Source organism: Vicinamibacterales bacterium (assembly GCA_036504215.1).
GTDB lineage: Bacteria > Acidobacteriota > Vicinamibacteria > Vicinamibacterales > Fen-181 > FEN-299.
Genome location: DASXVO010000038.1, coordinates 1 through 57,671, shown reverse-complemented (window position 1 = coordinate 57,671; position 57,671 = coordinate 1). Strand labels below are relative to the sequence as shown.

General features: G+C 66.8%; 47 protein-coding genes, 1 tRNA gene and 1 riboswitch (1 of these 49 running past the window's edge). Of the genes, 29 read left to right on the top strand and 19 right to left on the bottom strand.

The annotated features are described in order from the left end of the window. The 11 genes from VGK32_11010 to VGK32_10960 all read left to right on the top strand — a co-directional run. Nucleotides 1–1,604 carry the 3' portion of a penicillin-binding protein gene (locus VGK32_11010; GenBank protein HEY3382289.1) on the top strand. It extends 418 nt beyond the left edge of the window, so the window shows 1,604 of its 2,022 coding nt (coding positions 419–2,022); the start codon falls outside the window, past its left edge; it ends in the stop codon at nucleotides 1,602–1,604. Beyond that, nucleotides 1,601–3,142, top strand: coding sequence for a UDP-N-acetylmuramoyl-L-alanyl-D-glutamate--2,6-diaminopimelate ligase (locus VGK32_11005; GenBank protein HEY3382288.1), 1,542 nt, complete (start codon nucleotides 1,601–1,603; stop codon nucleotides 3,140–3,142). The genes VGK32_11010 and VGK32_11005 overlap by 4 nt, the downstream gene beginning before the upstream one ends. 38 nt (nucleotides 3,143–3,180) lie before the next feature. Then, nucleotides 3,181–4,605 (top strand): UDP-N-acetylmuramoyl-tripeptide--D-alanyl-D-alanine ligase, encoded by a 1,425-nt coding sequence (murF, locus tag VGK32_11000; GenBank protein HEY3382287.1) that lies wholly within the window; start codon nucleotides 3,181–3,183, stop codon nucleotides 4,603–4,605. Next, complete coding sequence (gene mraY / locus VGK32_10995; GenBank protein ID HEY3382286.1) at nucleotides 4,605–5,690, top strand: phospho-N-acetylmuramoyl-pentapeptide-transferase; 1,086 nt, start codon at nucleotides 4,605–4,607, stop codon at nucleotides 5,688–5,690. Before murF ends, mraY begins: the two co-directional genes overlap by 1 nt. Nucleotides 5,691–5,719: 29 nt before the next feature. After that, nucleotides 5,720–7,096, top strand: a complete 1,377-nt coding sequence (gene murD, locus VGK32_10990; protein HEY3382285.1) for a UDP-N-acetylmuramoyl-L-alanine--D-glutamate ligase — start codon at nucleotides 5,720–5,722, stop codon at nucleotides 7,094–7,096. A gap of 185 nt (nucleotides 7,097–7,281) precedes the next feature. Further along, nucleotides 7,282–8,391 (top strand): putative lipid II flippase FtsW, encoded by a 1,110-nt coding sequence (gene ftsW / locus VGK32_10985; protein HEY3382284.1) that lies wholly within the window; start codon nucleotides 7,282–7,284, stop codon nucleotides 8,389–8,391. 163 nt (nucleotides 8,392–8,554) lie between these two features. Further along, nucleotides 8,555–9,985 carry a UDP-N-acetylmuramate--L-alanine ligase gene (murC, locus tag VGK32_10980; protein HEY3382283.1) on the top strand — a complete coding sequence of 477 codons (1,431 nt, stop codon included), beginning with the start codon at nucleotides 8,555–8,557 and terminating at the stop codon, nucleotides 9,983–9,985. Nucleotides 9,986–10,000: 15 nt separating this feature from the next. After that, the gene (locus VGK32_10975) at nucleotides 10,001–10,873 is read left to right on the top strand and encodes an FtsQ-type POTRA domain-containing protein (GenBank protein HEY3382282.1); all 873 of its coding nucleotides are present in this window, start codon (nucleotides 10,001–10,003) and stop codon (nucleotides 10,871–10,873) included. A 73-nt stretch (nucleotides 10,874–10,946) separates the two neighbouring features. Further along, the gene (gene ftsA / locus VGK32_10970) at nucleotides 10,947–12,182 is read left to right on the top strand and encodes a cell division protein FtsA (protein ID HEY3382281.1); all 1,236 of its coding nucleotides are present in this window, start codon (nucleotides 10,947–10,949) and stop codon (nucleotides 12,180–12,182) included. Between the two features lie 315 nt (nucleotides 12,183–12,497). Next, nucleotides 12,498–13,802 (top strand): cell division protein FtsZ, encoded by a 1,305-nt coding sequence (gene ftsZ / locus VGK32_10965; GenBank protein HEY3382280.1) that lies wholly within the window; start codon nucleotides 12,498–12,500, stop codon nucleotides 13,800–13,802. 157 nt (nucleotides 13,803–13,959) lie between these two features. Further along, nucleotides 13,960–15,702 (top strand): radical SAM protein, encoded by a 1,743-nt coding sequence (locus tag VGK32_10960; GenBank protein ID HEY3382279.1) that lies wholly within the window; start codon nucleotides 13,960–13,962, stop codon nucleotides 15,700–15,702. Nucleotides 15,703–15,704: 2 nt separating this feature from the next. Here the strand turns inward: VGK32_10960 and VGK32_10955 are convergent, their stop codons facing one another. After that, a complete protein-coding gene (locus VGK32_10955) occupies nucleotides 15,705–16,007 on the bottom strand; it encodes a hypothetical protein (protein HEY3382278.1) in 303 nt (100 codons plus the stop codon). 111 nt (nucleotides 16,008–16,118) lie between these two features. Here VGK32_10955 and acpS point away from each other — a divergent pair, with 111 nt between their 5' ends. Together acpS and pgeF are read left to right on the top strand one after the other, a co-directional pair. Further along, nucleotides 16,119–16,598 carry a holo-ACP synthase gene (acpS, locus tag VGK32_10950; GenBank protein ID HEY3382277.1) on the top strand — a complete coding sequence of 160 codons (480 nt, stop codon included), beginning with the start codon at nucleotides 16,119–16,121 and terminating at the stop codon, nucleotides 16,596–16,598. 110 nt (nucleotides 16,599–16,708) lie between these two features. After that, nucleotides 16,709–17,491, top strand: a complete 783-nt coding sequence (gene pgeF, locus VGK32_10945) for a peptidoglycan editing factor PgeF (protein ID HEY3382276.1) — start codon at nucleotides 16,709–16,711, stop codon at nucleotides 17,489–17,491. On the opposite strand, the gene VGK32_10940 is transcribed toward pgeF, so the two are convergent. From VGK32_10940 to larB, 7 genes are all read right to left on the bottom strand, one after another. Beyond that, nucleotides 17,478–17,921, bottom strand: a complete 444-nt coding sequence (locus tag VGK32_10940; GenBank protein ID HEY3382275.1) for a ribonuclease HI family protein — start codon at nucleotides 17,919–17,921, stop codon at nucleotides 17,478–17,480. The genes pgeF and VGK32_10940 overlap by 14 nt on opposite strands. Beyond that, nucleotides 17,918–18,655, bottom strand: a complete 738-nt coding sequence (locus VGK32_10935; protein ID HEY3382274.1) for a C4-type zinc ribbon domain-containing protein — start codon at nucleotides 18,653–18,655, stop codon at nucleotides 17,918–17,920. The genes VGK32_10940 and VGK32_10935 overlap by 4 nt, the downstream gene beginning before the upstream one ends. A gap of 168 nt (nucleotides 18,656–18,823) precedes the next feature. Continuing rightward, nucleotides 18,824–18,899 (bottom strand) — tRNA-Ile (locus VGK32_10930). Nucleotides 18,900–19,215: 316 nt separating this feature from the next. Then, nucleotides 19,216–20,898: an RNA polymerase sigma factor RpoD gene (gene rpoD, locus VGK32_10925; GenBank protein HEY3382273.1), complete on the bottom strand. Its 1,683-nt coding sequence runs from the start codon at nucleotides 20,896–20,898 to the stop codon at nucleotides 19,216–19,218. A 33-nt stretch (nucleotides 20,899–20,931) separates the two neighbouring features. Beyond that, entirely contained in the window at nucleotides 20,932–22,701 is a 1,770-nt protein-coding gene (gene dnaG / locus VGK32_10920) for a DNA primase (GenBank protein ID HEY3382272.1), read from the bottom strand. Nucleotides 22,702–22,709: 8 nt separating this feature from the next. Then, on the bottom strand, nucleotides 22,710–25,241 hold the full coding sequence (locus VGK32_10915; GenBank protein ID HEY3382271.1) for a Smr/MutS family protein: 2,532 nt from the start codon (nucleotides 25,239–25,241) through the stop codon (nucleotides 22,710–22,712). Nucleotides 25,242–25,437: 196 nt separating this feature from the next. Then, nucleotides 25,438–26,196 carry a nickel pincer cofactor biosynthesis protein LarB gene (larB, locus tag VGK32_10910; GenBank protein ID HEY3382270.1) on the bottom strand — a complete coding sequence of 253 codons (759 nt, stop codon included), beginning with the start codon at nucleotides 26,194–26,196 and terminating at the stop codon, nucleotides 25,438–25,440. A gap of 92 nt (nucleotides 26,197–26,288) precedes the next feature. Here larB and VGK32_10905 point away from each other — a divergent pair, with 92 nt between their 5' ends. The 11 genes from VGK32_10905 to VGK32_10855 all read left to right on the top strand — a co-directional run bounded on the left by VGK32_10905 (nucleotide 26,289) and on the right by VGK32_10855 (nucleotide 37,978). Further along, nucleotides 26,289–27,785 carry a cellulose synthase family protein gene (locus tag VGK32_10905; protein ID HEY3382269.1) on the top strand — a complete coding sequence of 499 codons (1,497 nt, stop codon included), beginning with the start codon at nucleotides 26,289–26,291 and terminating at the stop codon, nucleotides 27,783–27,785. 206 nt (nucleotides 27,786–27,991) lie between these two features. Beyond that, the gene (lepA, locus tag VGK32_10900) at nucleotides 27,992–29,797 is read left to right on the top strand and encodes a translation elongation factor 4 (GenBank protein HEY3382268.1); all 1,806 of its coding nucleotides are present in this window, start codon (nucleotides 27,992–27,994) and stop codon (nucleotides 29,795–29,797) included. Nucleotides 29,798–29,805: 8 nt separating this feature from the next. Then, nucleotides 29,806–30,561, top strand: coding sequence for a signal peptidase I (gene lepB, locus VGK32_10895; GenBank protein ID HEY3382267.1), 756 nt, complete (start codon nucleotides 29,806–29,808; stop codon nucleotides 30,559–30,561). Nucleotides 30,562–30,568: 7 nt separating this feature from the next. Next, nucleotides 30,569–31,180 (top strand): YdeI/OmpD-associated family protein, encoded by a 612-nt coding sequence (locus VGK32_10890; GenBank protein ID HEY3382266.1) that lies wholly within the window; start codon nucleotides 30,569–30,571, stop codon nucleotides 31,178–31,180. A gap of 106 nt (nucleotides 31,181–31,286) precedes the next feature. Continuing rightward, nucleotides 31,287–32,237, top strand: a complete 951-nt coding sequence (pgsW, locus tag VGK32_10885; GenBank protein HEY3382265.1) for a poly-gamma-glutamate system protein — start codon at nucleotides 31,287–31,289, stop codon at nucleotides 32,235–32,237. A 53-nt stretch (nucleotides 32,238–32,290) separates the two neighbouring features. Further along, nucleotides 32,291–32,881 carry a DUF6305 family protein gene (locus VGK32_10880; GenBank protein ID HEY3382264.1) on the top strand — a complete coding sequence of 197 codons (591 nt, stop codon included), beginning with the start codon at nucleotides 32,291–32,293 and terminating at the stop codon, nucleotides 32,879–32,881. Nucleotides 32,882–32,935: 54 nt separating this feature from the next. Then, the gene (locus tag VGK32_10875) at nucleotides 32,936–34,237 is read left to right on the top strand and encodes a hypothetical protein (GenBank protein ID HEY3382263.1); all 1,302 of its coding nucleotides are present in this window, start codon (nucleotides 32,936–32,938) and stop codon (nucleotides 34,235–34,237) included. Nucleotides 34,238–34,249: 12 nt separating this feature from the next. Next, nucleotides 34,250–34,423, top strand: a complete 174-nt coding sequence (locus VGK32_10870) for a hypothetical protein (protein ID HEY3382262.1) — start codon at nucleotides 34,250–34,252, stop codon at nucleotides 34,421–34,423. 9 nt (nucleotides 34,424–34,432) lie between these two features. Continuing rightward, a complete protein-coding gene (locus VGK32_10865) occupies nucleotides 34,433–35,644 on the top strand; it encodes a succinylglutamate desuccinylase/aspartoacylase family protein (protein ID HEY3382261.1) in 1,212 nt (403 codons plus the stop codon). 123 nt (nucleotides 35,645–35,767) lie between these two features. After that, nucleotides 35,768–37,363, top strand: coding sequence for a C69 family dipeptidase (locus tag VGK32_10860; GenBank protein ID HEY3382260.1), 1,596 nt, complete (start codon nucleotides 35,768–35,770; stop codon nucleotides 37,361–37,363). A gap of 6 nt (nucleotides 37,364–37,369) precedes the next feature. After that, the gene (locus VGK32_10855; GenBank protein HEY3382259.1) at nucleotides 37,370–37,978 is read left to right on the top strand and encodes a CoA pyrophosphatase; all 609 of its coding nucleotides are present in this window, start codon (nucleotides 37,370–37,372) and stop codon (nucleotides 37,976–37,978) included. 74 nt (nucleotides 37,979–38,052) lie between these two features. Here VGK32_10855 and VGK32_10850 read toward each other — a convergent pair whose 3' ends face one another. Beyond that, nucleotides 38,053–38,601 (bottom strand): zinc ribbon domain-containing protein, encoded by a 549-nt coding sequence (locus VGK32_10850; protein ID HEY3382258.1) that lies wholly within the window; start codon nucleotides 38,599–38,601, stop codon nucleotides 38,053–38,055. 336 nt (nucleotides 38,602–38,937) lie between these two features. Continuing rightward, a complete protein-coding gene (locus VGK32_10845) occupies nucleotides 38,938–39,111 on the bottom strand; it encodes a hypothetical protein (protein HEY3382257.1) in 174 nt (57 codons plus the stop codon). A gap of 292 nt (nucleotides 39,112–39,403) precedes the next feature. On the opposite strand from VGK32_10845, the gene VGK32_10840 reads away from it, so the two are divergent. After that, complete coding sequence (locus VGK32_10840) at nucleotides 39,404–39,808, top strand: hypothetical protein (protein HEY3382256.1); 405 nt, start codon at nucleotides 39,404–39,406, stop codon at nucleotides 39,806–39,808. On the opposite strand, the gene hutI is transcribed toward VGK32_10840, so the two are convergent. The 6 genes from hutI to rpiB form a co-directional block, all read right to left on the bottom strand. Next, a complete protein-coding gene (gene hutI / locus VGK32_10835; GenBank protein ID HEY3382255.1) occupies nucleotides 39,795–41,048 on the bottom strand; it encodes an imidazolonepropionase in 1,254 nt (417 codons plus the stop codon). The genes VGK32_10840 and hutI overlap by 14 nt on opposite strands. A 4-nt stretch (nucleotides 41,049–41,052) precedes the next feature. Then, nucleotides 41,053–41,640, bottom strand: a complete 588-nt coding sequence (locus tag VGK32_10830; GenBank protein ID HEY3382254.1) for a DivIVA domain-containing protein — start codon at nucleotides 41,638–41,640, stop codon at nucleotides 41,053–41,055. A 126-nt stretch (nucleotides 41,641–41,766) separates the two neighbouring features. Beyond that, the gene (locus tag VGK32_10825; protein ID HEY3382253.1) at nucleotides 41,767–42,525 is read right to left on the bottom strand and encodes a YggS family pyridoxal phosphate-dependent enzyme; all 759 of its coding nucleotides are present in this window, start codon (nucleotides 42,523–42,525) and stop codon (nucleotides 41,767–41,769) included. A 41-nt stretch (nucleotides 42,526–42,566) separates the two neighbouring features. Further along, nucleotides 42,567–43,541, bottom strand: coding sequence for a tetratricopeptide repeat protein (locus VGK32_10820; GenBank protein ID HEY3382252.1), 975 nt, complete (start codon nucleotides 43,539–43,541; stop codon nucleotides 42,567–42,569). 170 nt (nucleotides 43,542–43,711) lie between these two features. Next, entirely contained in the window at nucleotides 43,712–45,697 is a 1,986-nt protein-coding gene (locus tag VGK32_10815; GenBank protein ID HEY3382251.1) for an ATP-dependent DNA helicase, read from the bottom strand. 6 nt (nucleotides 45,698–45,703) lie between these two features. Continuing rightward, complete coding sequence (rpiB, locus tag VGK32_10810) at nucleotides 45,704–46,165, bottom strand: ribose 5-phosphate isomerase B (protein HEY3382250.1); 462 nt, start codon at nucleotides 46,163–46,165, stop codon at nucleotides 45,704–45,706. 39 nt (nucleotides 46,166–46,204) lie between these two features. On the opposite strand from rpiB, the gene VGK32_10805 reads away from it, so the two are divergent. Next, complete coding sequence (locus tag VGK32_10805) at nucleotides 46,205–47,368, top strand: class I SAM-dependent rRNA methyltransferase (GenBank protein ID HEY3382249.1); 1,164 nt, start codon at nucleotides 46,205–46,207, stop codon at nucleotides 47,366–47,368. A 278-nt stretch (nucleotides 47,369–47,646) separates the two neighbouring features. Here the strand turns inward: VGK32_10805 and VGK32_10800 are convergent, their stop codons facing one another. Beyond that, on the bottom strand, nucleotides 47,647–47,844 hold the full coding sequence (locus VGK32_10800; GenBank protein HEY3382248.1) for a hypothetical protein: 198 nt from the start codon (nucleotides 47,842–47,844) through the stop codon (nucleotides 47,647–47,649). Between the two features lie 48 nt (nucleotides 47,845–47,892). Continuing rightward, nucleotides 47,893–47,984: riboswitch (TPP riboswitch) on the top strand. A gap of 90 nt (nucleotides 47,985–48,074) precedes the next feature. Here VGK32_10800 and thiC point away from each other — a divergent pair. Continuing rightward, nucleotides 48,075–49,793 (top strand): phosphomethylpyrimidine synthase ThiC, encoded by a 1,719-nt coding sequence (thiC, locus tag VGK32_10795; protein HEY3382247.1) that lies wholly within the window; start codon nucleotides 48,075–48,077, stop codon nucleotides 49,791–49,793. A gap of 12 nt (nucleotides 49,794–49,805) precedes the next feature. Here the strand turns inward: thiC and VGK32_10790 are convergent, their stop codons facing one another. Next, nucleotides 49,806–50,990 carry an alpha-galactosidase gene (locus tag VGK32_10790; GenBank protein ID HEY3382246.1) on the bottom strand — a complete coding sequence of 395 codons (1,185 nt, stop codon included), beginning with the start codon at nucleotides 50,988–50,990 and terminating at the stop codon, nucleotides 49,806–49,808. Between the two features lie 230 nt (nucleotides 50,991–51,220). On the opposite strand from VGK32_10790, the gene VGK32_10785 reads away from it, so the two are divergent. Both VGK32_10785 and VGK32_10780 read left to right on the top strand, forming a co-directional pair. Beyond that, on the top strand, nucleotides 51,221–51,595 hold the full coding sequence (locus VGK32_10785) for a BlaI/MecI/CopY family transcriptional regulator (GenBank protein ID HEY3382245.1): 375 nt from the start codon (nucleotides 51,221–51,223) through the stop codon (nucleotides 51,593–51,595). Beyond that, complete coding sequence (locus VGK32_10780) at nucleotides 51,595–53,340, top strand: M56 family metallopeptidase (GenBank protein ID HEY3382244.1); 1,746 nt, start codon at nucleotides 51,595–51,597, stop codon at nucleotides 53,338–53,340. Before VGK32_10785 ends, VGK32_10780 begins: the two co-directional genes overlap by 1 nt. A 34-nt stretch (nucleotides 53,341–53,374) precedes the next feature. On the opposite strand, the gene VGK32_10775 is transcribed toward VGK32_10780, so the two are convergent. Next, nucleotides 53,375–57,367, bottom strand: a complete 3,993-nt coding sequence (locus tag VGK32_10775) for a two-component regulator propeller domain-containing protein (protein HEY3382243.1) — start codon at nucleotides 57,365–57,367, stop codon at nucleotides 53,375–53,377. Nucleotides 57,368–57,671: the final 304 nt, after the last annotated feature.

Sequence of the window (57,671 nt, the reverse complement as noted above, 5' to 3'; positions counted from 1 at the left end):
CCCGTCGCGTCAGCGCTCTGAAGCTCGAGGGGATCGGCCTGATGGCGAAGCCGCGGCGGTTCTATCCGAATCGCGAGCTTGCGGCGCACCTGCTCGGCTACGTCGGCGTCGATGGCAACGGACTGAGCGGTCTCGAGGCGACGTATGACCGGACGGTCCGGGGGCGATCAGGGATGGTGCTCGTCCAGAACGACGCCCTGCAGCACACGTTCAGCCGGGTGGGCGATCCGCCGGTGCCGGGTGCGACGCTCGAGTTGACCATCGACGAATACCTGCAGCACATCGCCGAACGCGAGCTGCAAATCGGCGTCAAGGAGAACAACGCCCGGGGTGGCAGCGTGGTGATCATGGATCCCACGACCGGCGAAATCCTGGCGATGGCCAACGAGCCGACGTTCAACCCGAACGCGTTCGGCAAGGCGCCGGAAGACGAGCGCCGGAATCGGGCCGTGCAGGACGTCTACGAACCGGGCTCCACGTTCAAGATCGTGACCGCCTCGGCCGCGCTCGATGAGAAGGTGATGTCGCCGGGCGACATGATCGACACGGGCGCCGGGCAATACGCGTTCGGCTCCAGGCTCATCAGGGACACGACCCCCCACTGGGTGCTTTCCTTCGTCGATGTGATCGTGAAGTCGAGCAACATCGGCGCGGCGAAGATCGGCTTCCGGATAGGGGCCGACCGGCTCGGTCGGTTCGTCCGGCGCTACGGTTTCGGGACGCGTCTCTCGCCCGATTTCCCCAGCGAGAACGCCGGCATCGTCTGGGATCCCGCGAAGTGGACCGACAGCACGCTGGCATCCGTCTCGATGGGCTACGAGATTGGGGTGACGCCGCTCCAGATGGCAGCCGCGGCGAGCGCCGTCGCGAATGGCGGTGAACTGTTGCAGCCGCGGGTGCTCAGGGCGGTGATCGAGGGCAACAGGCGGGCGGTGGTCCCGCGGAAGGTCATCCGCCGGGCCGTGACGCCGGAGACGGCGGCTGAACTCACGTCGATCATGGAAGGTGTCGTGGAGCGCGGCACGGCCAAGACGGCGGCCATCGAGGGCTTCACCGTTGCCGGCAAGACCGGAACCGCCGGCAAGCTGGTCAACGGGCACTATTCGAAGACCGACTACAACTCGTCGTTCGTCGGCTTCGTGCCGTCGCGAAGTCCGGTGCTCACGATTATCGTCGTCATCGACTCGCCGCACGGTCACGGCTACTACGGTGGAGTGGTCTCGGCCCCCGTGTTCAAGCGGATCGCGGAGGACGCCCTGCGGCATCTGGCCGTCTGCCCCACGATCAACCCGGTTCCCCCGGTGCTGGTCCGCCATCCGGACGGCGCCGTCAGGGTTGCGGGGCCGGCCGTGCCGCTCACCATTCTGCCCCCGCCGGGGGCCGATGCGTCCGGCCAGATCGTGCTGCCGGAACTGCGCGGTCTGAGTGGACGCGAGGCGCTTCGAGTGCTCGCGCGCCTCGGATTGAGCGCGCGCCTTGCCGGCGACGGCATCGTGCTCGAGCAGTACCCGTCGCCGGGCACGCCGCTCGAACAAGGCGGCTCGTGCAAGCTCGGGCTCGGCCGGCAGCCGAACCGCGACGTCAACCCGGGGTTGCGTCCATGACGCTCGGTGAACTCCTGCAGGCGCTCGGCGATCTCGCACCGCCCACCGGCGTGGACCCGGACTCGGCGCTCGGTCGACCCGTCAAGGGCCTCGCGTACGACTCGAGGAAGGTCACGGCGGGGTCGGTGTTCATCGCGCTGAAGGGCCTGAAGTCCGACGGCAGCGCCTTTGCGGTGCAGGCGCTGTCGAGGGGCGCGCTGGCCGTCGTGAGCGAGAGTGCTCCGCCTCCCGATCTCCAGGCGCCGTGGATCGTCGTGCCCGATGCGCGCCTCGCACTGGCGAGGCTCGCCGGTGCGTTCTACCAGCATCCGAGCCGCGAGATGCAGGTGGTCGGAATCACCGGGACCAACGGCAAGACGACGACGGCGTATCTCGTCAGCGCGCTCTTCGAGGCGGCCGGCATCCGATGCGGCATGCTGGGTACGGTGGTCTACCGTGTGGGCGACGAGGAGCGTAGCGCGACGCGAACCACGCCCGAGGCCGTCGACGTCCAGCACATGCTGCGGGAGATGGTCTCGAAGGGCTGCCTGGCGGCGGCCATTGAAGTCTCCTCGCACGCGCTGTCGCAGCACCGGGTGGACGAGACGGAGTTCTCCGCAGGGGTCTTCACGAACCTGACGCGCGACCACCTCGACTACCACCGCGACATGGACTCGTACTTCGCGGCCAAGCGGCGGTTGTTCGAGATGCTGTCGCCCTCGGCGACCGCCGTGATCAACCTCGACGACCCGCGCGGGGCGTTGCTGGCTGGAACCGCCCGGCGTTCGCTGACGTACGCGATCGATCGCCGCGCCGACATCCACCCGACCGCAATTGTCGACTCCCTCCAGGGGCTCAGCTTTGCCGCGGCGACGCCGAGGGGCGCCGTGCAGGTGCGGTCACGCCTCGTCGGGCGGCCGAACGTGTACAACGTGCTCGCCGCGATCGGCGCGGCGATCGCGTGCGACCTGCCGACGGCGGCCATCGAGCGCGGGCTCGCGGAGCTCGAGGGCGTGCCCGGCCGGTTCCAGGTCGTCTCCGGTCCCGCCGACGACATCACCGTGGTGGTTGACTACGCGCACACCGACGACGCGCTGAAGAACCTGCTGGAGACGGCGCGCCCGCTCGCCCGGCAGCGCCTCATCACGGTGTTCGGTGCGGGCGGAGAGCGGGATCGCACGAAGCGGCCGCTGATGGGCGCGGTGGCCGCGCGGTTGAGCGATCTCGTCATTGTCACCTCGGACAACCCACGGGGCGAGGATCCGGCCGAGATCATCGAGGAGATCAAGCGCGGCATCGTCGTGCCGTCGGAACGTGCGCGGCCCGCCGACGCGCGCGAGGCCCAGCAGAACTACACGCCGCCGCGCTCCACGCCGCACATGGGGATTGTCGATCGACGGGCTGCGATCGAGCGCGCGATCAGCCTGGCGAAACCCGATGACGTCGTGTTGTTGGCGGGGAAGGGCCATGAGAAGTACCAGGTCATCGGCGACCGCGAACTGCCGTTCGACGACGTCCTGGTGGCCCGCGAGGCGTTGGACCGCCGGCGCGGCGCGTAGCCGGCGTTCCTGGACCGCTCCGGGAGTGGTTTCGAGGAGTGGCTTTCGACTGGTGGGACGGGATGAGGGTGACGGCGGCTGACATCGTCGACGCGGTCAAGGGCCGGCAGCTCTCGGGGGCTCCTGACACCGAGGTGTCGGGGTTCTCGATCGACAGCCGAACGCTCGAACCCGGTGATCTCTACATCGCCATACAGGGACAACGGCTGGACGGCCACGAGTTCGTCGATGACGCGCTCGACCGCGGGGCGTGCGGCGTCCTGATCGGGCGGCCGATGCCGGGCCTCGATCCGGCGCGGCTCGGCCACCGATTGCTGATTGTGGCGCCCGACACCACGTACGCGCTTCAGCGGCTCGCCCGGTGGGTCCGCCGGAAGTCCGGGGCCCGCGTCGTCGGCATCACCGGGAGCGCGGGGAAGACGACGACGAAGGAGATGGCCGCCGCGTTCCTGAGCCTGCGCCACCGGGTGATGCGTTCGAGCGGAAACCTGAACAACCACATCGGCTTGCCCCTCTCGCTGCTCGAGCTCAGACGGGGGGCCGAAGTCGCGGTGGTCGAACTCGGGATGAACCACGTCGGAGAGATCAGCAGGCTGGTGGCGATCGCCGAACCGGACGTGCGGGTGTGGACGAACGTCGCAGAGGTACACATCGAGTTCTTCGGGTCGCTCGATGCCATCGCCGACGCGAAGGCCGAGGTCCTGGAGAACGCGCGGGACACGACCGTGCTCGTCGCCAATGCGGACGATCCGCGCGTGATGGTGCGAACCGAGGAGTTCCCAGGTCTGCGCGTGACCTTCGGCGCCTCGGACGGTGCGACGGTGCAGGCGCTCGATATCGAGGACGCGGGACTCGACGGCACGCGCGCGCTCGTTCGGACGAACGACGGCGACGCGCATCTGTTGGTGCCGCTGCTCGGGCGGGGGAACATGGCCAACGCGCTGGCGGCCATCGGAGTTGGACTGCAGTTCGGCGTTCCGCTGGCGGACATGGTGGAACGTGCGAAGACGCTGCGCCCCGCTCTTCATCGCGGTGAGGTGATGCGGCTTCCCGGTGGCGTCACGGTGGTGGACGACGCGTACAACTCGAACCCGCGGGCCGTCCAGGGTGTGCTGAAGGTCATCGCGGCTGAACGGGGATTCACGCGGCGTGTTGCGGTGCTCGGCGAGATGCTCGAGCTCGGCGAACAGAGCGTGGCGCTGCACGAAACGTGCGGCCGTGTGGCGGCAGCGTCCGGGCTCTCGCTGCTGATTACGGTCGGTGGCGAGCCGGCGCGGGCACTTGGCCGAGCGAGCCTGGACGCGGGTTTGCCGGCGACGCAGGTGTGCCACGCAGAGACCAGTGAGGCGGCGGCGGACCTGGTCGCGGCCGCGGTGCGCGCCGGGGATCTCGTGCTGGTGAAGGGGTCGCGCGGCATCAGGACGGAACGGGTGGTGGATCGCCTGGCCGCCGAGTTCGGCTGATGCTCTTCCACCTGCTCTACCCGTTGCGTGGGTGGATGCCCGCGCTGAACGTGACGCGGTACATCACGTTCCGTACGGCGGCCGCGAGTCTGACGGCGCTGGCGCTCGGGCTCGTGCTCGGTCCGTGGCTGATTAGGACGCTGCGGGAGTTCCAGATCGGGCAGGTGATCCGGAACGAGGGACCGGCCAGCCACCGGGGGAAGGCCGGGACCCCGACGATGGGCGGCCTGCTGATCCTGTGGGCGGCGCTGGTGCCCACACTGCTGTGGGCCGATCTGACGAACGTGGACGTGTGGATCGCCGTGCTGACCACCGCGGCGTTCGGCGCGATCGGGTTCGCGGACGACTACTTGAAGATCGTCCGCCATTCACATCACGGGCTGCGGCCGCGCTTCAAGCTCGCGTGGCAGGTGGCGGTGGCGGTGACGGTCGGGATCACGCTCCTCGTGCTGTCGGAGCACGCGCTCTACAGTACGCGGCTGATCTTCCCGTTCTTCAAGCGGCTGATTCCGGACCTCGGGTGGGGATACGCGGTCTTCGCAGTCGTCGTTCTCGTGGGTGCCTCGAACGCCGTCAACCTGACCGACGGCCTCGACGGCCTGGCCATCAGCACGTTCGCGATTGCCGCATCCACGTTCACGGCGCTGGCGTACGTGACCGGCCACCGTGTGTTTGCGGAGTACCTGCTGCTGATCCGGCTGCCGGAGGCGGGCGAGTTGACGGTGTTCTGCGGCTCGCTGGTGGGGGCGAGCCTGGCGTTTCTCTGGTACAACGCCCACCCCGCTGAGATCTTCATGGGCGACGTGGGGTCGCTCGCCCTGGGTGCGGCGCTCGGTACGGTTGCGATCCTGATCAAGCAGGAGATCCTGCTGGTCATCGTTGGCGGGGTGTTCGTGCTCGAGGCACTCTCGGTGATCGTGCAGGTGGCGTCGTTTCGGCTGACCGGCCGGCGCGTGTTCAGGATGGCGCCGCTGCACCATCACTTCGAGCTGGCGGGCTGGACCGAGACGAAGGTGATGACGCGCTTCGTGATCATGGCGATCATCTGCGCGCTCTTCAGCCTGACAACGCTCAAGCTTCGATAGCGCCGCGGACGGAAAGAGGGACGGAAACCATGTCCGAGTTGGAGGTCGCCGGCACGCGCGTGGTCGTCGTCGGGGCCGCCCGCAGCGGCATTGCCGCCGCGGAGTACCTGGTCCGGCACGGTGCGCGCGTCACGCTGGCCGACCTGAACGGCGACCTCCCGGACCAGGCGCGATTGAGGGACTCGGGCCTGACGCTCGCACTCGGCGCGCACACCGCCGCGACGTTCGATGACGCCGACATGGTCGTGCTGAGCCCGGGTGTCCCGTGTCGTCAGCCAGTGTTCGCGGGTGCGCGGCGCCGGGGCGTGCCGGTCATTGGTGAGATCGAACTGGCGAGTCGGCTCCTTCGCGGTCGGATCATCGCGGTCACGGGAACCAAGGGGAAGTCGACGACGACGACGCTCATCGGGCGGATGCTGGCGGCGGGGGGTGTGCCCGGGTCCGTCGCCGGGAACATCGGCGCACCGCTCGCCGCCAAGATCGAGTCGTCCACCGACGACATGGTCCACGTCGTGGAGGTGAGCAGCTTCCAGCTCGAGACGACGGTCGAGTTCCACCCGTGGATCGCCGTGCTGCTGAACCTGTCGGCGGACCACCTCGACCGGCACAAGGATCTTCGGGAGTACTCCGCGGCGAAGGCTCGGGTGTTCGCCAACCAGGGCCAGCAGGACTGGGCGGTGATCAACGCCGACGATCGCCCGGCGCTGTCGCTCGCGAAACGTCGCGCCAAGGCGCCGGCGCGGTTCTTCGCGGTCGAGAGGAGGATCGAACAGGGGACCGTGGTGAACGACGGATGGATCGTCGATCGGCACCCCGGACGAGACGACGTTCCGATCCTGCCGGTCAGCGACGTGAAGCTGATCGGCCGTCACCTGTTGACCGACGTGGTGGCAGCGGTGACGACGGCCCGGCTCGCAGGCGTGCCGCCGGCAGCCATTCGAGAGGCCGTCGCGGGGTTCACGGGGCTCGAGCACGCGCTCGAACCCGTGATGACCGTGGCCGGCATCCGGTTCGTCAACGACTCGAAGGCCACGAATGTCGATGCGGCGCGACGCGGGATCGAGAGCTTCGGGCAGCGGCTCGTGCCGATCATCGGCGGGAAGTTCAAGGGCGGAGACCTTCGCGACCTGCGGCCTGCACTGAAGGGCCGTTCGACGGCGGTGATTGCCATCGGCGAGGCGCGCCCGATCATCCGCGAGGCACTCGGCGACATGGTCGCGGTCGTGGATGTGGCATCGATGGCCGAGGCCGTCCGGGCGGCGTTTGCCGCCTCGCTGCCGGGTGGAACGGTGCTCCTTGCGCCGGCGTGCGCGAGCTTCGACATGTTCCACGACTACGCGGAACGCGGCAGGGTATTCAAGCGCGAGGTGGCCCGACTCGCCGAGGAGTTGGGACGGGAACCGTGAGCGGTGAGCAGTCGTCAGTCGGTCCGCGCGATTGAGAGCCGTCCGCTGGGAACGCAGGCTGCCCCGGTCTGCGAGGCCGGTGTCTCGATCCCGGCTGACTGATGACTGCTCGCCGCTCAGGGTCTCCCGGGCGGTGCACAGAGTGTTTCGGGTCGAAGGCCAATCGGGTTTAGGGACGAAGCAGGATGGCACGCAAGCTCAAGTCCGACAGACTCCTGTTCACCGCGACGCTGCTGCTCCTCGTGATCAGCATCGCCTGGGTGTACAGCGCGTCTGTCGTACAGGCCGAGCAGAGATTCGGCGATCCTGGCCGGTTCCTGGTCAGGCAACTCCTGTGGGTCGCCCTCGGCCTGGCTTTCATGCTGTCCGCGATGAGACTGGACTATCACTGGTATCGGAACCAGCGGCTGCTGTGGGGCCTGTTCGGCGCCACCGTCGTCGCCCTCGTGGCCGTGTTCCTGAGCCCTCCGGTCAACCACGCGCATCGCTGGTTGAACCTGTACGGACTCGGCATCCAACCGTCTGAGCTGGCCAAGCTGGTGACGATCCTGTTCGTCGCGATGGCGGTGGACCGCCGCGTGGAGCAGCAGGATGCGCTCCCGCCGGGCCTGGTGAAGGTCGGTCTGGTGCTCGCGGTGTTCGGAGCCCTCATCTGGCGCGAGCCGGACGCGGGCAGCGCGACCGCGCTGTGCGCAATCGCGTGTGCGATGTTGTTCGTCGCCGGCATCGCCTACAAGTGGGTCCTCGCGGCCGGCGGCACGGCGCTGCCGGTGATGGGTCTGCTGTTGTGGGCCGCGCCGTACCGGCGCGCCAGGATCTTCGCGTTCCTCGATCCGTCGGCCGATCCGCAGGGCATCGGGTTCCAGATCCGTCAATCGCTGCTCGCGGTCGGCGGCGGCGGCGTCTGGGGCAAGGGTTTCATGCAGGGCGTGCAGAAGATGTTCTACCTGCCCGAGGCGCAAAGCGACTTCATCTACGCCGTCATCGCGGAAGAGAGGGGACTCATCGGCGCCACGGTGGTGCTGATCTGCTTCGCCGTGATCATCTGGCGCGGCCTGGTTGTCGCGAGGCAGGCACCGGACGCATTCGGAAGCCTGGTCGCCCTCGGGATCACGATGATGATCGGCCTGCAGGCGCTCGTGAACATCAGCGTCGTGATCGGGCTGATGCCCGCCAAGGGCATTCCGCTCCCGTTCGTGAGCGCCGGCGGGTCGTCCATGGCGATCAGTCTCGTGGCGATGGGAATCCTGCTGAACATCTCGCAGCAGGCGTCGGCGATCTACGAGGGCGGGTAGACCCGGCGTTCGATCGACGTGCGCGACACCACCGAGCCACTGGGGCGGACCCGTTTCACCATCCGCCGACACGGCTCGAGCAGAAGACGGTTGGGCGCTGCAACCGGCCGCGATGAGTCGCCGCCGGCTGGCGCCGGCGAACGGTGCGGTGGCAAGGAGTAACGTGCTCGGACGAACCCGGAGAGTGCACTTCGTCGGCGTTGGTGGCAGCGGCATGAGCGGTATCGCCGAACTGCTCGCCAACCTGGGCTACGCCGTGAGTGGGTCCGACACGAGACTCTCCCCGGTCACCGTCCATCTGGCGTCGCGTGGGGTCGAGGTGTTCGAGGGCCACGAGGCGCAGCACGTCGGCCATGCCGACGTCGTCGTCTATTCGTCGGCGATCCGACCAACGAACCCCGAGATCGTCGAAGCGACGCGCCGTCGAATCCCCGTGATCCCGCGCGCCGAGATGCTGGCCGAGCTGATGCGTTTGCGGTACGGGATCGCGGTGGCCGGCGCCCACGGCAAGACGACGACGACGTCGATGATCGCGCTCGTGCTCGAGCGCGGGGGCCTCGACCCGACGGCGGTCATCGGGGGCCGCCTGAGCGCGTTCGGCAGCAGCGCACGTCTGGGTCGGGGCGAGTACATGGTCGTGGAGGCCGACGAGAGCGATCGGTCGTTCCTGAAGCTGACGCCGACCATCGCGGTCATCACGAACATCGACCACGAGCACCTGGAGAGCTACCGCGATTTCGAGGACCTGCAACAGGCATTCGTCACCTTCGCGAACAAGGTGCCGTTCTACGGCACGATCTTCGCCTGCGCGGACGATGGCCATCTGCGGCAGTTGCTGACGGCGATGTCGCGAAGCGTGATCACGTACGGCTTGGATGCGGCCGATGCGCAGTATCGCGGGACCGGCGTGTCCGGCGCGGGCTTCGACTGGCGGTGCACCGTCGTACGGACCCGTGCACCCGGCCACGCCAGAGCCCCGGAGGCCGCCGTGCTCGGCGAACTCGTGCTCCACGTGCCAGGCCGGCACAACCTGCAGAACGCGCTGGCGGCCGTCGCGGTCGGCGTGGAGCTCGGGGTGCCGTTCGACCGCATTGCGAGCGCCCTCGACGAGTTCCGCGGCGCCGAGCGTCGGTTCGAGGATCACGGTGAAGCGGATGGCGTCCGGGTCATCGAGGACTACGGTCACCATCCGACCGAGATGGCGGCGGTGATAGCGGCGGCGCGTGCGGCGCTCGATCGACGGCTGGTCGTCGTCTTCCAGCCCCATCGATTCAGCCGGACGAAGCGGCTGCTCGATCGATTCGGGCCGGCCCTCTCCGGCGCCGACGAAATCGTCCTCACGGACATCTACGCAGCCGGTGAAGATCCACTCCCGGGCGTGACCGTCGAGGCGCTGGCTGAGGAGATCCGGCGGCGCGTGACCGTGCCGCTGCATCTGGTGAAGGACGTCCGGGACGTGCCGGCTCGCGTTGCCGAGATCGCGCGACCGGGCGACGTGGTCATCACGCTCGGGGCAGGCTCGATCGGCGCGGCGTCGGACGGCATCATCGCCGCGTTGCGGTTACGAGAACGGCCCGGAACGCACCCGGAGTAAGACGGAGTCGACAACGTGCCAGTCACTGCTCCAGCCGATCGTCGTTTCCTGCGTGCGCAGGTGAAGCCCGGGCGTCGTCGCACCTCCTGGCGGCGCTGGCTGCGCCTCGTCAAGATCGTAGTGCTGCTCGTGATGGTCGGCTGTTCCTGCTGGTTCACGACGGCCGGGCTGCTCGGGGCGCCCGTGCTGCAGGTCAGCCGAATCGCCGTGTCGGGTCATCAGCAACTGTCGAAGGGGGAGGTGCTCGCGCTCGTCGCCGGCATTCGCGGGCGCAACATCCTGAGCCTGCGCCTGGAGGAATGGAGAGCCAGGGTGCTCGCGTGTCCATGGGTGGAGAGCGTCACGCTCCGCCGTTCGCTGCCGTCGACGATCGAGGTCGTCGTGGTCGAGCGACACCCCCTGGCGATCGGGCGCATCGACGACGAGCTGTTCCTGGTGGACGACCATGGCCGGGTGATCGACGAATACGGCCCGCGGTACGCCGAGCTCGATCTGCCGATCGTCGATGGCCTGAGGCTGGAGACTTCCGCGGACGCGACACTGAACGAACGGCGGGCGGCGCTGGCCGAGCGGGTGCTGGGCGCGGTCCGCCGCCAGCCGGAGCTGGCGCGACGGATCTCGCAGCTCGACGTCTCGGACCCGCACAATGCGGTGGTGATCGTGGACCAGGACACGGCGCGCGTCAGACTGGGCGACGACCGGTTCCTCGAACGGCTGCAATCGTATCTGGACCTCGCACCAGCGTTGCGCGACCAGGTGCCGGCCATCGATTACGTCGATCTGAGATTCGGGGAGCGGGTGTACGTCGGGGCGCAGGCCAGCACGGTGCCGATCGCGGCACCGGTCACCGGTCGAAGGACGGGCGCGTCGCCGGCATCGAACCACTGACGGCGCGCATCGCGGACGAGCGCGCGCCGGCGGGTGCAGACCACGAGGGCGGTAGGGCAGGAGCGGAGGGGGCGTGGGACGTAGAGAGCGCTATCTCGTCGGACTCGATATCGGCACGTCGAAGACGACTGCCATCGTCGGGGAACCTGGCGAGAACAACAGCCTCAACATCGTCGGCATGGGTGTGGCCGAGTCGCACGGGATCCGTCGCGGCCTCGTCGTCAACCTCGTCGCCGCGGTGGATTCGATCAAGAGAGCCGTCGTCGAGGCGGAGCTGACGGCGGGCATCGAGATCGACAACGTGCACCTGGCCCTGTGCGGACCGCACGTCAAGGGATTCAACAGTCGGGGCGTCGTCGCAGTTGCGGGCAAGAACCGGGAGATCACGCACGAGGACGTGGGCCGCGCCATCGACGCCGCCAAGGCGGTCTCCCTTCCCACCGGCCGACAGATCCTGCATGTGCTGCCGCAGGACTTCGTCGTGGACGACCAGGATGGCATCCGCGACCCGATTGGGATGACGGGGGCGCGGCTGGAAGTCAACGTCCACGTCGTGACGGGAAGCGTGACGGCGACGCAGAACATCGTCGCCTGCGTCAACCGTGCGGGCGTCCACGTCAAGGGCACGGCGCTCGGTCAACTGGCGGCGAGCGATGCGGTGTTGACCGAGGACGAGAAGGAACTCGGCGTGGCGCTGCTCGACATCGGCGGGGGCACGACCGACCTGGCGATCTTCGAGCGTGGGAGCCTGTGGCACACCGCGGTCGTTCCGGTCGGCGGTGATCACTTCACCAACGACATCGCGGTCGGCCTGCGCATGCCAATCCCCGAGGCGGAGAAGCTGAAGCAGCGGAGCGGCTGTGCCCTGTCGGCGATGGTCGAGGACGAGGAGACCATCGAGGTGGCCAGCGTCGGCGGGCGGCGGCCCCGCGTGATGGGCCGCAGGATTCTGACCGAAGTCCTGCAGCCGCGGGCCGAGGAGATCTTCCACCTGGTGTGGGACGAGATCAGGCATGCGGGGTACGAGAAGGCCCTGAACTCGGGCATCGTGCTGACCGGAGGGGGCGCGATTCTCAACGGACTGCCGGAAATTGCCGAACAGATCTTCGATCTCCCGATCCGGCGAGGCTGCCCGGCCGACATCGGGGGTGGCCTTGCGGATCACGTCAACAGCCCGGCGTTTGCCACCGCCGTCGGGCTGGCGCAGCGCGCACACGCGCAGTGGCTGCGCGAGACGCCAAGCACGGGCGGTGGACCGTTTTCGCGCGCAGCCGGCAAGCTCGGACGGCTGCTTCGGGAGTTTCTCTGATGGACGTGAGGCATGAGGGTTCGTCACACGCAGGCCGGGTCGAAGGACGTCCCAGGAAGGCGTCACCAGTTGGGACAACGGCGCCGCGCGCGGCACCGGCGCCACTCGTGACGCTGGTGCCGACGGCCCACGGACCGATGAACCGCACCACGCTGTTCGCTCGGCTGGCGCTGTTGCGGCCACAGGTATCCGTGGCGGCGCCGGAACGAGAGCCGCGGCCGTGAACGACAGGACATGGCGTCGGCCGGTGGTCGGCACGCCCGATGAGACATCGACACGTTGACAGACCGATGGTTGCGTGACCTGGAGGCCCGAATGGCGAACCCGCAGCAGCAGCAATCCGACACCGGCATCGATTCTACGACAGAGTCGATGCGCATACGGCTTGGTGACGACCCTCGCCGGCTCGGTGCGCGGATCAAGGTGATTGGCGTGGGCGGTGGCGGCGGCAACGCCGTCAATCGGATGGTGCGCGCCGGTTTCCCCGGCGTCGAATTCATCGTCGCCAACACCGATGTGCAGGCGCTGCAGCAGAGCGTGGCTCCAGTCAAGGTGCAGTTGGGCGAGAAACTGACCAAGGGCCTCGGAGCGGGCGCAGACCCCGACATCGGCCGGGCAGCGGCCCTCGAGGACACCGAGCGGTTGCTCGAAGTGCTCGACAATGCCGACATGGTGTTCGTGACGGCCGGCATGGGCGGCGGCACCGGCACGGGCGCTGCGCCCGTCGTCGCCAGCCTGGCCAGCGAAATAGGCGCACTCACGATCGCCGTCGTGACCAAGCCGTTCACCTTCGAGGGCGGCCGGCGCAACCGCCAGGCCGATCAGGGGCTCGCCGAACTGCGCGAGACGGTGGACAGCGTGATCACCATCCCCAACGAGCGACTGCTCACGGTGGATCGCGGCCTGACGCTGTTGCGCGCCTTCGAGGCGGCGGACGACGTGCTGCGACAGGCCATCCAGGGCATCTCGGATCTCATCCTCGTGCCTGGCCTCATCAACCTCGACTTCGCCGACGTCAAGACGATCATGAGCGGGATGGGCGTGGCCGTGATGGGCACGGGAACCGCCGAGGGCCCGGACCGCGCCATCGAAGCGGCGCGGAAAGCGATTTCGAGCCCGCTGCTCGAAGACGCGTCGGTGGACGGCGCCCGCGGTGTGATCATCAACATCACCGGCGGCAGTGACCTCGGGATCGGCGAGGTGAACGACGCATCGCAGATCATCTTCAAGGCCGCCCACGAGGAAGCGAACATCATCTTCGGCGCGGTCGTCGACCCGAGCCTCGAGAACCGCGTGAAGATCACGGTGATCGCCACCGGCTTCACCGAGGGTCGCCCCGGCCGTTCGCGGTCCTCCGCGAAGACGCCGGTGGACATGGAGAACCATCGCCACGACTACGACGGCTGGTACGAGGAACACCACCAGGGGGCGTCGGCTGCCGAGGTTGGGTCGACCGCACCGTCGATTCCGGTGCGGCGGCGGGCAGTGATCTCGGTGCCGCAGCAGGGACGGGCCGTCGTGAACGGCACGCCGGCCGAACCGCCGACGGGTCAGGCTGCCGATGACGACGACACGTCCCCTCTGGACGTGCCGGCGTTCCTGCGGCGTCAGCAGGGGTGAGGGTCGTCGGCCTCACCCGGGCCCCCCGGCTCGTCCGCGCTCGCGTGATAGACTAGGAATATCCACGGCACACGCGACCGACGGCGCCGAAGACGAAGCTTCCGTTCGACCTGACGCGCCCCTTCGGGCACGCAGGCCGTCCCGCCGGCATCACAGCATGAGTTCCTGGCAGCAGCGAGAACAGGCCCGGGAGACCCTCTCTCGAGAGGTTGGCACCATTCGCAAGCCGCACGGCAACCGCCTGCGCATCGCATTGGCCTTCCCCAATACCTACTTCGTCGGGATGTCGAACCTCGGCTTCCAGACGGCCTACCGGCTGTTCAACGACTGCGACGGCGTGGTGTGCGAACGCGTGTTCCTGCCGCCCAAGCAGGAACTCCAGGAGCGTCTTCGGGCCGGCGATCGCCTGCGCACGCTGGAATCGCAGACGCCCGTCGCAGACATGGACGTACTCGCCTTCTCGGTCTCGTTCGAGTGGGACTACACGAACGTGGTCACAATGCTGCGGCTGGCCGGGCTGCCCATCCGCGCCGAGTCGCGGCACGAGCGACACCCTCTCATCGTGCTCGGCGGTGCGATCAGCTTTCTCAACCCCGAGCCGCTCGCCCTGTTCGTCGACGTCGTCGCCGCTGGCGAAGGCGAAGTCCTGATCCCCGAGCTCGTGCAATCCGTGACTGCCGGCGGCGGCAGGGCCGCGGTATTGCACAGGCTGTCCGGCCGTCCGGGAATGTACGTACCCTCGTTCGTCCAGGTGAATTACGACGGAGACCGCGTGAGCGGCTTCGTGGCAGCCAACGGCACGACGCCGGTGCGTCTGCCGATTCACAAGGCCGCGCTGCGGGCCGCCGACATGGCCGAGCCACCCGCCACCGTTGTCTTCACGCCAAACACCGAGTTTGGGTCACGGCTCCTCGTCGAGGTGGTTCGCGGGTGCGCGAACCTGTGCCGCTTCTGCTGGGCCGGCTACAACTACCTGCCCGTCCGGGCGTTCGATGCCGACCGGATCCTGCGTATCGCCGAGGAGGCAAGGCCTCACGCCACGCGGGCGGGCCTCGTGTCGATCGCCCTCTGCGATCACCCGGAGATCAACCGGATCCTCGCGCGCCTGCACGAGCTGGGGTACGGCATCAGCCCGGCATCACTGCGTCTCGACGACCTGACCGAGCCCATCGTCCGCCTGCTGCGGGCGAGCGGCGAGCGGAGCATCACCATCGCGCCGGAAACGGGCTCGGACCGGCTCAGGCGCGTCATCAACAAGACCGTGACCAACGCGCAGATCCTCGACCGCGCCGACCTGGTGTTCGCCTCAGGCATCGAGAACCTGAAGCTGTATTACATGATCGGCCTGCCCACGGAGACAGACGACGACCTGGTGGCGATCCGAGATCTGACGATCGGCATTCGTGAGCGCATGCTGGCCCACGCACGCCCCCGCGGCACCATCGGACGCATCGTCGCGAGCGTGAACCCGCTGGTGCCGAAGCCTGGCACGGCGTACCAGTGGATGCCGATGGAACTTCCCGTGGCGACCGAGCGGAAGATGCGTCGCCTCCGTCAACTGGTGGCCGGCCTCGACAACGTCTACTTCAACATCAAGTCGGAGCGGCACTCGTACTACCAGGCCCTGCTGTCGCTCGGCGATCGCCGGATCGCACCCGTCATCGAGGCCGCGGAGCAGAACGGCGGACAATGGCGAGCCGCCGCCTCGGCAGCCGGCGTCGACCCCGAGGGCTACGTCTACCGCGATCGCAGCCACGACTCCGTCCTGCCCTGGGACGTGATCGACGGGGGCATGAAGTCCACCTTCCTCCGCGCGGAGTTCGACCGCGGCCTCCGTGAAGAGTGGACCCTCTCCTCGGCACGACCCAACCCCGACGCTTCCGACAGCGTGCTCCCGTGACGCTACTGCGCCACCGCGAGCTGCTCTTCGTGCTCGGCGTACGCCTCGAGAATCAGGTCGCGCAGCCGATCCTGTGAGGTGCCGTCCACCACGGGCCGGAGGAGCGCAAAACTGCGCCGTTCGCCATTCACCGAGTACTGGCGCGCGGGAAAGGTCACGTTGCGCCCGCCGCCGGTCCGGCGCTCCCAGATCCCGAAGCCAATCAGCTTGAGGCCGTCGAGTGGGCCGTCGCTGAAGTGCAGTTCTGCGTCGGCCAGCTTGCCCGGCGGGTTGCCCTTGTCGTTGCGGCTGATCTTGATCACCATGTGCAGCCTCCTCCGTTCAGAAGCCACAGCAAGCCGGATTCCGCGGCGGCCGACCACGTGCGTGGCCGCAACTCTCTCCCCGAACGCCGCTTGCAATCACCAGCCTCGGCGATGGCACCGACAGGCCACGCGCGGCCATGGCGGACGACAACCACGGTTACCGCGCCGGCTGGCGGCCTGGTGGACCTGGCCCGAGACGTGTACGATCAGGTGATGGACATCATCGGCATCGGACTCGACGCCACGGAGATTCCCCGTGTGGCGGCTACGATGGCTCGGTATGGCGACAGGTTCCTGCGGCGTGTGTTCACGGAGGCCGAGGTTGCCTACTGCCAGGCCCACCGGCACGCAGCCCAGCATTTCGCCGCGCGGTTTGCCGTGAAGGAAGCCGCGATGAAGGCACTCGGCACCGGCCACTCGCTCGGTGTGCTGTGGCGCGACGTCGAGGTGGTGCGCCACGGGGGGCCGCCCCAACTGCAGTTGCACGGTGCTGCCAACCGGCGTTTCGCGACGCTCGGCGGGCGTTCGTCGGTCGTCACGATCACGCACACCGACACGCTGGCGATGGCGCAGGTGATACTGCTGAGATAGCGGCTACGTGCTGGGTGCGCGGCAGAGTGCTGGGTGCCAAGTGAGGAGAGCCAGCTGAGGACATCGATGCCGAGGGGCGCGACTCGCAAGCTGCATGCATGGGGATGGGGATGATTCTCTCTGACGGGTTCCACTGGACGACGGAGACCTGGGGACGGGCGTTGCGGTCGCGAGCGCTCGGAGAGGTTGCGGACCATTTCTTCACGACCTCCGCGCTCCGCCTTCGGGGCGAGCGGACGGAGGACGACGACTGGGCGCGCGTGGCGTCCACGATTGGCGTGTCGGCCGAGCGCTTGGTGCGTCTCGACCAGGTCCACGGCTGCGACGTGCAGGTTGTCCGGCGCGGCGAGGTCGCGCCCGGCTCGACCACCGGCTGGCGCCGCGCGGACATCATCATCTCCGACGACCCCGATGTTGCCGTGGCCGTGCAGGCGGCTGACTGCGTTCCGATCCTGATGGCCGATCCTCGGACCGGCGCCGTGGCGGCCGTGCACGCCGGCTGGCGGGGAACGCTGGCGTCCGCCGGGCCGTCGGCGGTCCGGGCGCTCGGCCGGGAATTCGGCGTGCGCGCGTCCGACCTGGTCGTCGCTCTCGGTCCCAGCATCGGCGCCTGCTGCTACGTGGTTGGTGACGAAGTCCGCCGGGCGTTCGAGGATGGCGGGTTCGGCGGCTCGGTCGCCTGCTGGTTCTCGCGCGGAGACGAGGGCCGTCTCCGGCTCGACCTCTGGACAGCGAACTGCGATCTGTTGAGAGCCGCAGGCATCCGGGGCGAGGCGATTCACGCGTCGCGGCTGTGCACGTCGAGCCATCCCGAGTTGTTCGCGTCGTACCGGCGCGACGGCAAGGACACGGGCCGGATCGCCGCGGTCATCCGGGCGTCTAATCCCAGCTGAACGATCCCTGCGGCCGGTGTGGCGTCTTCTCGCCCGCCGCATCATCCATCGCCTTGTTGGCCAGGCGGTCGGCATCGACGTTGAATTCGCGGCGGACGTGCTCGAACGTCACTCGCTCCATCGACGCCGCCAGGTGTTGCGCCTGACGATGGAGCGGCTGGAGGCCGGCGTTCTTGACCCGGTACACGCCCTTCATCTGCTTGACGAGCAGCTCCGAATCGGATCGCACGGTCAGTCGCCGGACGCCGTGGTCCACGGCCCATTGCAGTGCCACCAGCAGTCCCCGGTATTCCGCCACGTTGTTCGTCACGGTCCCGAGCGCCCCGCACATCTCCTCGATCATCTGGCCGCCGGAATCCTCGATGCGAACACCGTAGCCCGCGGGGCCCGGGTTGCCGCGCGAACCCCCGTCGATGTACGCCACCGTCACTGAGTGACTCCCGAGTCCGTGGCGTCTGCCGCCGGCACGTAGTAGAGGATCCGCTGGCAACTCGCGCACTGGTAGATCGTGTCGTTGCGGTGGAGCTCGTTGTACATCTGCGGACGCACCCGGACGTGACAGGCGCTGCAGAATCCGTCCTTCGCGGCGACGACGGCGACGCTCTTGCGGCCGCGGTAGACGGTTTCGTAGGTCGAGAGCGCAGCGGGAGCGAGCCCGGAGACGATGTCGGCGCGCGCTGCTACCGCCCGCTCGAGGTCGACCTCGAGCTTGGCCGTTTCCACTTCCAGCCGTCGGCGCTCGTCGGCAATCAGTCCCGTGTCCGACGCCAGCTTCGCCTCGGCGGCCTTGACGCCAGCCGTCAGGTCGTCCGCCGCGAGCATGTGCTCGAGGATACGGTCCTCGAGTTGCCGCACCTCGTGCTGCGCGGCCTCGATTTCCTTCTGCATCGCCTGGTATTCGCGGTTGGTCTTGACCTCCATCAACTGGTCTTTGTACTTGCCGAGACGCGTCTGGACCATCGACAGGTCCTTCTCGACCACTCGCCGCCCAGCCTTGTCGTCGTCCACGCGCTTGCGGGCTTCCTCGAGCGCCCGCGTGGCATCGGCCAGCCGGGTGTCGAGTGCGATGACGAGGCTGGGATGATTGGCAATCCGCCGCCGGGCGTTTTCAATGAAGGTGTCCGTCTGCTGCAGGCGAATCAATCGTTCGAGGTCAGCGTGCATGGAGTCTTTACGGAAGGCCGGTCACACCGGCGGGTTGACGATGAACTGCGGGCGAGGGGGCAAAAAAAAGGCCCCGAGGACCGGGGCCTGCATGGTCGAGCGCGCGCGTCGCTCCGCGCGTCGCGACGTGTTCCAGCCGGTCGTTCCAATCGAGGACTGTTCATGTGTTGGTGGGCCCACCAGGATTCGAACCTGGGACAGGCCGGTTATGAGCCGGCGGCTCTGACCGCTGAGCTATGGGCCCGGAGAAGTCGGAACTGACGCGGTTAGTCGGACCTGACGCCTTCGATCGGAGCCAGTTCAATCCGTCGAAGCGGACGCCCTCGGTCCCGGACCCTGAATAGTCTAACTCCATGCGAGGCTCCGACCAAAACGAAAGGCCGGGGCCCGCTGCCCAGCCGACCAGCCCGCACTCGCGAGAGGTCCTTCACCGTACGAGAGAAAGGGCGCCGGAATCGGTCCTCGGCGCCCCCTCCGACCACTTGTCGTCAGCTCCGACTGAGCGCGTCCTTTCCGACTGGCCGCGTCAGCTCCGACTGGCCCGCGTCGGTTCCGACTTCCTACGTCCGTCCCTCCAGGAACGCCCGCAGCTTGCGGCTCCGCGACGGGTGCCGCAGCTTGCGCAGGGCCTTGGCTTCGATCTGGCGGATGCGCTCGCGGGTGACCGCGAAGTTCTGCCCGACTTCTTCCAGCGTGTGCTCGCTGCCGTCGCCCACGCCGAACCGCATCTTGATGACCTTTTCCTCGCGCGGCGTCAGCGTCTTGAGCACCGCTTCGGTCTGCTCGCGCAGGTTCAGGTTGATCACCGCGTCGGCCGGCGAGACCACGCCGCGGTCCTCGATGAAGTCGCCAAGGTGGCTGTCTTCCTCCTCCCCGATGGGCGTCTCGAGCGAGATCGGCTCCTGCGCGATCTTGAGCACCTTGCGGACCTTCGACACCGGGATGTCCATCCGCTTGGCGATTTCCTCGGAGGTCGGCTCGCGCCCAAGCTCCTGCACGAGCGAGCGCGACGTGCGAATCAGCTTGTTGATCGTCTCGATCATGTGGACCGGGATGCGGATCGTTCGCGCCTGGTCCGCGATGGCGCGGGTGATGGCCTGGCGGATCCACCACGTGGCGTACGTCGAGAACTTGTAGCCGCGCCGGTACTCGAACTTGTCGACGGCCTTCATGAGGCCGATGTTGCCCTCCTGGATCAGATCCAGGAACTGCAGTCCCCGGTTCGTGTATTTCTTGGCGATGGAGACGACGAGCCTGAGGTTGGCTTCGACGAGCTCCTTCTTCGCCTGCTCGGCCTGCGCCTCGCCGCGGCGGATCGTGTCGAGCGTGCGCCGCAGCTGATCCGGCGTTTCCTCGAGCTCATCGGCCTGCCGCTTGATCTCTGTCTTGATTTCCTTCTGCTTCTGCGCGGCAATCTTGCGGTCGTCTTCCTTGAGCCGTGCCCGCTTGTTCTTCGGATTCAGCTGCCGCTCGAGGCTGTCCACCTCGCGCTGCATTCGCTGCACGCGCTCGACCGACTCCTTGATGTCCTCGATCAACCGACGCTTCACCTGCTCGGTGAACTCGATCGCGCGGATCAGCTGCGACACCGCCACCCGCGCGCGGAAGGTTTTCCACCGCGCCCGGCGGTACTTCTTCTTGTCCTTCTTCGGCGTCGCCTCGAGCTTTTCAAGGCACCTCTCGTAGCCCTGGCGCGCCTTCTTGACCGCCTCGATCTGGCGCGAGACCTCGCGCGTCCGCTCGTCGATGCGCTCGTCGGTGATCTCCTCGTCGTTGAAGATGACGAGCTCGCGAATCGTGCGCTCGCCAACCCTGAGCCGGTCGCCCATCTCGATGACCTTCCGCGCGACGGTCGGCGTGCGGGAGATCGACTTGATAACGGCCAGCTTGCCGCGTTCGATGCGCTTGGCGATCTCGACTTCGCCCTCGCGCGTGAGCAACGGCACGGTCCCCATCTCGCGGAGGTACATGCGCACGGGGTCGTTCGTCTTGTCGAGCGCGCCGGGCGTCAGATCGAGCTCGAGTTCGTCGCCCGCCTCCTGCTTGTCCTCCCGGTATTTCTGCTCGGAGTCGACGACCTCGATGCCGGCCGTGCCGAACGTGTTGAACAGGTCGTCCAGCTCGTCCGGCGACGTGATGTCCGACCTCAACAGGTCGTTCACCTCGTCGTAGAGCAGGTAGCCTTTCTCCTTGCCGATGGAAATCAGCTGCCGAACCTCGTCGTATTTATCCTCGATCGACAAGGGCTGTCCTCCTCGAAAACATGAATGTCATCGCTATGCCGACAGTTTCTCAATGCGGAGCCGGTTGATTTCCCGGCTCAACTCCACTTTCCGCTGTCCCAGGTGCTCCAGGCCCCCGGGGTCTTCTCCGCTCGACTGCAACCGCTCGATTTCCCGCTGGAGCTCAGCGCGCTCGCGCTCGTAGCGGAGCAGCCGAAGCTCGGCGGCCGACTCCGCCACTGGCACCGGGCGCTCGGACTCGGCCGCGACGGCCGTGACCAACCGGGCTTCCTCTGTATTTAGACGCGCGAGCAGCGCCGACGGTACGTCCTCCACCCCGTTCTGATGCAGATCGAGCGCCATTTGCAGGATATTGCGAGTCAACAGGGTGTCGAAATCTCCGGCATCCAGCCCGTCGAGCGCTTCCCGTGCGGCCTCGGGCTCGTGGAACAGGCCCCAAATCATCCCCCGTTCGGCCTCCCGAATCTGGCCGAAGCTCGGCAATTCCTTCGGGGTGAGCGTCGTCCTCCGATCAACGGCTGCTCTACGTATTTCGGCTCGAACGACATCTTCTGTAATCCTGGCCTTGTGCGCGAGGCGATCGGCGAACTGGTCACGACCCGCCGCATCCGGAATCTGGGCCGCCACGGGCAGCATCCGATTCAGGAACTCACGCCTGACGTCGTCGCTGCCGAAGTCACGCCCCTCGGCCGCGCGATCGATCAGGTACTCGAGATACGGCCGAGAGGTCCTGATCCGTTCCATGTACGGGGCGGCCCCCTGCTTCCTGATGAACCCGTCCGGGTCGTCTCCCGGCGGCAGCAGGGCGACGTTCACGAGAAAACCTTCCTGCACGAGCAGTTGCGACGATCGTTCCGCCGCGCCCTGACCGGCCGCGTCGGGGTCGTAGCTGAGGACCACCTTCGACGCGAACCGGCGGAGCAGGTGTGCCTGCTGGTTCGTCAAGGCCGTTCCGCACGACGCAACCACCGGCAGGACGCCAGCCTGCCATGCCTGTGCGAAATCGAAGTAACCCTCCACGAGCACCGCGTAGCCCACGCGCCGGATGTCACCCTTGGTGACGTTCAGACCGTAGAGCGTCCGCCCCTTGGAGTAGATGGGCGTTTCCGGCGAATTCAGGTACTTTGGCTGCTGATCGGGTTCCATCGCCCGGCCGCCAAACGCGGCGACCGATCCGCTGTCGCGACAGATGGGAATCATCAGCCGTCCACGGAACCGATCGACCGCCTGACCGTCATCGCGCTGCACGACCAAGCCGCTCTTGACGAGGAGCGGCAGGTCGAATCCCTGCTTCTGCAACCATCCCTTGATCGCGTCACGCGACGAGACCGCGTAGCCCAGGCCCAGCTTCTCGATCGTCTCGCGTGCGATGCCACGGGCCGCCAATTGCTGGCGGCCACGTGCCCCGGCGGGCGAGGCGAGTTGCTCACAGAACCTCGCGGCCGCCAGTTCGTGGATCTTCAGCAGCGTTTCGCGCTCGACGCCGTCGGTGTCGTCCGTACCGGTCGCCTCGGGTACCGTCATCCCGAACTTGCGCGCGATGATCCGGATCGCGTCCTGGAACCCGACCTTCTCCTGCAGCTCCACGAACTTGAAGACGTCGCCTCCGGTCTGGCACCCGAAACAGTAGAAGAACCCCTTGTCCGGGTTGACGTGGAACGACGGCGTCTTCTCTCCATGGAACGGGCACAGCCCCTTCCACGTCGATCCCGCCTTCTTCAGCGGGACGTAGTCCTGCACGACCTGGACGATATCCGCCCGAGCCCGCAGGTCGTCGACGAAGGAGTGGGGGACCAACGACATTTCTGCTTCTAGTCCTTCAGATCCACGACCGTCACCCCTCCGCCCCCCTGTTCCGGTGGCGCCTGCTGGTAGTTCGCGACGAGCGGGTGGGTTCGCAGGTACTCCGCGATCGCGCGGCGCAACTGGCCGGTTCCATAGCCGTGGATCACGCGCACCGTGCGCTGGTCGGCGAGCAGCGTCTCGTCGAGGAACCGCTCGGTCCTCGTCAGCGCCTCCTCCACGGTGCAGCCGATCACGTTCAAATCGCTGGCGCGCGAGTCGCCGCGTGGCTGGAGCTGCACCTGCACGCTGACGCGGGACGCCGGCTGGGACGCGGAGGCCGTCGCCGCGCGGGCGACCAGTCGCACATCGGCCATGCGTGCGCGCAGCCGCTTTCCCGACATGTCGATCTCGGCTTCGTCGCCATGGAGCGACGCCAGGACCCCCTCGAGCCCCAGACCGGCCACCGCCACGCGATCCCCGATACTCGGCTTGCCCAGGGATGGCTGTCCGGCCTGTGCCGCGGGGCGTTCGGCGGCCTCGCCCCTGAGCCGCGCAGCCGTGTCCTCGAGGGCCTGTCGCGCCTCGACACGGGCCGCGCCGGCGGCGCCCGTCGAGATGACGGGACCGGTCGACGCGTGCTTGTAGACGCGCCGTTCGGCCTCCGCCGTGAGTTCGGTCGTCTTCTTCTTGAGATCGTCGATGACCTTGTCGATCTCGCGTCGCGCATCCCGAAGCCGGTCGTCGAGTCGCTCCTCGGTCTTCCGGTGGAAGGCCTCTTCACGCTGGCGCAGCGTGTCCTCGCGCGACTTCACGCGGGTCTCGGCATCGGTCAACACCTGGCGCTCTCGGGCGACCAGCCGGCGCTCGTGTTCGAGTTCGTGCAGGTTCTGATCGATCTTCGCCAGGTGCTCGGCCAGTTGGGCGTCGCGTTCGCCCATGTTCTGCCGCGCCTTCGCGATGACGTCGGCGTTCAGCCCCAGGCGGCCGGCGATCTCGAGCGCCAGGCTGCGTCCCGGCGAGCCGTAGACGAGCCGGTAGCTCGGCGCGAACGTCGCGGGATCGAAGCCGAACGCGGCCACCGTGACGCCGGCCGTGGTCGTGGCGTACGTCTTCACCGCCTCGCTGTGACTGGTGCACAACACCAGGGCGCCACGAGTCCTGAAGTAGTCGACGACAGCCGTTGCCAACGCACCGCCCTCGGCCGGATCGGTGCCCGAGCCGAGTTCGTCGAACAGCACCAGCGCGGGGAGCGCCAACAATCGGTCCATCGAAGCGATGTTGGTGACGTGCCAGGAGAAGGTGCTGAGGTTGGCCGCGATCGACTGCTCGTCGCCGATATCGGCGAAAATCGATCGGAAGACCGGCAGCCGCGACCCGGGTGCTGCCGGGATGTGCAGGCCGGCCTGTGCCATGAGGGCGAGCAAGCCGGCGGTCTTGAGCGCGACCGTCTTTCCGCCCGTGTTCGGTCCAGTGATGACGAGCACCATCGACGGCGGCGTCAGGAGAATGTCCACGGGGACCGGTTCGGCCGGCTGCTCGCGCGACTCGCGGACGTCACGGCCCTCGTCCGCGTCGCTTCCCGCCGGGCGCATGTCACGCTCGTCGAGCCGCTCGGTGACTGCGCGGATGAGCAGCGGGTGCCGGGCCGACTGGAGCTCCAGCGCCCCGTCAGTCGAGATGGTCGGCTCGACGCCACCGACCAGCAGCGAGAACCGCGCCTTCGCCTGCACCACGTCGAGTTCGGTCGCGCACTCGAGCGTCCGCTGCACGTCGACCGCCCGCCGACGGAACGCGTCGGTGAGCGCGAGGAGGATCCGGCGCACCTCCGCCGCCTCCTGCTCCTCGAGCGCGACGATCTCGTTGTTGACTTCGACGGTGCTCAGCGGCTCGAGGTAGAGGCTCGCCCCGCTCGACGAACTGCCGTGGATGATGCCCGGGATCGCGGTGCGATGCTCGGCGCGGACGACGAGCACGTACCGTCCATTGCGATCGGTGACGATCTGATCCTGCAGGTAACGCGACGTGTCGCGGCCGCGCAGGTACGATTCGAGCGTCGTCCGCAGCCGCGTGCGCTGCTTGCGCAGGCGATCGCGAATCGACCGGAGTTCACCGCTGGCGTGGTCGGCGACCTCGCCACTCGGGTCGATCTTCTCGCGGATCTCTCCGATCTCGCTCTTGAAGGACGCGCCCATCTCGATGAGCGTGCCCAGGTAGACGTAGTTGCCAGCCGCCTTGCGGATGGCCGTCCGGGTCTGCTCGAGCGAGTCGAGGAAATCGGCCAGCCCCAGGAGCCGGATGGGCTCGAGGGGACGCCCCTCGATCGCGAGCGCGCCGAGGGTGCTGTCGATGTCCGCCGGGGCCTGCAGGGGAAACAATCCTCCGTCGGCCAGGTACCGGACCCCCTCGCTCGTGGCCGACAGCCACTGCGCGGCCCGCCGCGGATCGGACTGCGGCCGCAGCGAGGCGAGCCTGTCGCGTCCGAGGGGCGTCGCAGAGAAACTGCGCACCGCGTCGACGATCCGGTAGAACTCCAGGGCCTGCTGCGCGGCTCGCTGCATATAGGGGTTGGGGAACCGGCTGGGGAAGATAGGGCCGGAGGCAACCTCCCACGGTAGCATAGGGCGTATGGGGAGTCAAACATCAATATCGGCCGTGAGATAGGGGCTGTCAAGGGGCACGGGGCGCGAGAAGGCGGGCAGGCGGCCAGGTGGGCGGGCGCAGAGGCGGACAGGCGGCAACCCCGGGGCCGAGAGCCTACAGGTGGTTGATCAGGCTCGCAATCGTTGCCGCGCCGAATCCGTTGTCGATGTTGACCACCGAGACACCGCCGGCGCAGCTGTTGAGCATGCCCAGGAGCGCGGCCACACCGCCGAAACTCGCGCCGTAGCCGATGCTGGTCGGTACGGCGATGATCGGCACCTGTACCAGCCCGCCCACGACCGACGGCAGGGCTCCCTCCATTCCGGCCGCGACGATGATCACGCGTGCCGCAGTGAGGCGATCCTGCGCGCTCAGGAGGCGGTGCAAACCTGCCACACCGACGTCGTACAGCCGGTCCACCTGGTTACCCATCAGCTCGGCGGTGATGACCGCCTCCTCGGCAACGGGCAGGTCGGCGGTGCCGGCCGCGACGACCAGGATGGTCCCCTTGCCAGGAGTTATATCCTTCTGTTGCAGCGTGATAGCTCGCGCTGACGGGTGGAAGATCGCCGAGGGAACCTCGGCCTTGACGGCCGCGTACGCCACCTCGTCGGTTCGGGTGACGAGCAGAGAATGGCCCCGGCTCACGATTCTGGCGCCGATCGCCGCAATGTGGGCCGGACTTTTGCCTGTACCCAGGATGACCTCGGGAAAACCCTGTCGAAGAGCACGGTGATGGTCCACTCGAGCGAAGCCCAGGTCCTCGTACGGGAGTTCCCTGAGGTACTCGGTCAGACGCTGCTCGGCGTCGGCGGCCGGAAGGGTTCCCCGTTCGACCTGGTCGAGCATTTCGCGCAGGGCCGGCAGCTTCATCGCGGACCCTCCGGGGCCGGGTAGCTTCGTTGACTTCTCATGACCGGGCAGTATAATGACCCTCTTGTGCCCACAACCAAGACACAGACGCTATGACGCCCACTGAAACCCTGATCCTCGGGGCGTATTTCTTCATCCTCAGCATTCTCGCCGTGTACGGCTGGCACCGCTACTACCTTGTGTATCTTTACATGAAGCACAAGGACGACAAAGTGGCGATTCCCGCCGTCCCCGACCAATGGCCCGTCGTGACCATTCAACTGCCGCTGTACAACGAGATGTACGTGGTGGACCGGTTGGTCGAGGCCGTGTGCCGGATTGACTACCCGAAGGATCGGATGGAAATCCAGATCCTGGACGATTCGACCGACGAGACACAGGACATCGCCCGCCTCGCCGCGCAGCGCCACGTCGCCCAGGGATTCGACGTTCAGTACATCCACCGCGACGACCGCACCGGCTACAAGGCCGGCGCGCTCGACGCCGGGCTGAAGGTGGCCCGCGGCCGCTACGTGGCCATCTTCGACGCCGACTTCGTCCCATCGGCGGATTTCCTGATCCGCACGGTGCCGTACTTCGCCGATCCGAAGGTGGCCATGGTGCAGGCGCGCTGGACGCACCTCAACCAGGACTACTCGCTCCTCACCAAGGTGCAGTCCATCCTGCTCGACGCGCACTTCGTGCTCGAGCATGGTGGCCGCAACCGATCGGGCCGGTTCTTCAATTTCAACGGCACGGCCGGCATCTGGCGCCCTGAAGCCATCGCGGATGGCGGCGGCTGGCAGCACGACACGCTCACCGAGGACCTCGATCTCAGCTACCGGACGCAGCTCAAAGGCTGGCAGTTCGTGTTCCTGCCCGACGTGGAAGCGCCGGCGGAAGTCCCGGTCGAGATGAACGCCTTCAAGTCGCAGCAGCACCGGTGGGCCAAGGGCTCGATTCAGACCTGCCTCAAGCTGCTGCCGCACATCCTCCGCTCGAACGCTCCCTTCCACGTGAAGGCCGAGGCGTTCATGCACCTCACGGCGAACTTCAACTACCTGCTGATGTCCGTGCTGTGCGTGTTGATCTTCCCGTCGATGGTCATCCGCTACAACATGGGCTGGTACGAGATGCTGCTCATCGACGTACCGCTGTTCTTCGCGGCCACGGCCTCGGTGGCGAATTTCTATATCGTGTCGCAACGGGAACTGTATCCGCAGACCTGGATGTCGCGCCTGCGGTACCTGCCGTTCCTGATGTCCATCGGCATCGGATTGTCGGTGAACAACACGCGCGCGGTCATCGAGGCGCTGCTCGACAAGAAGAGTGAGTTCGCCCGCACGCCGAAATACGGCGTCGTGCAGCGCGACACGGACGACTGGCAGAACAAGAAATACCGGCAGTCGGTCGCCATTCAGCCGCTCGTCGAGTTGATGCTCGGCCTCTACTTCACCTGGACGGTGTTCTACGCCCTGGCGAACGGCATCTACGCGACCGTGCCGTTCCTGATGCTCTTCCAGGTCGGCTTCCTCTACACCGGCGTCCTCTCGGTCGTTCAACAGTACGCCGGCGACGCGGTGGTGCTGAAGACCGAGGTGGCGAAGTAGCTGGACGAGGAGTCAGGAGCCAGGAGCCAGAATTCGGAATTCAGGCCAGAGACCGAGAGCCAGAAGCGAGGCAGCCGCTTCTGGCTCTTTTCGTCTTCGTTCGAATCGTCATTCGCGCCTCCACGAACCGGCGTCTCGCTCTCGTCGCACTGCGCCTCTGGATTCTGCTTCCTGGCTCCTGGCTCCTGATATAATTTCTAGTTCCAATGGACCCGCGCTTCATCCGCAATTTCGCCGTCATCGCGCACATCGACCACGGGAAGTCGACGCTCGCCGACCGCTTCCTCGAGATGACGGGGGCCGTGCAGTCGCGCGACATGGAGGCCCAACTGCTCGACAGCATGGACCTCGAGCGGGAGCGCGGGATCACCATCAAGGCCCACCCGGTTCGTCTCACCTACACGGCCGACGATGGGAACAGGTACATCCTGAATCTGATCGACACGCCCGGGCACGTGGACTTCTCGTACGAGGTCACGCGCTCGCTGGCCGCCTGCGAGGGCGCCGTGCTCCTGGTGGACGCCGCGCAGGGCGTCGAGGCCCAGACGCTCGCCAACGCCTACCTGGCGGTCGAGAACAACATGGAGATCGTCCCGGTCATCAACAAGATCGACCTGCCGGGTGCGCAGCCCGAGGAGACGCGTCGACAGATCGAGGACATCATCGGCCTCGACGGGAGCCACGCGATTCTCGCGAGCGCCAAGATGGGGACGGGCACCAAGGAGGTGCTCGAGGCGATCGTGCATCGTCTGCCCGCGCCCGGTGGCAGCGCCGACGCGCCCCTCAAGGCCCTGATCTTCGACTCCTGGTACGACTCGTACCGCGGCGTGGTCATTGTCATCCGCGTGATCGAGGGCATGCTGCGCAAGGGCATGCGGGTGCGCTTCATGGCGCTGGGGCAGGAGTACCTGATCGAAGAGGTCGGCGCGTTCACGCCGAAGGCGACACCGCTCGACGAACTCGGGGTTGGCGAGGTTGGATTCATCACCGCCGGCATCAAGCGGGTGGCCGACGCGAAGCTCGGCGACACGATTACCGAGGCGGCCCGGCCGACCGCCGAGCCGTTCCCGGGCTTCAAGGAACTGAAGCCGATGGTCTTCGCGGGGCTCTATCCCGTCGAGGGCCACGAGTATCCCGAACTGCGCGACGCCCTCGAGAAGCTCCGGCTGAACGACGCCTCGTTCTTCTACGAGCCCGAGAGCTCGGTCGCGCTCGGCTTCGGCTTCCGGTGCGGGTTCCTCGGCCTGCTGCACATGGAGATCGTGCAGGAACGGCTCGAGCGCGAGTTCAACCAGGATCTGGTGACCACAGCCCCGGGCGTGTTGTACCGCGTGACGACGACCGACAAGGAAGTGCACGAGATCGACAGCCCGGCGAAACTGCCTGACGCAGGGCGGATCGAGAAGCTCGAGGAGCCGATCATCACGGCGATGATTCTGACGCCGGCCGAGCACGTCGGCGGGATTCTCACGCTGTGCCAGGAGAAGCGGGGCGTCCAGAAGACGCTGGAGTACCTGGCGAGCAACCGCGTCCTCATCACGTACGAGCTGCCGTTCAATGAGGTCGTGCTCGATTTCTACGACCGGCTCAAGACGATCTCGCGCGGCTACGCCTCGCTCGACTACCACGTGACCGGCTACTGGGAGTCGCCGCTCGTCAAGCTCGACATCCTCGTCAACGGCGATCCCGTGGACGCGCTGTCGGTCATCGTGCACAGTGACTCGGCCTACAAACGCGGTCGCGCGCTGGCCAGCAAGATGCGGAGCCTGATTCCGCGCCAGATGTTCGAGGTGGCAATCCAGGCGGCGATCGGCGGCCGGATCATCGCGCGCGAATCGGTGAAGGCGCTGCGCAAGAACGTGCTGGCCAAGTGCTACGGCGGCGACATCTCGCGCAAGCGGAAGCTGCTCGAGAAGCAGAAGGAAGGCAAGCGCCGGATGAAGCGCGTCGGCAAGGTGGAGATCCCGCAGGAAGCGTTCCTGGCCGTCCTGAAGGTGGACGGGGACGAGTAGGGAGCCCGATGAAGAACCAGAAGACGAAGCCGGTCAGCAAGCCAGCGCCTGCGCCCGTTGCGCCCCAGCCCTTCAGGAAGTCGACGGCGCGGGAGTACTTCGAGTCGATCGTCATTGCGGTCATCCTGGCCCTGTTCATCCGGACGTTCGTCGTGCAGGCCTTCAAGATCCCGACCGGGTCCATGGAGAACAACCTGCTGATCGGCGACCATCTGCTGGTGAACAAGTTCGTGTTCGGCCCGACCGCCAGCACCATCGAGAAGGCGATCCTGCCGATCCGCGACATCCGCCGCGGCGACATCGTCGTGTTCAAGTACCCGGAGGACCCCGAGCGCGACTTCATCAAGCGGGTGATCGGCCTGCCTGGCGAGACGCTCGAGGTGAAGGAGAAGCGCGTCTACATCAACGGCAGGCGGCTGGACGAGCCCTACGTGCACTACCTCGAGCCGCCCTCGTCGCCGTCGACGCTGAACGAGGTGACTTCGTTCGACCTGAGAGAACGGTATGGCCCCGTCCAGATTCCAGCCGGCAAGTACTTCATGATGGGCGACAACCGCGACAACTCGCAGGACAGCCGCTACTGGGGCCTGCTGCCGCAGGAGTACGTCAAGGGGCGCGCCCTCCTGATCTACTGGTCGTATGAGTCCGAGACCGAGGATTACCAGCAGACCGGCATCGGGGCGATCGCAAAGGATCTGTTCACCGTCGTCACGCACTTCTTCACGCGCACGCGGTGGACGCGGATGTTCAACGTCCTCCACTGAGCGGACCGTGTCTCCGAGATTCTTCCGCACGCCGGCCACGCTTCGCCGGTGGCTCTCTGCGCACCACGCCTCCGAGACGGAACTGTGGATGGGTCTCCACAGGAAGGGGACCGGGCGCACGTCAGTGACCTACGCCGAGGCGCTGGACGAGGCCCTCTGCTTCGGATGGATCGACGGTGTGCGAAAGCGGGTGGACGCGGTCAGCTACACCATCCGGTTCACCCCGAGGAAGGCCCGCAGCACCTGGAGTTCCGTCAACATCGCTCGTGCGAACGAGTTGATCTCGCTCGGGCGCATGGCGCCGGCCGGGCTCGCGGCGTTCGGACGCCGCACGCCCGAGCGCTCGGGGCGCTATTCCTACGAGGCGCGGAAGGATGTCGCCCTCGCGCCCGCCGACCGGCGTAGGTTGAGGGCAAACGTGTCGGCCTGGTCCTTCTTCTCCAGTCGGCCGCCGTCCTACCAGCGGACGGCAACCTGGTGGGTGACCAGCGCCAAGAAGGAAGAGACACGCCGTCACCGGCTCGAGGCGCTCATCGAATGCTCGGCCCGCGGCCTGCCCGCGCCTCCGTTCATCCGGCCGCGCCAGGCCGGGTTTCGTGCGCGCTGCGATTCCCTGTAAGATAGGCGGACGCTGCCCCTCGGATCCGCGTTGCCCCCCAGGCGGCCATCGCAGGTTCATGCTTCACCCCATCAGGCGTTCGTGGTGCCTCGCCGCGTCATGTGCGGTGCTGCTCTGCTTCGGCAGAACGTCGCCGGAGTCTGCCGTCGGCCCGGGGCGCACGGGCGACGCCAGCCGCGGAATCGAAGCCGCGCGGCTGATGGCGCGGTCGCTCGTCAGCATCAAGGCGCTGCGCGAGGCCAGGGGACTGGCGATCGATCGCCAGGTGGACCCGAACCAGACGGCGCTCATCGGCGACGAGTTCTCGCCGTTGACGACGTCGCTCGGCGAGGTGGAGGCCAAGCGCACGACGACGAACCCGGCGTTCGCGGCCGCGATCGTGCGCTATTTTCGGGCGGCCGGCCTCCATCAGGGTGATGTAGTGGCGATCGGCGCCAGCGGATCGTTCCCCGGGCTGCTGCTCGCGACGCTGTGCGCGACGCGCGCGCTGGATCTCGAGCCAGTCGTCATCTACTCGGTCGGCGCGTCGATGTACGGCGCCAACCTTCCGGGGTTCACCTTCGTGGACATGCAGGCGCGGCTGCGCGCCGACGGCGTGCTGCCGTATCACCTGGCGGCGGTCTCGCCCGGCGGTGACGACGACCGCGGCACGGGCGTCCTGTTCGACGACTCAGGGGCGTCGCTGATCGCGGAGACGCGCCGGAGCGGGCTCCAGTTCGTGGAGGGATCGACGCTGGCGGACAGCATCGAACGGCGGCTGCATCTCTACGAGGCGGCCGCCGCCGGGCGCCCGATCCGTTGTTTCGTGAACATCGGCGGTTCGTCGGCCAGTTTCGGCGATACGCCGGCCTCGCTGACGCTGCCCAACGGACTCGTGCGCCGGGTGACCGACCTGCCACGGTCACCGACGCGAGGCGTTGTCTTCGAGTTCGCGTCGCGCGGCGTCCCAGTGGTGCACCTCCTGCACGTCCGGGGGCTTGCGCGGGACAACCATCTGCCGTTCGATCCGATTCCGCTCCCGCCAATTGGCGTGGGCGAGGTGTACCGACGGGAGTAGGCAGCCTGTGGGGCGGGTCGCCGGACCCGCCTTGGAACTGCAAAGGAGCGGTCATGAAACGCAGCGTCTGGTTCGTGCTGATGGCGGCGGCGATGTTCCTCGGTGCGGCGCCCGCTCACGCGGCCGTGTCCGGTGCGGCACCGGTCAAGGGCGGTCTTCCAATTCTGATCACGAATGCCGGTCAGGGCCCCGGCGCCAAGATGTCGCGCCTGCTCATCCAGCGTACCGGCGTCGTCACCGACTTCGAGTACAGCGCCGAACCGAAGGTCGCCGACCTCCAGAAGAAGGCGTTCAAGACGATGTTCGTGGTCATCGGGTCCACGGCCAAGGGGCTGGGCGCGTCGGGCATCACGATCGACCAGGAGATCGACCGCCTCAACGCCGTGATTGCCGAGGCGAAGAGGCAGAAGATGCAGGTCGTGGCCGTGCTGCTCGAGGGCAAGGCTCGGCGCGGCAAGCCGGGCGGCGCCGACGAACGCTGCGTCGACGCCGTCGCGCCGAACGCGCAGTACCTGGTCGTGAAGAAGGACGGCAACGAAGACGGCCGTTTCGACGCGATCGCCAAGAAGACCGGCGCGCCGCTCACGCTGATCGACGATGCGATGGACTTCGGCGAAGTCGTGAAGAAGATGTACGCGAAGTAGCGGTTCGCCGCAGTCAGGCGCAGCCGCGCAGGCTTGACCTCCGGGGAGACCGACGTGAGCACGTACGTGACGACGACCTACACGCTGGCGGCGATGGTGGTGACCTTTGTCGTCTGCAGTTGGCGGCTCCGATCGCCGGAGTTGTCGATGGTGATCACGGCGCTGGTGGGGGCACTGGTCGCCGGACTGGGCTTTCCGGCGCACCTGTTCGTCGAGGGAACGTTCACGTTCCTCGACCTCGCGTTCATCTTCATCACGGCGTGCGTGTTCATGAACGCGTACTCGGAGGTGGGCGCCATGAATGCGCTCGTGCGCGCCCTGGTGGTCCGGTTGCATCGGCGGAAGTGGCTGCTGTTGCTGGTCCTCGCCGGCCTGATGCTGATCCCCGGCGCGCTGACGGGAGCCGGCGTCGTTTCGGTGTTGGTCGTCGGAGGTCTCGTGGCCGCCGTTCTCCGACTGATGGGGCTGTCGGAGGAGCGCACCGCCGCGTTCGTCTTCATGCTCGGCATCCTGTCGGCGGTGGCCCCGCCCATCAACGTGTGGGCGATGCTGATGGCCGCCGGGGCGAACATACCGTACGTCGGCTTCGACCTCGTGCTCCTCGTTCCGGTGCTTGTCGTCACGATCTTCACCGTGCTGTATCTCGGGTGGGGCGCGGTGCCGCAGGCGAAGGAAGCGATTCTCGCCGGGTTGCCGCCGCTGCCGCCGGGGATGACCTGGTGGCGCGCGGCCATCCCGTTGGTGATTCTGGTCGCGCTGGCCGCCGCGGCCAAATACTCCGCCTTCACGCTGCCGACGCTTGGATTCCCGCTCATCTTCGTCATCTGTGCGCTGGCGACGGTGGCGATCGACCCGGTGCGGCGTCCGGCATCCCGCTGGCTCGCGGTCGTGAACCAGACGGTGGAACAGGTCTTTCCACTCGTGGCGACCATGGTGAGCGTTGGGGTGCTGGTCAACATCCTGGCGGCCACCGGCGTGCGCGGCCTGATTGCGATCAGCTTCGTCGCACTGCCCATTCTCGGGATCTATGTCACCTCGCTCTTCGTGTGCCCGCTGGCGCAGGGGTCGCTCGGCTTCGGCAGCGCGGTCATCCTCGGAACGCCGCTGATCTTCGTCTTCAACGCGGTCGGTGCCAACGTCACGGTCGTGGCGGCGGCGTTCAGCCTGTTGTTCGCCCTCGGCGACTGCCTGCCGCCCTCGCGCATCGTGGGCCGCACGGCCATTGAGACAGTCGGGTTCCACGGGAGCTACACTTCGTTCCTGAAAGCCACCGCGGTCCCGTGGCTCATCATGGGTCTCGTAGCGCTGGGAATGCTCGTGTTCTCGACCAGGTTCGGGTTCCTGGTCAGGTACTAGCAGGGCACACCGATGATTCTGACGCAGCAAGTGATTCACCAGATCTACTTCCTCATGGCAGGCCTGGCGGCCGCGCTCCTGCTGTCGCGACTGTTCCGCAGGAAGAGCCGGCCCGGCCTCGCCTACGACATCGTGTACGCCTACACGGTCATCCCGTTCATTCTCCGCGCGCTCCACATCAAGTGAGGTCATCAGGTGACGACGAGCGTCGAGCAGGAACTTGAATCGGGACAGGCGGCGACGGGCAGCCGGACGCTGATGGCGCGGCGGATCGCGCTGCTGGTCGGGGCCGTCCTCCTGATGGTCTTCGGCACGAAGGACATTCGCGCGCTCCGCGCGTACCAGGAGACGGTCGTCGCCTCCGATGCGTTCACGAGACGCGTGCCATTGAGCGCGTATTTCAGCGGCATCGCCGGCACGCTGATGGACACGTCCATCTACGTGTTCGACTCGGGGGTGCCGGGCGGTTCGGTGCTGCTCATCGGTGGCATGCACGCCTACGAGCCGGCGGGGCCGATGGCCGCCTACGTCATGATGGAGAACATCGCGGTGACGCGCGGGCGGGTGTTCATCATTCCGCGCGCGAACATGAGCGCGTCGACGCTCGGCATGCTTGGCAACGCGTACCCGCCGTTCTTCCACATCCGCACCCCCTGGGGTGAGAAGCAGTACCGGATCGGCGACCGCGAGACACACCCTCTCGAGCAGTGGCCCGATCCATTCACGTTCGTGCACTACCCCTCGACACAGAACCTGGCGTACCAGGACAGCCGCAACCTCAATCGCACGTTTCCAGGGCGGCCGGACGGAAACCTGACGGAGCGAACGGCATTCGCCATCAGCGAGCTGATTCGCCACGAGAAGATCGACATGACGATCGATATCCACGAGGCGTCGCTCGGCTACCCGGTCGTCAGTACCTACGTGTGCCACCAGCGCGCCGACGAGATGTGCATGATGGCGGCGATGACGCTCTCTGCCGAACAGTTCCCGATGAAGACGGAGACGTCACCGAAGTCGCTGCGCGGTCTCACGCACCGCGAGGTGGGCGATTTCACGGACAGCCTCGCCGTGCTGATGGAAACGCCCGAACCCTTCATCGAGAAGTTCGCGGGTCCGATGACCGAACAGTTGATGCTGGCCGGCAAGGACGAGTTCATCCAGACGGCGTCCACGCGCGGCCTGCTGTACACGGATTACAGCCTGAAGACCGGCGCCTCGCTCGACTACCGGGTCGGCCGGCACCTGGCCGGCGCGTTCGAGGTGATGAAGCAGATGGGTGAGTTCTACCCGGACAAGATCGTGCGCGTCACGTGGCCGACCTACGCAGACGTCATGCAGCACGGAATCGGTCATTTCCTGCACGACCCGGCGAAGGCGAATCGACGCAGGGTGTTCTTCGACTAGGCAGGAGGCCAGACGGAGAGGCGGGCAGGCGGAACGGCGGACAGTGACACGGTTGGTGGGCCGCGGCAGTCCTGCCGACGGTGTGTTGTGGGGCGGGGGTTCAGACCCGCCGGAGGACGAGGCATGAAGAGGCATTCGAAGGCGGTTGCATGGGTGCTGGTGGGTCTCGTGGCCTTCCAGTGGAGCCAGGTGCTGGACGCGTGCACGATTCTCGGTATCGGCAAGAAGGCGATGGCGGACGGGACGACGGTCATCTCGCACAACGACGATTCCAGCGTGGCGAACTTTCCGCTGCGCATCGTCCCGGCGCAGGACTGGCCGGACGGCGCGACACGGAAGATCGTCGCCAACGCACACACGATCGAGGGCGGCAACGTGCTCGGGACCATGCCGCAGGTGAAGCACACCTATCGCTACTTCATGTCGCGCTACTCGTTCATGAACGAGAAGGGCGTCGCCATCGCGGAATCGACGTTTGGCATCGACACGTCCACCGAGCGCGGCAAGAAGGTCAAGGACGTGATGTACACGAAGGGCGACGGCCTGGCCGACTGCTGGCTGCTGCAGGATGTGGCACTCGAGCGGGCGGCGACCGCGCGCGAAGCCGTGCAGGTCATGGGCAAGCTGGTCGAGGAGTTCAGTTTCCTGACCGAAACCGGCGGCGGTGGCGAGACGATGACCATCACGGACGGGAACGAGACATGGGTTGCCGAGTTCTACGGGCGCGACATGTGGGCCGCCGTGCGGATTCCCGAGGACCACGTCTTCGTCGCGGCGAATCGCGCGCGGATCGGCGAGATCAATCTGGCCGACAAGGCCAACGTGATGGCCGCGCCGAAGCTCGTGTCGTTTGCGGTCGAGCAGGGCTGGTTCGATCCGAAGGCAGGGAAGCCCTTCGTCGTTCATGAGATCTACGCGCCGGACGAACCGGTGACATCGTCGCGGCGCGAGTGGCGCGCGTACGACCTGGTTGCGCCGTCGCTGAAGCTGGCCGCCAACCAGGCCTCCTATCCGTTCTCCGTGAAGCCCGATCACCCGCTGACGGTCGAAGACGTCAGGAGGATTGCCGCGGACTACTACGAGGGCACGCCCTACGACATGACGAAGGGACCCGCCGCCGGTCCCTGGGGCGACCCAATCCGCTATGTCAACAAGGGCGGGAAAGGGTCCTTCGAGCGCAGCATCAACGTGCAGCGCACGTACTATCTGCACGTCGGCCAGGTGAACGCGGCACTGCCCGAACCGTTGCGCGGGACGAGTTGGTTCGGTTACGGCGCGCCGGATACGTCGTACCTCACGCCGCTCTGGCCGGCGATGACCGAACTGCCGGCCTCGCTCGGACGCGGCGACCGCTACGGGGTGTTCGACCGGGAATCGGGCTGGTGGACGAACATCTACGTGCAGCAGATGGCCCAACTGCACTACAGCGAGGCGATCAAGCACGTGCGCGCGGCGCGCGAACCGCGGCAGCAGATGCTCTACGAGGTGACGCCGAGGATTCTCGAGGCTGCCGCGAGAATGTACGGCAAGGATCCGAAGGCGGCCATCAACATCATCACCCAGTTCGGCGACTCGAACGCCGTCGCGTGGCAGCGCGAATGGCTGACGCTCGGCGACACCCTGCTCGGCAAGTACGCCTTGGGGACGGTCGACGGCCTGACCGTCGGCTATCCGCAGTGGTGGAACGAGTTGATCGGCTATAAGCCGCTCGTGCGGTAGACGCCGATGACCTCCAGCCTGGGTCTCGCGGACGTCCGTGCTGCACTGATCGAGACGGTGGCCAGCCCCGCAGAGGAGGTTGACGGCCGCGCGGCCGCCGTCGCCGCGGTGCTGCACGAGGGCCGCGCAGGCGTGGAGTTGTTGTTCATCAGACGGGCGAGGCGCCGCGGAGACCCGTGGTCGGGCCACATGGCCTGGCCAGGCGGCAAGCGCGAACCGAACGACGGCGCCATGATCGAATGCGCCATCCGCGAGACATGCGAGGAGGTGGGCCTCGACCTCGCCGCCGATGGCGAGCTGTTGGGCCGACTGAGCGTGGTTCGGTTCCAGGGCACGGGCGCGAAAGGGCTGCGTGCCATCGTGCCCTACGTCTTCTGCGTGGCGAGGCTGCCCGACCTGCGGCCGAGTGCCGAGGTGCAGGAGACGGTCTGGATTCCCCTGACGTACTTCACGGGGTGGGCAACGCGTCGTCCATGGGTGTGGGCGGCGCGTTGGCTGCCGCAGGTACCGCCTGCCTATCGCTACGAAGGCCGTCTCGTATGGGGCCTGACACAGTGGATGCTGGCCGACCTGATCGCGCGCCTCGCCGCAGGCCGGAAATCACTCCCGGAGTGACTGTCGACCTCAGTCTGTCGACTCACAGTTGCGGCCACGATCCATCTTCGCTGAAACTGGCCGATTGTGCCCGGTCAGCCGAGCTTCGCCCCGCACTCGGTACAGAACGCACCGTTGGCAACGGGCTGACCGCACTGAGGACAGGCCTTCGCGGCCTCAGGCAATGGAGGAACGCTGGACGCCGCGGGTGCCGGAGCGGCCTCGGGCGGCACGGGCAGAGGCGGCGGAACGACAGGTGCCGCCGGGGGAACGGCTGGCGTTGTCGCCATCTGAGACTGAGCGGCGTGCTCAGCGGCAGCCTCCGCCTTGATCTTCTCGATGTCAGCTCTCTTCGCCGCGATCGCCGCTTGCTCGGCCGCAATCCGCTCGTCAATCGCCGTCAACCGCTCGACGAACACCAGCAGATCCGGGTTCGAGAGAGTTCCCGCCTTCATCAGGTCGATCGCCTTCTCGCCGGCTTCCTGCTTGGCCTGCTGGACTTGGCCCTTGAGTTCAGCGACCTTCGTCTCGATTGCGCTGATCTCACCATTGACCTTCTGGATGCGCATGAACTGGTCCAGGTCCTTCTTGCCCCGGTCCACCACATCCCCGACGGCCTTCGTCACTTTGTCGAGAAACGACATCGGGACCTCCCTCCTCGTCTACTTCTTGTCGTCGTCGATCAGCGTTCGACGGCGATGGATCTTTCGGCCGCAGTCTCCGTCAGGCGCCCTGACTGTTCGAGGAGGCACCTGCCATGATGATCCGGGCCGCAGGATTGACCGCGGTCGAGGAAGCAGGGCGGATGCAGTGATGGCCGGCACGGTAGAGAAGGCCGAGAGCGCGACCGCCGTCGACACGGGCCAAGCGAGCGCTGCCTGCGATCGGGTCGGCCTGAGGGTACGGCGGTCGCCTGTCTTGGAGATTGATCGAGTCGATTGGGCCCAGCGAATTCCGGCCGACCTTCGTTCAGTGGCCGGCTAGCGCTGGCGGCGCAGTTTGGGATTCCGCCGGCAATCTGGACACAGCATCGGCACGATGTCCCGTACCGTTGGATGCGTCTCCTCCAACGACTTCCAGCCGGACAGGATCAGCCTGTCGATTTCTTCGTGAACCACGAAGATCTGACACTCGGTGCAACGTCCTTTGACCATAGGTGCTTCTCTCGACTGCAGGCTTCTGGCAATCAGCCCTAAGCTACTTTACGCTATTAAGACGCCGCAAGGTGGTAAAAAGATTCGAAGATGTTGCAAGCTCTACCTTATCGGAACCTCAGCAGTATGGAGCCATTCCGCCCGCCCGGCGCCTGTTTGCCAGCGACCGGCACCTAATCTTCCGTGGTCGAGATGCCGACACAAATACTGGCACCCGTACGTTCGGATGCCGGGCAGGAGGCTTGCGCGTCGAAAGGCCCGGCCCGGGGGCTTGCGCGACTAGGGGTCAATCATGGTGCGAGTGGTGGTCAAGATTGTGATCGCGCTCGTCGTGCTGCACGCTGCATTCCGCATCGGCACGGCGTACTGGACGTTCTACCGCTTCGAAGACGCCCTGCAGCAGTTGGCGCAGTTTGGTGAGCGCCGGACCGACAAGCAGTTGTGCGAGGAGTCGATCACGACGGCGGCGACGTACCGGGTTCCGATCGACGCGGACGCCATCGTGGTCCGACGGGGCACGAACCCGCCGTACAGTTGCGGCGGTGGGCCGGTGGCGCCTATGCCCCCAGAATCCAAGGTGCCCAACGGGCAGTTGGCGATCGACGCGGCCTACGTCGATCAGATCCAGGTGCTGCCAGGCTACAACTACCAATGGGAGTTCAAGCCCGCCGTCAGAGCGTGGATCAGGATGTACTGACGACGACACCGTTCTTGACGACCGCCGTGATGGCCCGAGCCCCAACCCTGATTAGATCGATGGCGTCGCCGTCGACGACAACGGCGTCCAACTGCTTGCCGGCCTCGAGGCTGCCCACGTCGCGATCGCGGTCGATGGCGTAGGCCGCGTTGAGCGTGGCGGCGACCAGCGCCTCCTCCAGCGTCATCTTCATCCCGAAGCATGCCAGCGTGATGACAAACGGCATCGACGGTGTGAACCCGCCGCCGGGATTCAGGTCGGTGGCCAGGGCGACGGGCACCCCGTGTTCGATGAGCATGCGAGCCGGGGCATACGCGCCGAGCTTGAGGTAGAAGGCCGCCGCGGGCAGCAGCGTCGCGACGACTCCGGAACGTGCCATCCTATCGGCCGACGCGGGCTGCACGAACAGCAGGTGGTCGGCCGATCGCGCCCCAACCTCTGCGGCGACGTCCGATCCGCCGGATGCCGCGAGTTCGTCGGCATGGATGCGCGGCCGCAGGCCGGCCGCGGTACCGGCTTCGAGGATGGCCCGCGATTCGGCGGGCGTGAAGACGCCCACTTCACAGAACACGTCACACCACTTCGCAAGATGCTGCGCCGCCACCGTCGGGATCATCTCGCGGACGAGCAAATCCACGTACTCCTGCCGCCGGTCCCGGTACTCGACCGGAATCTCATGCGCTCCGAGGAACGTGGGCACCAACTCGATGGGTTGAGAGGCCGACAAGCGTCGGATCGCCCGCAGCATCTTCAGCTCGGCTGCTGTTTCGAGCCCGTACCCGCTCTTGGCTTCGGCTGTGGTCGTCCCGCAGCGAAGCATCTCGGCGAGTCGGCATTTCGCGGAGTCCACGAGGTCGTTCTCGGTGGCCTCGCGTGTGGCGCGCACGGTGCTGAGAATGCCACCGCCAGACGCGGCGATCTCGGCGTAGGTCGCACCAGCCAGGCGTTGGCGCAGTTCCTCGCGGCGGTCGCCGCCGTAGATGACGTGGGTGTGTGGATCGACGAAGCCGGGCATGACGGTCCCGCCGCCTGCGTCCACGACCACCGCGGTGGCGTCGACGTCGAGGAGGGCCTCCGCGTCGGACGCGGTGCCGACAAAGACGATGCGGCCGCGACGAGAGGCGACCACCCCGTTGGCGAGGGGAGCGACGTCGTGCTGCGCCGCGCCGGATCGGGGCGCCGGGCCGGCGCAGGTGATGACCTGCCTCGTGTTCCTGATGACGAAATCGGCTGCGATCACGCCATCACTTGCCTTCTGCCGCCTGGTCGAGCGCGCGCATCACCGGCGTCGCAGTGCCTGCCGCCGCAGGCTGACCAGCGGCCGGCTCGGTGGTGGCCTGTCTGGGGCGATGGAGCAGGATCTTGTCCTCTCGCTCCTTCTGCTCCTGCTCCCGTACGAATTCGAGTGCGTTTCGCAGGGTCGCGATCGTGGATTGAAGGGTTGTCTCGACGTCGCGGCGCTTCATCTTCAGGCTGTCGATTTCCCGCTGAACCTCTTCGATGCGACCTTGCGTCTGTTGGAAGATGAGGTCTGCGCGGGTCTCGGCGTCATCGACGATGCGCCGCGACTCCTGCTCCGCGTGCTCGCGGATCTCGTCGGCGAGCCGTTGGGCGGTGAGCAGCGTATTCCTGAGGTTGCGCTCGTGCTCGCGGTGCTCGGCAATGACCGCCTCGAGCCGCAGCAGTTCCTGGTGGAGACGGTCCGTCTCGCGCAGCGCCTGCTCGTAGTCGTCAGCCACCTCGTTGAGCAGCGCGTCGACCTCGTTCCGGTCGTAGCCCCGGAGCGCAACCCGGAACTTCGTCTGCCGCAAATCGAGTGGAGTCACCTTCATGACACGCTCTCCTCTACGCCCTCACCGAGGGCCGTCGCGATCTGGGATCGATGGACGCAGTCCTGCACACGTCGCCGTCCTGCGTTTCGGTCGATTGGCGTCGGGCCTGTAGTGGAGGGCCGGATTTCAAACCCGTCCCTGCACTCGCGCCCCGAAAATTGCCGTCCCGACGCGCACCATCGTCGCGCCTTCTTCGATGGCCACCTCGAAGTCGTGGCTCATGCCCATCGACAGTTCGCGCAGATAAGCCGGGTCCACTCCGTCGTCGTCCAGCCGGTCCCGCAGCTCGCGAAGTTGCCGGAAGTAGGGCCGCGTCTGCTCGGGATCGTCGAAGAAGGGCGGCAGCAGCATCAGGCCAACCAGGCGAACCGCGCGCATCCGGGAGGTGGCGTCGAACATCGTGCGAACATGGTCGAGCGTCGCCCCGTGCTTGGTGGGTTCGCCGGCCAGATCAACCTGAACGAGCACCTCCGGTGTCGTTCCGATCTCCGTGGCCGCGTGGTCCACGGCGTCGAGCAACTCGAGGCGGTCGATCGAGTGGATCCAGGCGAACGGACGAGCTGCCTTTCGCGCCTTGTTCGATTGCAGGTGGCCGATCAGGTGCCAGCGGACGTCGAGATCCGGTGAGGCCTCGATCTTCTGAAGCGCCTCTTGGACGCGATTCTCGCCGAAATCACGCTGCCCGGCGGCAGCGGCTGCGCGCACGTAATCGAGAGAATAGGTCTTCGAGACGGCAATCAGGCGAACGTCGCCGGGCGCCCGTCCACAACCCGAGGCCGCGCGCGCCATGCGCTCGCGGACCTCGGCAAGACGATCGGCCAGTTCGGCTTCAAGGTTCACAGCAGCCAGCAGAGAAAGGAAGAGGTCGCCGGCTGGCAGCGCCAACCGGCGACCTCGTGTTCAGTCCCGTCGAACCGGATCGATGCCTACTTCTTGAGCTGGGCCACCATCGCCTTGACGGTCACAGCATACTGTCCGTCCGGCGCCAGCTTCAGATACGTCTCGAACTCACTGACCGCCTCGGGCATCTTGCCGAGGTTGATGAAGCACATCGCGAGCTGGTAGTGCGAGTTGGCGTGATTCGGGTCGACCTTGATGGCGTCCTCGAAGGCCTTCTTGGCGTCCTCGGCCTTTCCGGCGTTCCACGCGATGACACCCTGGTTGTAGACGGCATCGACGCTGCCGCCGCCCGCACCAGGGCCGGCAGCGGTGGCCAACGACGCGGCCTTCTGGCTCATCGCCTGGGCTTCATCGAACTTCTTCTGGGCGTTGTAGATCGTCGCGAGGCCATTGTAGGCGTCCACGTAGTCCGCCTTCAGCTCAATCGACTTCTTGAACGCCGCCTCGGCCTTGTCGTACTCCTTCTTCTGGGAGTGGGCATAGCCGATGTTGTAGAAGCAGTCGTAGCAGGTCGGCATGACGGTCGTCGCCTCGGTGAATTTGGCGATGGCCCCGTCGTAGTCGCTCGCGCGGCTCGCCGCGACGCCCTCATCGAACAGTTTCTTGATGGCTGCGACCTTCGCGAGATCTTCCTTCGTCGGACCAGCGCTCTTCGGATCGAGGATGAAGTTCACCTCGGCCGCATCGCCGAGACGCACGCGCACATCGAAAGACTGAGAGCCCAGCTTCTCCTTCTCGGCCGTCACCTTGTAGTTGCCGGGAGGCAGACCGATCTGGGTGAACTCACCCTTCTTGTTGGACTTGACGGTGTAGCTGCGCGAGATCCCGTCCTTGTAATCGATGGTGACCTTCGCGCCCTCGACGGGCTGGTTCTGGCCGTCAATGATCTTCCCCTTGACCATCCCAGTAGACTGGGCAGAGCCGGGGGAGGCCATCGCAAAGGCCACGAGCACTGCCAGCGCAACGAGCAGCGCACGGCGGCCGGAATGAACGGGAAGCATCTCAGGTCCTCCGTCAGATATGGATTAAGCAGGATCGCAGGGGGCGAACCCCCTTAGTCTACACCGAAATGCACCCAGATATTTGTGCAAGCGCCGATCAGCGGCCCCGGCCCGCCGAGTGCCCGGCATTGTGACAGTCGCGCCGCCGCTTCGCCTGTTCTTCGCGTGGGCTACCGCTCGAGAAACCGCGTGATGTCGTCGAGGCGGGTAATGACCGGGGCGGGCGGCAGGGCGTCCAGGAACCGCGAACCGTAGCCCTTGCTCCGGATTCGCGGATCGAGGACGGCAAGCACACCGCGATCCTGCCGATGGCGGATCAACCGGCCGAGCCCCTGCTGTAGCGTGAGGATGGCCAGGGGGAGTTGGTACTGTTCGAATGCGCTCTGGCCGCTGGCGGCAATCGCCTCGATGCGGGCCGATGTGACGGGATCGGCCGGCGAGGCGAATGGCAGCTTGTCCACGATGACGCAGCTCAGTGCTTCGCCCACCACATCAACGCCTTGCCAGAAGCTGGATGTCGCGAGCAGGACCGCATTTCCGAGCGATCGAAACTGCCTCAGCAATACCGAACGCGGTGCGCTGCCCTGCACGAGAATGGGGTAGTCCAGCGCGGACGCCAGCGCTCGTTCTGCCTCGCGCAGCATCGCGTAGCTCGTGAACAGCACGAACGCGCGTCCCTCGGTTCGTCTCAGAATCTCGCGGATCTCCCGGCTGGCCGCCTCCGCGAACTGCGGAGACCGCGGGTCCGGCATATGCGGGGGGAGATAGAGCACGGCTTGTTCCGAGTACCTGAACTCGGACGGCAGACGCACCTCATCCGCCTCGCGGACGCCCAGCCGTGCCCGGACGTAGTCGAACGATCCGCCGACGGAGAGCGTCGCGGACGTCAGGACGGTGGCATGCATCCGTGCCAGCAGCAACTCGCGCACGACGGTGGAGACGTCGATGGGTGAAGCTCGTAGGAACACGCCGCGCCCGCGCGACTCGAGATAGTAGACGTAATCCGGATCGTTCGCCCGAAGCAGGAACTTCAGCTCGTCGCGGATCTCGCCGGCCCGGCGCCCGATGGCCACGACGTCTTCGGCCGCATCCCGCACGAGAGCCACGGTGCCCTGGATCGCGTCGAGCGCCTCGATCAGGCCCGCGCCGGACTGGAACGCGTCCGCCAGGATGTCCGCGCTCACCCGCTGTCGGTCGTCGGCGGCGGTGGCGCGAGGCCGGCCGCCGAGCGCTGGCAGGTGCTTCAGCGCCTGGAAGAACAGTGAGCCCCTGTCCCGCACGCGATCGAATGACCGGCGCGCTTCACCGGGGTCGTCGGCAAAACGTCCAGCCGCGAGCAACCGCTCGCCGTCCCGCGCGAAGTCATCGATCCGGTAGGTGCTGACCACGACCCCGAAATACTGAGTGGCCACGTCCTCGAGCTGGTGGGCCTCGTCGATGATGGCGACGTGGCATTCCGGGATCACCTCTCCGTAGGCGTTCTGGCGCACGTTTGCGTCGGCACAGAGCAGGTGGTGATTGACGATCACCAGGTCGGACTCCGCGGCGCGCTGTCGCATCTTCGTGATGAAGCACTCCTCGAACCGCGGGCACTGCGCCCCGATGCAGTTCTCGGACGTCGCGGCGACTTCGGCCCACAGCGACAGATCGTCCGGCAGTCCCTCGAGTTCCGCCCGGTCACCAGCCTCAGTCGATTCGGCCCAGGCGGTGATCGTCGCCAGCGCATCCACGTCCGCAAACGCCACGGCCATCGGGTTGTCGCGGAAGGCATCGAACCGATGAAGGCACAGGTAGTTGCCGCGACCTTTCATGTAGGTCGCCTTGAACGCGACGCCGAGCGCGGCCTGGAGTTCCGGCAGGTCCTTGAAGAAGATCTGTTCCTGGAGTGTCTTGGTGCCGGTCGAGACGAGCACGCGGCGTCCGCTGAGAATGGCCGGGACGAGGTAGGCGAGCGTCTTCCCCGTGCCCGTCCCCGCCTCTGCGAGGAGAATCCCCCCCTCTTCGATCACCTCCGCCACGGCCACCGCCATCGTGCGCTGACCGGGGCGCGCTTCGAACTCTGGGACCGTGCGTGCCAGACGCCCGTCGTCGCGGAAGACGTCGTCCACAGCGGCCGCGAGACTGCCGACGGGTGGACCGGACTTGCCTGGTACCACGGTCGTTCACCGAGCCGGCGGCGCGGCGGGAGTATTCTCGAGGGCCATGATCTTGTCGACCCGCCGCTGGTGTCGCCCGCCTTCGAACGTCGTCTCGAGGAACACGCGGACGATCGCCATCGCGAGCTCGGGCGTCGTAATACGCGCGCCGAGCGTCAGGACGTTGGCGTCGTTGTGCTGGCGAGAGAGTCGGGCCGACACGAGGTCTCCGACGACGGCCGCGCGGATGCCGTGTATCTTGTTGGCGGCCATCGACATCCCGATGCCGGTGCCGCAGATCAGGATGCCGCGATCGCACGCGCCCGACGCGACCAGTGCGCCGACCGCCGCCGCGAAGTCGGGGTAGTCGGTCGACTCGTCGCTGTGGGTGCCCACGTCTTCGATGTGGGTGACGATGGATGCCAGGCGTCGCACGAGGTCCTCTTTCAACGCGAAGCCGGCGTGGTCCGCTCCAATAGCAATGCGCACGAGGCGATTGTACCGGATTTTCGGGATAAGCTATTGTGCATGCCAGCTTCCGTCGCCATCAACGGCCGGGCCGAACAACGCCTGCTTGCAGGTCACCTGTGGATCTACCGGAGCGATGTGCTCGACGCCGAGGCCGAGCCAGGGGATACGGTCGCGCTGCTCGGCCCCAGGGGCCGAGTGCTCGGACATGCGCTGTACAGCGACCGCTCCCAGATCGCGCTGCGACTTCTGACCCACGGTGACGAGCTGGCGGATGAGGGGTTGTGGCGCCGCCGCCTGGAGCGAGCCATCGCCTTCCGCGCGTCGCTCGGCATCGACGCCACGGCGTATCGCCTCGTCCACGGCGAAGGTGACCTGCTGCCATCGCTGATCGTCGATCGCTACGGCGACTACCTGGTGCTGCAGTCGCTCTCGCAGGGAACCGAGCGGAACCTGCCCATGATCACGCGGCTGCTGGTCGAGTTGACCGCGCCGGCTGGCATCCTGGCGCGCAACGACGCGAAGGTGAGGGCGCTGGAGGGGCTCGAATCTTCGGTCGCGTGCCTCCACGGTGAAGTGCCAACACTGATTGCGGTGCGTGAAGGCCCGATCGAATACGAGGTCGACCCCTTCAAGGGCCAGAAGACAGGACTGTTCCTGGATCAGCGCGAGAACCGCGTGGCCGCCGCGCAGTACGCGCGCGGACGGCTGCTCGACTGCTTCAGCTACAACGGCGGCTTCGCGCTGCGGCTGGCCGCGTCGTGCGACGAGGTGATCGCGGTGGACATTTCCGCCGATGCGGTCTCCCGGATTGCGGCAAATGCCTCACGGAACCATCTGCCGCAGGTCGAAGCGCGCGAAGCCAACGTGTTCGACGAACTGCGTCGCCTCGAGCGGGAGGGCGAACGGTTCGACTCTGTCGTTCTCGACCCGCCGGCGTTCGCCAAGAACAAGGCGTCTGTCCCGAAGGCGATCGCGGGCTACCGCGAGATCAACCTGCGCGCGCTGCGGTTGTTGAAACCCGGCGGCGTGCTGACCACGTGCAGCTGCTCCTACAACGTGGACGAGGCGACATTCGGCCAGATCGTCCACGAGGCCGCGACCGATGCGCGCGTCCACGTGGACGTCGTCGAGAAGCGGATGCAGGGCCGCGACCATCCCGTCCTGCTCGGCGTGCCCGAAACCTACTACCTCAAGTGCTTCATCCTGCGGCGGCTGGAATAGCGGAAGAACCAGGGTCTCTGAGGCTCAGCGACCGAGGTCGATCCGGTACACGCGCACGGTGTCCGCGGAAGCCGAACAACCGATGCCATCCGAAGCCCGGCACCACCGGCTGCGCGTGCCCCCGTTCGTCCTGCCACCCGGCGCGAGATTCCACGAACAGATGGCCACCGTCGAGGACGTACACTTCGAGAACGCTCGCCATCCCGCGCCGTTCGCCATACGCCTGCTCCCCACCGATCAGCGGCGGAGGCGGCGATGGCGCGAGCGGCCATCATCGGTCACGCTCCCAGATGCATCAGCAGGAGGAACCCGTACAGGCCGTCTGGATCCGCCCGCTCGTGCTCGAGAATGAGCTCGAGAATGTGCGCCGAAGAGGCGAAACCCTGATCGCGTTCGCCCCGCCGCTCATCCGGAACGGCCCCGGTCGGCGCCAGGCTGGCGACCAGCAGGATCGCCGCCAGCACATGGCTCAGCATCGCGGACATCATGGACGCGGTGCCGCCGACGGGGTGATATAGTGAATCTCTGGCCGCCAGGGGTATCCCGCTGGGATTGAGACAAACCCTTGGAACCTGATCCGGTTGAGACCGGCGTAGGGAGGCGGCGCCCGCCACCGCGTCCCGCCAGGTTCCGCTTCGACGCCACGTGCCGCGCCTCGAGCCGAGAGCCCTGCGCCGAGAGCCCTGCGCCAGAAGGGGTATCGATCATGTCCAAGCCCGCTTTCTCGCCTGTCGATCGCTGTGGCCTCGATCAGGCGTTCCCCGGTTCTCGAAAGATCCATGTCGAGGCGCATGGCGTGCGTGTGCCGATGCGCGAAATCTCGTTGTCGGGCGGGGAACCGCCACTCCGCGTGTACGACACCAGCGGACCGCAGGGCATCGACGTCCGGGACGGGCTCCCGCCGCTTCGGCGCGACTGGATCAGGGCACGCGGGGGCATCGAGGAGGTGGCTCGCAGCCGCCCGCTCATCGTCGGGGACAAGATGTCGGCGGCGCTTGCCGCGAAAGGGCGGACCGCACTCCGCGGCACCGGAGGCGTTACGCAACTCCACTTCGCGCGAAAGGGATTGGTGACGTCCGAGATGGCCTTCGTGGCCGCCCGGGAAGGACTCGACCCCGAGTTCGTTCGGTCGGAGGTCGCGCGGGGGCGGGCCATCATCCCCGCCAACGTCAACCACCCGGAAATCGAGCCGATGGCCATCGGTCGGAACTTCCTGGTGAAGATCAACGCCAACATCGGCAACTCGGCCGTCTGGTCGTCCATCGAGGAGGAAGTCGAGAAGCTTCGCTGGGCGACGCTGTGGGGGTCCGATACGGTGATGGATCTCTCGACCGGAAAGGACATCCACGAGACGCGCGAGTGGATCCTCCGGAACTCGGCGGTTCCGATTGGCACCGTGCCGATCTACCAGGCGCTCGAAAAGGCGGGCGGGCGGCCGGAGGAACTGACATGGGAGATCTTCCGCGACACGCTCATCGAGCAGGCCGAGCAGGGGGTGGATTACTTCACCGTGCACGCGGCCGTGCTGCTGCGGTACGTCCCGTTGACCGTGCGACGGACGACGGGCATCGTCTCGCGCGGCGGGTCGATCATGGCGAAGTGGTGCCTGGCGCACCACCAGGAGAACTTCACGTACACGCACTTCCGCGAGATCTGCGAGATCATGCGTGCCTACGACATCGCCTTCTCGCTCGGCGACGGCCTGCGGCCGGGGTCGGTCGCGGACGCGAACGACGATGCGCAGTTCGCCGAACTCCGGACGCAGGGGGAGTTGACGCGCATCGCCTGGGAGTACGACGTCCAGGTGATGAACGAGGGCCCCGGCCACATTCCCATGCATCTCATCAAGGAGAACATGGACAAGCAACTCGAGTGGTGCGATGAGGCACCGTTCTACACCCTCGGGCCCCTCACGACGGACATCGCGCCGGGCTACGACCACATCACGTCGGCCATCGGTGCGGCGATGATTGGCTGGTACGGCACCGCGATGCTCTGCTACGTCACGCCAAAGGAGCACCTGGGACTCCCCGACCGCGACGACGTAAAGGCGGGCGTCATCGCCTACAAGATTGCCGCGCACGCCGCCGACCTCGCCAAGGCGCACCCGCGGGCGCAGGAATGGGACGACGCGCTGTCAAAGGCGCGGTTCGAGTTCCGGTGGGAGGATCAGTTCCGGCTGGCACTCGACCCGGTGACCGCCCGGGCGATGCACGACGAGACGCTGCCGGCGGAGGGCGCCAAGCTCGCGCACTTCTGCTCGATGTGCGGGCCGAAGTTCTGCAGCATGGAGATCACGCAACAGGTGCGCGAGTACGCCGCGAGCCACGGCCTGACCGACGAGGCCGCCATCGAGGCTGGCATGCACGAACGATCGGCCGAGTTCGGCAAGAAGGGGAAAGAGATCTATCTGAAGACCGAGTAGAACTGCGCTGCCCTACTGTACCTTGATCATCACCACGTCGTGTGACGGCACGCGGATCGAGAAGGTGCCTTTGATCCTGCCGAGGTCCTTCTTCGCCCACAGATCGCGCACCGTCGGTTCGGCGTCGTAGCGCATCCCGATTTCCACCCACGACACGCCCATCATCGTCTCCTGCTCGCCGCGGTTGAACAGGATCACCGCGTGGGCGTCGTTCGAGAGCTTCTTCGCCCACACCTCCAGCTTGCCGTCCTTCCGGATGCGGCGACCCTGCCGGCCGAGCGGATCCTGATCGACGGCGATCGCTTCCTTGTTCGTCAGGATCGCCCGCGTATCGTCGTTCATGTGACGGATGTCATTGCCGGCCATGAGGGGCGCAGCCAGCAGGCACCAGAAGCTGAAGTGGCCACGGCTCTCGGCCAGCGACAGCCCGCCGTTGCCGACCTCGAGCATGTCCGGGTCGTTCCAGCCGCCCGGACCGGCGAATTTCTCGAGGCCGGCCTGCTTGTCGAGCAGGTGTGGCCAGCCCGCGCCGCCCCATTCCGTGACACATTCCCAGCAGTCGAGGATGTCCTCGGTCGTCCGCCACAGATGCGCGACGCCGCGAGCCCATGTCGACGGGTTGCTTCGCCCCCACTCGCACATGCTGAACACGACCGGCCGACCCGTCGCCTTCAGCGCATCCCGCATCGTCGGGTAGGCGATCTTGGGATCGACTCCGTCCGTGTTGCACCAGTCGTACTTCAAGTAGTCCACGCCCCACGCCGCGTACTGACGGGCGTCCTCGGTCTCGTACCCGTTGCTGCCCGGGCGCCCCTGGCAGGTTCTCGATCCCGCGTCGGAGTAGAGACCGAACTTCAGGCCCTTCGCGTGGACGTAGTCGGCGAGCGTCCTCATGCCAGACGGGAATCGCTGCGGATCAGGCACGATGCTGCCGTTGTTCGCGCGCGCCACCTGCCAGCAGTCGTCGATGACAACGTATTGGTAGCCGGCGTCCTTCATGCCGTTCGACACCATGGCATCGGCTGCCTCGCGAATGAGTTGCTCGCTGACATCGCACCCGAACTTGTTCCAGCTGTTCCACCCCATCGGAGGCGTCCTGGCGAGATCCATCCACGCACCCGGTCCCTGGCCGCCGGCCCTCACGCCGAGAGCGACCGCTAACGCGAACGCGCAGAGTCCGAGACGGATGAAGCTCACGAGGACGCCTCCGAGGACGGACTGTAGCACAGGTGCTGGAGGTGCTGAGGGTGCTGCGGGTGCCGGGGGTGCGGTGCTGGAGGTGCTGAAGGTGCTGCGGGTGCCGGGGGTGCGGTGCTGAAGGTGCTGGAGGTGCTGACGGTGATGGGGTAGCTGGGGCGGCGGGGCCAGCGGCGGAGGACGGCGTTCTGCTTGACATCGTTGTTCTTACGTACTATGTTATTAGTACTATGAGACCGCCTAGTTCGACGCTCACCCCTCAGGAACTCGAGATCATGAAGATCGTCTGGCAGAAGGGGCCGGCGACCGTCCGCGACGTGTACGAGACGCTCCTCGAGCGCCGCAAGATCGCCTACACCACGGTGATGACGATGATGCGGGTGCTGGAGCGAAAGGGGTACGTGAAGGCCAGCCGCGAGAACCGGGCGTTCGTCTACAAGCCCGCGCGCCCGGAACGCCAGGTCGTTCGCTCCATGGTTCGCGATTTCGTCGACCGCGTATTCAATGGCTCGGCGCATCCGCTGCTCGTGCACCTCGTCGAGGACCGGCGCCTGTCGGCCCGCGAACTCGAGGAACTCGAGCGGCTCGTCCGCGAGGCTGAGTGATGGACGCGCTCACCACGGCGAACCTCGTCGCCTGGGCGCTCCAGGCCGCGGCGGTGATCCTGGTCGCAGCCCCACTGCCGCGCCTGCTCGGGATCTGGTCGCCACGCGCACGGCTTGTACTCTGGCGCGTGGTTCTCGCGGTCTGCCTGGTGCTGCCGCTGCTGCAGGCGTGGACATCCCCGCCTGCCGCCCCCGTCCCGACTGACCAGGCGAGCTACAGCGCGACTGCCTCGACGGACCCTTCGCCGGCTCCTGCGGATGCAGCCGCGGCGACCCGGTGGTGGGTGCCGTTCACCCTGCAGGAGGTGATCGTGGCGGGCATCGTCCTGCGGACGCTGTGGCTGGCCGTTGGCCTGCTTGCCATGGCGCGACTGCGGCGCGCCGCTCACGCTCTCGATCCGCGTCCCGAGGCCGTGCAGCGGGCCGTCGCCCTCGCGGGGGCCGACGCGGAATTCCTGGTGGCGATGACCGCCAACAAGCCTGTGACCTGGGGCGTCGTACGGCCCGTCGTGCTCCTGCCCCCCGAGTTCCCGACGTTCTCGGCGGACGGGCAAACCGCGATCACGCTCCACGAACTCCTGCACGTCCGACGGCGGGACTGGCTGCGCACCGGATTCGACGAACTGCTCCGTGCGGTGTGCTGGTTCCACCCGGGCATCTGGTGGCTCGTCGATCAACTCGAGCTGGCCCGCGAGCAGGTCGTCGACCGCGAGGCGGTTCGGTGCCTCGGGGCAAAACAGCCCTATCTGCAGACGCTGCTGCAGATGGCGACGGCCCCTCGTTGTTCAGCGCTCGCCCCTGCGTCGCTGTTCCTGAAGCGGGCGCACCTGCGCCAGCGCGTCACCCTGTTGGTCAAGGAGGTTTCCATGTCGAAAGCGCGGCTCGTTCTGGCGACCGGTGTGATGATGGCTTGCGTCTTCGTCGGGGGCCGCCTCGCCGTTGGAGCGTTTCCGTTGCAGGCGCCCGCCCCTGTGCCCGCCGTCACGGCCATCGGGCCGAAGCTGGCCACGACGGCGCGGGTCACCCTGAAGCTGCCGAACGCCACCGTTCAGCAGGCGCTCGATACGGTGGCCAAGAGCTGCAGCATCGAGATTCTGCCGCACCCTGGCCTCGAACGACTCCTCGCCGCGCACATCGACGTCGTGCTCGACAACGCGACAGCGGAGCAGGCGCTGACCTCGATTGCGAAGTCGGCAGCCGGGCTGTCGTACCGGGTTGTCGGACCACGGAGCGTGGAGATCCTGCGCAGTCGGACGCTTCGCGCGTCAACCCCGCCAGCGCCGCCGGCACCACCTGCGGCCGCACAAGCTCCGGCGCCGCCTGCGCCGCCAACCGCCGCACGGACTCCTCAGCCGCCGGCGCCGAAGGCGCCGCCCGCACCGCCGAATCCCCCGGCGCCGCCCCAGACCCCGCCGCCACCGCCGGCTCAATACGAGCGTTCGATGGACTGGCCGGCCGACGCGATAAAAGTGGGTGGGGGCATCACGCCTCCAACGAAGACGCGCGACGTGAAGCCAATCTATCCGGACGAGGCCCACCAGGCGCAGGTGCAGGGGGTGGTGATTCTCGAGGTATTGATCGGCACAGATGGCGAGGTGGCCGATGCTCGCATCCTGCGCTCGGTTCCGATGCTCGACCAGGCGGCCTTCGACGCCGTGTGCCAGTGGCAATTCACGCCGACGCTGCTGAACGGCGTGGCCGTCCCCGTCATCATGACCGTCACGGTGAACTTCACGCTCGAGTGAAGGGGGGTTCGGCGTTCGCGCGGGAGAGCCTGCCCTACCCGCCAGCGGCGGCGGGCTCTCGACTGGACGGCCCCAGCACCGCTTCGATCGCGGCGAAGAGTTCGTTGGCGTGAATCGGCTTGGCGACGTAGCCGTCCATGCCAGCCTCCAGGCAGCGCTCGCGGTCGCCCTTCATCGCGTGCGCCGTCATGGCGATGACCGGCTGGTGCAGGCCGGTCGTCCGTTCCCACTCGCGGATGGCCTGCGTCGCCTCGAAGCCGTTCATGACCGGCATCTGCACGTCCATCAGCACCAGTTCGAACTGCTGGCTGCCCAGCAATCGCAGCGCCTCGGCGCCCGTTGTCGCGAGGGTCACGGTGTAGCCGCGGCGTTCGAGCATGCGCACAGCCAGCCGCTGGTTCACGGCGTTGTCCTCGGCGAGCAGGACCCGACCGCGCGTGACGACGTCGTCGCTCGGCGCGCCATGCGCTGCCGTGCTGCGCTCGGCCCGCCCGGACACGGCCATCACGCCGGTCATGGCGTCGAGCAGGTCAGATTGCCGGACCGGCTTCGTGAGGCACAGATGGATGCCCAGGCGCTGACGTTCGCCCTGGTCCTCGGCCCGCAGCGACGACGACAGGACGATGATCGGAGTGTCGGAGATCTCGGGAGTCCGGCGCACGCGATCCGCAACCTCGAAGCCGTCCATGTCCGGCATCATCATGTCGAGGAGCACCAGGCTGAACGGCTGTGCCTCAGCCTTCGCCCGACACAGGATCTCGATGGCGGACAGACCATCGGCCGCCGCGGTGGGCGCCATCCTCCACGTCGACAGCATCTCGACGAGGATCCGCCGGTTCGTGGCGTTGTCGTCGACGATCAGGACCTTCAGGTTGGCCAGGTCCGGTGTCACCACGATCTCCGGCGGGACGGCGGATGCAGCCGCCAGGGCGAAGGTGGCGCTGAAGTGGAACGTGCTGCCGCGGTCGTGCTCGCTCTCGACCTGGATCTTGCCGTGCATGAGAGCAACGAGCCGTGACGAAATCGTCAGACCGAGGCCTGTTCCGCCGTACTGACGTGTGGTCGAACCGTCGGCCTGGACGAATGCCTCGAAAATCGCGCCCTGCTTGTGAACGGGGATGCCGATTCCCGTGTCGCGCACGGCGAAGTGCAACTGTGCAGACTTGTCGGTGCGCTGCTCCAACTCCACGTCGAGCACGACCTCGCCCGCCTGCGTGAACTTGATCGCGTTGCCGGCAAGATTGATCAGCACCTGCCGCAGGCGTCCCGGGTCGCCCATCAATCCATCCGGCACATTGGGTGCGACCCGCCAGAGCAATTCCAGGGACTTCTCGTGCGCGCGTAACGCCAGCGTGCGCATCGCGTCGGCCACCGTGGTCCGGAGGCCGAACGGCACCTCCTCGAGGTCCAGCTTGCCCGCTTCGATCTTCGAGAAGTCGAGGATGTCGTTGATGACGGTCATCAGCGATTCCGCCGACGCCTTGACCATCGTCAGGTACTCGCGCTGCTCAGGGTCGAGCGTGGTGTCGAGAGCGAGCTCGGTCATGCCGATGACGCCGTTCATCGGCGTGCGGATCTCGTGGCTCATGTTCGCGAGGAACTCGCTCTTCGCGCGGCTGGCCGCCTCGGCTGCCTGCTTCGCCTGCTCGAGGTCCTGGGTCCGGTCGTTCACCAGCCGGATCAGGTCCTGCTCGCGCACCTTCATCGATCGCACGCGAACGCGATGGGCGCCGAAGAACAGCCCGACGAGCACCAGGCCGGTGAGCGCGTAGAACCACCACGTCTGGTACACGTGTGGCTTCAGGTAGAAGGAGACAGCCTGCGGCGCGGCGCTCCAGGCGCCGTCCGTGTTCCGGGCGATGACCAGGAACCGGTACGCGCCGGGCGGGATGTTGGTGTAATACGCCGTGCGCCGGCCGCCCGCCTCGACCCACTCACGGTCGAAGCCCTCGAGCATGTAGCGGAAGGACACGCGGCGCGGCGAGATGAACGTCAGGGCGGCGTACCGGAACTCGAGGCTTCCGGCGCCCGGCTTGACTTCAATCGCCCCGCGGAGACCGACCTCGGCGCCGTCCACGAAGACCCGCTGAATGAGGACCCGCGGCGGGGCGAGATTGTTGCGGACCTGAACCGGGTCGATCGACACCACGCCCTTGACCGTCGGGAACCACAGCCGGCCATCGCGCGTGCGCCAGGCCGCCGGCTGCACGTTGCCATTGCACTCGGCCGACTTCATGCCGTCGCCGATGCCGTAGACCGTTGACGCGAAGCTCGGTATCTCGCCTCTGGAGAAGCGGTCGAGGTCGCGCTTGTTCACCCGGAACACGGCCTTGTTGCACGACATCCACAGGCTGCCGTGGCGATCGTCCAACACGTCGAACACCACGTCGTCGTAGAGCCCATTGCGGACGGTATAGCGCGCGAATACGCCATTCTTCATCCGCGTGAGGCCGCCGCCGTAGGTGCCGATCCAGAGCGAGCCATCGTCCGGGTCCTCGCGGACCGTGTAGACGTTGTCGTTGGACAGCCCGTCCTTGGTCGTGTACGTCTTGAAAGTGTTGTGGTCGTACCTCGTCAGACCGGCGTTGGAGCCGATCCAGATCGTGCCGGCCCGGTCCTCCACGATTGCGTGTACAAGTCCCCCGGGCACCTCGCCGTCGTTGAAGTGCGACGTGAACTTCCCCCGTTGGAGCGTGCACAATCCGCCGCCCCGGGTGCCGATCCACATCGTGCCGTCGCGATCCTCGAAGATGGCGCGGACGATATCACCGCAGAGCCCATCCTTGGCGGACCAAGACTTGAAACGCCCGCCGCGGAGCTGCGTGAGCCCGCCGTTGGTCCCGATCCAGATCGACCCGTCGCGGCCCTCGTGCAGACCCCATACGAGATCGTTCGGCAGTCCGTCCCGCATCTGCCACGTCGTGACCGTACCGTTCTTGAGCCGGTTCAGTCCGCCGCCCTGCGTGCCGATCCAGACCGAGCCGTCCGAGGCCTCGAGGATGGGGCGAACGAAGTTGTTCGACAACCCCTCCGTCGTCGTGTACGTGGTGAACGCGGTGTCCTTCAGCCGAAGCAACCCGCCGTTGAGCGTGCCGACCCAGAGGTTGCCTTCGCGATCCTCGTAGACGTCGGCCACGAAGTCGCTCGTGAGGCCCTGGCGCGTGGTGTAGTGCTCGAAGGCGCCGTCGCGCATCCGATGGAGGCCCGAACCGTCGGTGCCAATCCACAGCGAACCCTCTCGATCGCGTTCGAGCGCGCGGACGTCGCCAGCGCCAGGCAGTTTCGGATACGCGACGAACTTTCCATCGACGAGATGTGCCAGGCCGCCCGATGTGCCAATCCAGAGCGATCCGTCGGTGTCGATCATCAGCCGGCGCACGTTCGTGCTCGGCAACCCGTCGCGCGTGCCGTAGACGGTCAACGCGCCGTTGCTGAACCGGGTCAGTCCGGCGCCAGTCGCCATCCACACGACGCCGTCAGTGGTCACCACGATGGAACTGACCATGTCGTGGGGCAGGCCGTTCTTGGTGGTGTAGGAGGTGAAGCGGCCGTTCTTGAAACAACTCACGCCGCCGCCGGATGTCCCAATCCAGAGCGCACCGTCCGGCGCTTCGGCCAGGCTGTAGGTCCAGTCGTTCACCAGCCCGTCGCGCATCGTGAAGCCGGTGAAGACGTCGTCTTTCAGCCGGACGAGGCCGCCGTTGGTCGCGATCCAGAGCGCGCCGTCGCGGGTTTCGAGAAGCGCGCCGACATCGTTGCTGTGGATCGCCGGTGTGTTCGACTTGTCGTACACCGTGAACCGCATGCCGTCGAACCGGAGCAGGCCCTCCTGGGTGCCCGCCCAGATGTAGCCATCGCGCGTCTGGGTGATGGCCTGTGCCATCGCCTGGGGCAATCCGTCTTCGACCCCCCAGGCCTGCTGCGTGTATTGGCTGATTCGCTTGGACGGATCGAGGCCAAACGCCACTCCGGCCGTCAGCCAGGTGACGGTGGCGATGGTCATGACGACCCGGAGCGCAATGTTCATCCGCAGCATGCTCTTGTTCATCGGATGCACAGGGACACGGCCGCGTGGCCCGGTATTTACAGAATCGGCATCTGGAGGCAGTCCCTGTAGTCGGCGGCGTGAGGAATCTTCCAGATTGAGGCGGGTTTGCGCCACTGTATCAGAACGGCTCGCCGGGTGATTCTCTAGTGTAGTGTCCCTGAAATAGCTATACAGCGACAATCTTCGGTGTTTTGCGTCGGCGCGACAGCGTGCACCCCGGCTGGATGGATTCGAGCCGCTGGCGCGCCCGGTCGAGTTTGACGACGAGGTCGCCGACGGTGGC

Coding starts and splice junctions, on each gene's coding strand:
- VGK32_11005 (HEY3382288.1), top strand. CDS start 1,601: ATGACGCTCGGTGAACTCCTGCAGGCGCTCGGCGATCTCGCACCGCCC.
- mraY (HEY3382286.1), top strand. CDS start 4,605: ATGCTCTTCCACCTGCTCTACCCGTTGCGTGGGTGGATGCCCGCGCTG.
- murD (HEY3382285.1), top strand. CDS start 5,720: ATGTCCGAGTTGGAGGTCGCCGGCACGCGCGTGGTCGTCGTCGGGGCC.
- ftsW (HEY3382284.1), top strand. CDS start 7,282: ATGGCACGCAAGCTCAAGTCCGACAGACTCCTGTTCACCGCGACGCTG.
- ftsZ (HEY3382280.1), top strand. CDS start 12,498: ATGGCGAACCCGCAGCAGCAGCAATCCGACACCGGCATCGATTCTACG.
- VGK32_10960 (HEY3382279.1), top strand. CDS start 13,960: ATGAGTTCCTGGCAGCAGCGAGAACAGGCCCGGGAGACCCTCTCTCGA.
- VGK32_10955 (HEY3382278.1), bottom strand. CDS start 16,007: ATGGTGATCAAGATCAGCCGCAACGACAAGGGCAACCCGCCGGGCAAG.
- acpS (HEY3382277.1), top strand. CDS start 16,119: ATGGCACCGACAGGCCACGCGCGGCCATGGCGGACGACAACCACGGTT.
- pgeF (HEY3382276.1), top strand. CDS start 16,709: ATGATTCTCTCTGACGGGTTCCACTGGACGACGGAGACCTGGGGACGG.
- VGK32_10935 (HEY3382274.1), bottom strand. CDS start 18,655: ATGCACGCTGACCTCGAACGATTGATTCGCCTGCAGCAGACGGACACC.
- dnaG (HEY3382272.1), bottom strand. CDS start 22,701: ATGTCGTTGGTCCCCCACTCCTTCGTCGACGACCTGCGGGCTCGGGCG.
- VGK32_10915 (HEY3382271.1), bottom strand. CDS start 25,241: ATGCAGCGAGCCGCGCAGCAGGCCCTGGAGTTCTACCGGATCGTCGAC.
- larB (HEY3382270.1), bottom strand. CDS start 26,196: ATGAAGCTGCCGGCCCTGCGCGAAATGCTCGACCAGGTCGAACGGGGA.
- VGK32_10905 (HEY3382269.1), top strand. CDS start 26,289: ATGACGCCCACTGAAACCCTGATCCTCGGGGCGTATTTCTTCATCCTC.
- lepA (HEY3382268.1), top strand. CDS start 27,992: ATGGACCCGCGCTTCATCCGCAATTTCGCCGTCATCGCGCACATCGAC.
- lepB (HEY3382267.1), top strand. CDS start 29,806: ATGAAGAACCAGAAGACGAAGCCGGTCAGCAAGCCAGCGCCTGCGCCC.
- VGK32_10880 (HEY3382264.1), top strand. CDS start 32,291: ATGAAACGCAGCGTCTGGTTCGTGCTGATGGCGGCGGCGATGTTCCTC.
- VGK32_10870 (HEY3382262.1), top strand. CDS start 34,250: ATGATTCTGACGCAGCAAGTGATTCACCAGATCTACTTCCTCATGGCA.
- VGK32_10860 (HEY3382260.1), top strand. CDS start 35,768: ATGAAGAGGCATTCGAAGGCGGTTGCATGGGTGCTGGTGGGTCTCGTG.
- VGK32_10855 (HEY3382259.1), top strand. CDS start 37,370: ATGACCTCCAGCCTGGGTCTCGCGGACGTCCGTGCTGCACTGATCGAG.
- VGK32_10850 (HEY3382258.1), bottom strand. CDS start 38,601: ATGTCGTTTCTCGACAAAGTGACGAAGGCCGTCGGGGATGTGGTGGAC.
- VGK32_10845 (HEY3382257.1), bottom strand. CDS start 39,111: ATGGTCAAAGGACGTTGCACCGAGTGTCAGATCTTCGTGGTTCACGAA.
- VGK32_10840 (HEY3382256.1), top strand. CDS start 39,404: ATGGTGCGAGTGGTGGTCAAGATTGTGATCGCGCTCGTCGTGCTGCAC.
- VGK32_10830 (HEY3382254.1), bottom strand. CDS start 41,640: ATGAAGGTGACTCCACTCGATTTGCGGCAGACGAAGTTCCGGGTTGCG.
- VGK32_10820 (HEY3382252.1), bottom strand. CDS start 43,541: ATGCTTCCCGTTCATTCCGGCCGCCGTGCGCTGCTCGTTGCGCTGGCA.
- VGK32_10805 (HEY3382249.1), top strand. CDS start 46,205: ATGCCAGCTTCCGTCGCCATCAACGGCCGGGCCGAACAACGCCTGCTT.
- VGK32_10800 (HEY3382248.1), bottom strand. CDS start 47,844: ATGCTGAGCCATGTGCTGGCGGCGATCCTGCTGGTCGCCAGCCTGGCG.
- thiC (HEY3382247.1), top strand. CDS start 48,075: ATGTCCAAGCCCGCTTTCTCGCCTGTCGATCGCTGTGGCCTCGATCAG.
- VGK32_10785 (HEY3382245.1), top strand. CDS start 51,221: ATGAGACCGCCTAGTTCGACGCTCACCCCTCAGGAACTCGAGATCATG.
- VGK32_10780 (HEY3382244.1), top strand. CDS start 51,595: ATGGACGCGCTCACCACGGCGAACCTCGTCGCCTGGGCGCTCCAGGCC.
- VGK32_10775 (HEY3382243.1), bottom strand. CDS start 57,367: ATGAACATTGCGCTCCGGGTCGTCATGACCATCGCCACCGTCACCTGG.